Origin of the sequence: Variovorax sp. CF313, assembly GCF_000282635.1 — a bacterium.
In the GTDB taxonomy this organism is placed as follows: Bacteria; Pseudomonadota; Gammaproteobacteria; order Burkholderiales; family Burkholderiaceae_C; genus Variovorax.
Window position 1 is genome coordinate 1 of sequence record NZ_AKIW01000075.1, and the last position, 56,033, is coordinate 56,033.

Genomic DNA, 56,033 nt, shown 5'->3' on the forward strand with positions numbered 1-56,033 from the left:
GGCTTGCGGCTTGCGGCTTGCGGCTTGCGGCTTGCGGCTTGCGGCTTGCGGCTTGCGGCTTGCGGCTTGCGGCTTGCGGCTTGCGGCTTGCGGCTTGCGGCCGCCACCAAAGAAAAAGCCCTTGCAAGTCATTGACTCGCAAGGGCTTCTGAGCTTGGCGGAGTGGACGGGACTCGAACCCGCGACCCCCGGCGTGACAGGCCGGTATTCTAACCAACTGAACTACCACTCCTGGTAGACAACGTTCACTCCTTGCGGAGCCAAGTGCTGACGACTTGTGCCTGCTTCACTTGCGCGAAACTGGCGACCCTACGGGGATTCGAACCCCGGTAGCCACCGTGAAAGGGTGGTGTCCTAGGCCTCTAGACGATAGGGTCAAAACCTTGGACGTGCTGCGATCAGCATCTCTAACCTTCTCGACACTTTGATGGTGGAGGTAAACGGGATCGAACCGATGACCTCTTGCATGCCATGCAAGCGCTCTCCCAGCTGAGCTATACCCCCATGTGGGTGTCGAGCCTCGAATTATAGCCCGATTTTTCAGGCCTTTTTCAATCGCTCGATAACTTTTTCGCGGGAAAAAATTTCGAGCACTGAATCGAGGGACGGTGTCTGCGATGTTCCCATCACAAGCACTCGTACTGGCATCGCCAACACCGGCATTTTCAATGCATGTGCGGCGAGAACTTCCTTGATGGTAACTGCGATTGAGGCCTTATCCCAGGTCACGCCCATCAATTTTTCAACGAGTGTTGCAATCGCGGGCTTCACTGCATCGGTGATGTGCTGCGCGCGATCGGCTTCGGTCACGTCGATGTCCGCATAGAACGCGGCAGCCCACCCCGCCAGCGCCACCGTGGTGTCGCAACGGTCCTTGAACAGCGCGCAGATCGCAGGCAAACGTTCATCGGCGACGATGCCGCGCTTTTGCAACTGTGCTGCAACAAGCGGGGAGAGCTCGTCGCCGCTCTTCGCCTTGATGTACTGCGCATTCACCCAGGCAAGCTTTGCCGCGTCCCACTGCGCGGGGCTCTTCGACAAGTGCGAGCCGTCGAACCAGCTCACCATCTGCTCGCGCGTGAAGAGTTCATCGTCGCCGTGGCTCCAGCCGAGGCGCGCGAGGTAGTTGAGCATGGCCTCGGGCAGGTAGCCGTTCTCTTCGTAGGCCGTGACGCTCACCGCGCCGCGGCGCTTCGAGAGCTTCTGTCCGTCGTCGCCCAGGATCACGGGCACATGGCCGAACTGGGGCAGCGGCGCACCAAGCGCGCGGAAGATGTTGATCTGCCACGGCGTGTTGTTGATGTGCTCGTCACCGCGGAACACGTGCGTGATGTTCATGTCCCAGTCGTCGACAACGACCGCGAAGTTGTACGTCGGCACACCGTCGGGCCGCAGGATGATGAGGTCGTCGATCTCGCGGTTGTTGATCGTGATCTCGCCCTTCACGAGGTCGTTCCACGTGACGTCGCCTTCGGGCGGGTTGCAGAAGCGCACCACAGGCGGCACGCCTTCGGGCACGGGCGGCAGCACCTTGCCTGGCTCGGGGCGCCAGCGGCGGTCGTACAAGGTCTTCTCGCCGCGTGCACGTTGCGCCTCGCGCATCTCCTCGAGCTCCGCGGGCGTGCAATAGCAGTGGTAGGCGGTGCCGGCCGCGAGCATCTGCGCGACGACTTCGCGGTAGCGCTCGAGGCGCTGCATCTGGTAGATCGGGCCTTCGTCGTAGTCGAGGCCAAGCCAATGCATCGACGCGAGGATCTGGTCGGTCGAGTCCTGCGTGGAGCGAGCCACGTCGGTGTCCTCGATGCGCAGCACGAACTCGCCGCCATGGTGGCGCGCATAGGCCCACGAGTAGAGGGCCGTGCGTGCCGTGCCCAGATGAAGGAATCCCGTGGGGGATGGTGCGATGCGGGTGCGTACTTTGCCGGTCATTTCGTTATCGTGGATTCAGGGTGCTCAGACCGCGCGCAATGTCGGCCTTGATGTCATCGGCGTGCTCGAGGCCGACCGCGAGGCGGATCAACCCCTGGCCGATGCCAGCCGCCTGGCGCTGCGCCTCGGTGAGGCGGCCATGCGAAGTGGTGCCGGGGTGCGTGATGATGGTCTTCACGTCGCCGAGGTTGGTGGCAAGGCTCACCACGCGCGTGCTGTTCATGACATGGAAGGCATTGGCGCGCGCCGTCTCGGGCGAGTCGCCGACCACGTCGAACGACACCACCGCGCCGCCCTGCCCCGACTGCTGCTGCATCGCCAGTTCGTGCTGCGCATGCGAGGCGAGCCCAGGGTAGTAGACGCGTGCGATGCCCGGCTGCTTCTCGAGCCATTGAGCAATGTCCATCGCGTTCGCGCAATGCGCCTTCATGCGGATGCCCAGCGTCTCGATGCCCTTGAGCACGACCCACGCGTTGAACGGCGCCAGCGCCATGCCGGCGGTGCGCACGATGGGCCCGAACACGTCGACGATGAGCTTCGAGGGACCGCAGATCGCGCCCGCCATCACGCGGCCCTGGCCGTCGAGGTGCTTGGTGCCCGAGTGGATGACGAGGTCGGCGCCCAGCGCCGCCGGACGCTGCAGGATCGGCGTGCAGAAGCAGTTGTCGACCGCCAGCAGCGCGCCCGCCGCATGCGCCACATCGGCCAGCGCGCGGATGTCGCAGACCTCGGTCAGCGGGTTGGTCGGCGTCTCGGCAAACAGCAGCTTGGTATTGGGCTTCACGGCTGCGCGCCATTCGGCCACGTCGGTCTGCGACACGAAGGTGGTCTCGACGCCGAACTTGGCGAACTCCTTGCCGAACAGGTTCAGCGTGGAGCCGAACACCGAGCGCGAGCAGACCACATGGTCGCCTGCCTTCAGCAGGCCCATGCACATCATGAGGATCGCGCCCATGCCGGTCGAAGCGCCGATCGCCGCTTCCGTACCTTCGAGCGCCGCGATACGCTGCTCGAAACTGGTCACGGTCGGATTCGAGGTGCGCGAGTAGGTGAAGCCCGGCTCGGTGCCAGCGAAACGCCGCATCGAGGTTTCGGCATCGGGCTGCACGAAGCCGCTGGTCAGGAAAAGCGCGTCGGAATGCTCGCCGTACTGGCTCGGCGCGAGCCCGGTGCGCAGCGCGAGCGTCTCCGGATGCAACCCGGGCGGCAGTGTTCGTTCTTCGTCGGTCACTTCGTCTGCTCTCACTCGCTGTGATTGGGAAGCGCGAGGCGCGAAGAATCCTCTTCGGTCTCTTCAACGCGGGGACGGTTGCCGTTCATGCGCGAGATGGCCTCGGTATCGATGTCGCCGGTCACGTACACGCCGTCGAAGCACGAGGCGTCGAAGCCGTCGAGCTTGGGGTTGAGCGAGCCGATCGCGCGCTTCATGGCATCGACGTCCTGGTAGATCAGCGCGTCGCAGCCGATCAGTTCGCGGATCTGCTCGACCGTGCGGTCATGCGCCACCAGTTCGCCCTTGGTCGGCATGTCGATGCCGTAGACGTTGGGGTAGCGCACCGGCGGCGCGGCGCTGGCCAGGTAGACCTTGCGCGCGCCGGCGTCACGCGCCATCTGCACGATTTCCTGGCTGGTGGTGCCGCGCACGATCGAGTCGTCGACCAGCAGCACATTGCGGCCCTTGAATTCGCTGGCGATCACGTTGAGCTTCTGACGCACCGACTTCTTGCGCACGCCCTGCCCCGGCATGATGAAGGTGCGGCCCACGTAGCGGTTCTTCACGAAGCCTTCGCGGTACGGCACGCCCAGCAGGTGCGCGAGCTGCGTGGCGCTCGGGCGGCTCGACTCGGGGATCGGGATGATCACGTCGATCTGGTTCGGCGGCACGGTCGAGACCACGCGCTTGGCCAGCGTTTCGCCGAGGTTCAGGCGCGCCTGGTAGACCGAGATCCCGTCGAGCACCGAGTCCGGGCGCGCAAGGTACACGAATTCGAAGATGCAGGGGTTCAGCGTAGGCGACTCGGCGCACTGCATCGAGTGCACCTTGCCTTCGAGGTCGATGAACACGGCTTCGCCCGGGGCGATGTCACGCTCGAACACATGGCCCGAGCCTTCGAGCGCGACCGATTCACTGGCCACCATCACGGCGCCGTCGGCGCTGCGGCCCATGCACAGCGGGCGGATGCCGTAGGGATCGCGGAAGGCGAGCAGGCCGTGGCCGGCAATGAGCGACACCACGGCGTACGAGCCGCGCAGGCGCTTGTGCATGTTCTTGACCGCGGCGAACACTTCGGCCGGGTGCAGCGGCACGCCGCGCGACGAGCGTTCGAGTTCGTGTGCCAGCACGTTGAGCAGCACTTCGGAATCGCTCTCGGTGTTGGTGTGGCGATGGTCGGTGGAAAACAGCTCCGCGCGCAGCGCATGCGCGTTGGTCAGGTTGCCGTTGTGCACCAGCACGATGCCGAAGGGCGCGTTCACGTAGAAGGGCTGCGCCTCTTCCTCGCTGTAGGCATTGCCGGCGGTCGGGTAGCGGACCTGGCCCAGGCCCACGCTGCCCGGCAGCGCGCGCATGTTGCGCGTGCGGAACACGTCGCGGACCATGCCCTTGGCCTTGTGCATGAAGAACTTGCGTTCCAGCAAGGTCACGATGCCGGCCGCATCCTGGCCACGGTGCTGCAACAGCAGCATCGCGTCATAGAGCAGCTGATTGACGGGTGCGTTGCTGACAACGCCGACGATTCCACACATGAACGATTCCTCTCAGGGCAGGTAGCTTGCCAACTTTTCAGGCAGCGCGGGTTTCAGGCCCTGCAATGCCGCATCGAGAACAATGGCGCTGCGCGATTCGTGCCACCAGGCACTGTCGCTCAACACCAGCAAATGAACAACGACGGCCAGCACGAGCAGGGCCACCGCGCCCCGCGCCGCACCGAACGCTGCTCCCAGAATCCGGTCCACCGGCCGCAGGCCCACGACCGTGATCAACTTGCGCGTGAGCGCCGCCACCAGGCCGACGCCGAACACCACCGCCACGAAGACCAGCACGAAGGCCAGCGGATAGCGCCAAGCCCCCTGCGGATCGCCGAACGGCAGCCATGCCGCCACGCCGGAAGCCAGCCACTGGGCGGCGATGAAAGCCGCCACCCAGCCGATCAGCGAAATCACTTCGAACACCAGCCCGCGCATCAGGCCGAACAGCATCGACACCCCGATGAGCGCGACGGCGATCCAGTCGAGCAAGGCCACGGCAACAGCAGGCGACGGCTCTTACAACGTGAGGATCGCAGCCGCCAAAGACAAGCCCTTGACCTTTTCCGCCGCGCGGTCGGCCTCGGCACGCGAACCGAAGGGGCCCACACGCACACGCGTGCGCTGCTCGCCGTCGGCCGTCTTGGCCACGTGCACGTAAGTCTTGAGGCCGGCCTTCTCGAGCTTCTGGCGCACTTCGCGCGCCTTGTCGGCATCGGCGAAAGCGCCGACCTGCACCACGAAGCGGCCGCCTTCATCGGCGGCGGGCTTCGGCGCGGCAGCCGTCGCGACCGGCTTGCCTTCGAGCAGCGCGCGGGCACGGGCAGCATCGCCCGAGTCGGCCGGCTTGGGCTTCGCTTCTGGCTTGGGTTCGGGCTTCGGCTTGGGCTCGGGTTTGGGTTCCGGCTTGTGTTCGGGTTTGGCCTCCGGCTTGGGCTTGGGCTCCGGTTTGGGATCGGGCTTGGGCTCGGCGGCCGCGACGGGTGGCGTGCTGGGCACGGGCCTGCCGGATTCGATCACCGTGCCGTCGGCGGTCTCGGTGATCATGCCGCCGGACGATGCCGAGGCCACGCGCGAACTGCTGCCGCTGTCTGGCGCTGCCGGCGCGGTGCTCGTGGTGGGCGCCGGCGCGGCGGGCACGGGCAACGGCTTGACCTTGTTGCGGTCGGGAATCTCGATGGGAATGTCGACCGACACGGGGCGCGGCTGTGTATCGAACAGCAGCGGAAAGCCGATCACGCCGAGCAGCACCAGCACCGCTGCGCCGAGCAGCCGGTGGCGTGCACGCCGACGCATGGTTTCGACACTTTCCGCGGGGACGGCGGCAGGGGCGCTGCGTCCTTCGTTGCCTTGCGGGCCGCGCGTGCGGAACTTGAAAAACGCCATGAAGTTCGATCCCTGAAGGAGTGCAGCGAGGTGGTGCCAGATGGTGTGGACAGCCCGACGATCAGCCGCCTGGCAGCAGGTGTTTGGCTTGCAGCCGGGGGGTGCCGTTTTCGAGCACGCCACCCACGGTGAAGAACGATCCGAAGACCACGATTCTATCAGCGGGCCCCGCCTGCCCGATGGCTGCGCGCAATGCTTCCATCGGGGCCGCGTACACGCTGCCCGAGGCGTCGGTTCGCGTGTTCTGCGCCTGCCAGCTGGCCAGCAGGTCGGCGGCCTTGGCGGCGCGCGGCGTGGGCAGGTCGGTGAAGTACCAGCGGTCGATCAGCGGCCCGATGCGCGCGAGGATCGGTGCGAGGTCCTTGTCGGCCATCACGCCGAATACGCCGTGCGTGGTGGGGTAGAAGCCCATCGCATCGAGGTTCTCGGCCAGCGCGGCCACGGCATGGGCGTTGTGCGCCACGTCGAGCACCAGCGCCGGTTCGCCCGGCACGATCTGGAAACGGCCCGGCAACTCGACCATCGCGAGCCCGTTGCGCACGGCCTGCGCGGTGATCGGCAACTGCGGCCGCAAGGCGTCGAGCGCCGCGAGCACGCCGGCCGCGTTGATGAGCTGGTTGGCCCCGCGCAGCGCCGGGTAGGCCAGCCCGCTGTAGCGCCGGCCACGGCCCGACCAGCCCCACTGCTGCTTGTCGCCCGACACGTTGAAGTCGGTCCCAAAGCGCCAGAGGTCGGCGCCGATCGCGTTCGCATGGTCGATCACGCTCTGCGGCGGCATCGGGTCGCTCACGATGGCGGGCTTGCCCGGCCGCATGATGCCGGCCTTCTCGAAGCCGATGCTTTCGCGGTCGGGCCCGAGGTATTCCATGTGGTCGAGGTCGATGCTGGTAATGACCGCGCAGTCGGCGTCGATGATGTTGACCGCGTCGAGCCGCCCACCCAAGCCGACTTCGAGGATCGCCACATCTGGCTTTTCCTCGGTCATGCAATGCAGGATGCCGAGCGTGGTGAACTCGAAGTAGGTCAGGGGCATGTCGCCCCGCGCCTTCTCCACCACTTCGAAGCTCGCTATCAGTTTGGAAGCATCGACGGCTTCGCCCTTGAGCCGCAGGCGCTCTTCGAAGCGCACGAGGTGCGGCGAGGTGAACACCGCCGTGCGATAGCCCGCGTGCGTGAGGATCGATTCGAGCATGGCGCAGGTCGAGCCCTTGCCGTTCGTGCCCGCCACCGTGATGACGGGGCAGTTGAAGCGCAGGCCGAGGCGCTGCGCCATTTCCTTGGCGCGCTCGAGCCCGAGTTCGATGTTCTTGGGATGGAGTTGCTCGGCGCGCGCGAGCCAGTCGTTAAGGGTTTCCATGGAGGCCGGCATTGTCGCCGACTGGCCGCCCGGGGCATCATCGCGGGCATGACAACCCTATACGGCATTCCGAACTGCGACACCGTCAAGCGCGCCCGCGCCTGGCTCGATGAACATGGCGTGGCCTACACCTTCCACGATTTCAAGAAACAGGGCGTGCCCGAGGCCGAGCTCGACCAGTGGCTGAAAAAACCCGGATGGGAGGCCCTGATCAACCGCAAGGGCACCACCTGGCGCAAGCTGGACGACGCCACCCGCGAGGGCGTGGTCGATGCCGGCTCGGCCCGCGCCGTGCTGCTGGCCAACCCCAGCCTGATCAAGCGGCCGGTGGTCAACTGGGGGGCGAAAAAACCCGTTACGACAGGGTTCGACGCCGATGCCTGGGCTGTCAACGTCGTGTAAACGCCGGAACCCGGCCTGCTGCCCGGCCTCCAATCCCGATCTGCAGGAGAAACACACCATGAATACGCATGTTTTTCGCACCCTCGCCGGGATTTCCGCGGCCGCAGCGTTGGCCGCCGGCACCGGGCTCGTGCACGCCCAGCAGAACCAGGTGGTCCAGGCCCGCGTGATCTCCGCCACGCCGATCCGCGAAACGACCGGCAGCGACGTCAACTACAACGTCACCTATGAATACAACGGCCGCCAGTACACCACCCGCATGAACAGTCGGCCCGGCGCGACCATTTCGATCCAGGCCAACGCCTACGGCGTGACGACCTCACCGGTGGCGCCGCAGCCGCAGCTGCAGCCTTATCCGGTCGAAGCCGACAACGGCAACGGTTATCCGCAGTATGGCGGCTCGCCATGGGACAGCGTGGTGCCCGAGCCGGGCGTGGTGGTCTCCGACGCTCCCGCGCCGGTCTACCAACCGGCGCCGGTGTATGCCGCTCCCGTCTACGTGCAGCCAGCCTACCCGTACCCCTATGCCTATCCCTACGTCTATCCGCCGGTCGGCATCTCGCTGAACCTCGGCTATTCGCGCGGCTGGGGCGGTGGCTACTACCGCGGCTGGGGTGGCGGATACCGCGGCTGGCACCGTTGAGCCGCTGGCCGACGGCCCAAGCCGCCTGAGCCCCTAAAATCGAGGACTTTTCCAACCCTTGACGGGTGCGCCGCCGGTGCGGTGCGTCCTCGATTTGCCGTCCGCTCCCCAGCGCCGGCGCTACCCAATGACGACGACTACCGACACTCTCAACAGCGCCGCAGTGGCCACCAAGGCCAATGTGTACTTCGATGGCAAATGCGTGAGCCACAGCCTCACGCTGGTGGACGGCACGAAGAAATCGGTCGGCGTGATCCTGCCGTCCACCCTCACCTTCAACACCGGCGCGCCTGAAATCATGGAAGGCACCGGCGGCAGCTGCGAATACCAGCTCGCGGGCAGCACCGAATGGATCGCCTCGGGTCCGGGCCAGAAATTCAACGTGCCGGGCAATTCGAGCTTCCAGATTCGCGTGGCCGGCGAGCCCTACAGCTACATCTGCCACTTCGGCTGAAACCGGACCTCCTGACATGTCGACCATCCTCCAAAACGTACCCGCCGGCCAGAAGGTCGGCATCGCCTTCTCGGGCGGCCTGGACACCAGCGCGGCGCTCCACTGGATGCGCAACAAGGGCGCGATCCCCTACGCCTACACCGCCAACCTCGGCCAGCCCGACGAGCCCGACTACGACGAGATCCCGCGCAAGGCGATGCTCTACGGCGCCGAGAACGCCCGCCTGATCGACTGCCGCGTGCAACTGGCCAACGAAGGCATCGCCGCGCTGCAGGCCGGCGCCTTCCACGTGACCACCGCCGGCGTCACCTACTTCAACACCACGCCGCTGGGCCGTGCCGTCACCGGCACGATGCTGGTGTCGGCCATGAAGGAAGACGACGTCCACATCTGGGGCGACGGCAGCACCTACAAGGGCAACGACATCGAGCGCTTCTACCGCTACGGCCTGCTCACCAACCCCAACCTGAAGATCTACAAGCCCTGGCTCGACCAGGTCTTCATCGACGAGCTGGGCGGCCGCGCCGAGATGTCGGCGTTCATGCAGAAGGCCGGCTTCGCCTACAAGATGTCGGCCGAGAAGGCCTACTCGACCGATTCGAACATGCTCGGCGCCACGCACGAGGCCAAAGACCTCGAGCACTTGAACAGCGGCATCCAGATCGTGCAGCCCATCATGGGCGTGGCCTTCTGGAAGGACGAAGTCGAAGTCAAGCGCGAGACCGTCTCGGTGCGCTTCGAGGAAGGCGTGCCCGTCGCGCTGAACGGCGTGCGCTACTCGAACCTGGTCGACCTGATCCTCGAAGCCAACCGCATCGGCGGCCGCCACGGCCTGGGCATGAGCGACCAGATCGAGAACCGCATCATCGAGGCCAAGAGCCGCGGCATCTACGAGGCTCCCGGCCTCGCGCTGCTGTTCATCGCCTACGAGCGCCTCGTCACCGGCATCCACAACGAAGACACCATCGAGCAGTACCGCGACAACGGACGCAAGCTCGGCCGCCTGCTCTACCAGGGCCGCTGGTTCGACCCGCAAGCCATCATGCTGCGCGAGACGGCGCAGCGCTGGGTGGCACGCGCCATCACCGGCGAAGTGACGGTCGAGCTGCGCCGCGGCAACGACTACTCGATCATGAACACCGAGTCGGCCAACCTCACGTACAAGCCCGAGCGCCTGAGCATGGAAAAGGTCGAGGGCGCATTCACGCCGCTGGACCGCATCGGCCAGCTCACGATGCGCAACCTCGACATCGTCGATACGCGCGAGAAGCTCGCGATCTACACGCAGGTCGGCCTGCTGTCGTCGAGCGAAGGTGCTTCGCTGCCGAAGCTGGCCAACGACGGCGACGCGAGCTGATCGCAGCGCCCTGTCTCCTCGGAGGCAGAAACGACGACGGGCCCCTCGGGGCCCGTTTTCCTGGTGCGCGGGTGTCAGTCCCCGCCGCCTCCGCCGCAGCCGCCGCCACACCCGCCCCCGCCGTCGGACGAGCCCCCGCCATCGCCGGAGCCGCCATCCCCGCCACTGCTGCTCGATTCGCTGCCGCCGAACCCGCCCGCATCGCCCGCACTGCCGCCATCCGACGATGACGATTCGCCGAAGCTGGTACCGCACTGGGCATCGGAGCCGATATGCCGCTCGACCGCCCGGCAATCGGGCACGTAGTGGAAGCCGCCCGCAATGGCGAACTTGATGTCCAGCGCAAACAGCAGCGGCAGCCGCGCCGGCTTGCGCGGATCGATGCTCTCCTCCTTGCAGGCCCAGTACCAGGTGCGGCGCAGGCCGTCGTTGCGCCGCGCGTCCTTGCCCAGCACCTCGGCCGGGCTGTGGTGCAGCATGGCGCCGAAGGCCGCCTTGCACCAGCTCTGGTAGCCCTGCGTGTGCAGGATGAACTCGTGCCACGCCGTGTCGACCACCTTCGAAGGCATGGCGACGAACTTGCGGTCGCTGCGCAGGTGCGACATGAAGAATTGGCGCAGGCCGCGCAGCACCAGTTCGGCGTCGCGCCGGCTCAGTTGCGGATGCGCCTCGCGCAGCTTGCCGATGAGGAACGGCGGCAGCCGGGCCTCGCGGATGAACTGGCGGCGCAGGCTGGTTTCGAGGAACTTGAGCACCGCCGAGAACAGCAGCGCCACCACGATCACGGCCACCACCGAACCCCAGCGGCGCGAACCCAGGAACACGGCGGCCAGCGCGACGAGCGGCACCGCCCGCCGGGCCCACACGAGGGCGCCGATGCGGCGGCGGAAGTTCAGGTGCAGGAAGTCGAGATCCATGCCGTCAGACAACCACCGGTTCCGGCTCCAGCCGGATGCCGAAGCGCTCGTACACGCTGGTCTGAATGGCCTTGGCCAGGGTCATCACCTCGCCGCCCGTCACCGGGTTCTCGCGGCCGCCGCGGTTGACCAGCACCAGCGCCTGCCGCTCGTACACGCCGGCATTGCCCACCGACTTGCCTTTCCAGCCGCAGGCGTCGATGAGCCAGCCGGCCGCAAGCTTGATGCTGCCGTCGGCCATCGGGTAGTGCACGATCTTCGGGTCACGCGCAATGATGTCAGCGCACTGCTCGGGTGTGACCGTCGGGTTCTTGAAGAAGCTGCCGGCGTTGCCCAGCACGCGCCAGTCGGGCAGCTTGGCGCGGCGGATGGCGCAGATCCAGTCGAAGATGTCCTGGGCGTCCGGCGTGAAGTTGCCGGTTTCTTCCATCTTGCGCTCCAGGTCGAGGTAGCCGACTACGGCCTTCCACGGCTTGGGCAAACGGAATCGCACCCGGGTGATCACCGCCCGGCCCGCCAGCCCGAAGTCGTTCGGGCCGCTGCGCACGTGCTTGAACACCGAATCGCGGTAGCCGAAGGCGCACTGCGCGGCATCGAGCGTGAAGCTGCGGCCGGTTTCCAGGTCGTAGGCGTCGAGCGACTCGAAGCGGTCCTGCAGTTCGACCCCGTAGGCGCCGATGTTCTGCACCGGCGAGCCGCCCACCGTGCCCGGAATCAGCGCCAGGTTTTCGAGCCCCGGGTAGCCGCTGCGCACCATCCATTCGACGGCGTCGTGCCAGTTCTCGCCGGCACCGGCCTCGACGATCCAGGCGCGCGGGGTTTCTTCCACCAGCCGCAGGCCCTTGATCTCGATCTTCAGCACCAGCGGCTTGACGTCGCCCGTGAGCACGATGTTGCTGCCGCCGCCCAGCACGAAACGGGGCGCATCGCGCCATGCCGCGTCGGCGTGCAGCGCGACCAGGTCGGCTTCGCTGGCGATGCGCACAAGATGCAGCGCACGCGCGACGATGCCGAAGCTGTTGTAGGGCTGCAGCGGGACGTTGGACTCCACGATCATGGGAGAATTGTCGCATCCAGCCCAAGTGAATTCAGGAGAGAGTCCATGCCGTCCTTCGATACCGTCTGCGAGCCCAACCTGCCCGAAGTGAAGAACGCGGTCGAGAACACCGCCAAGGAGATCGCAACGCGCTTCGATTTCAAGGGCACGGCCGCTGCCGTCGAGCTCAAGGACAAGGAAATCACCATGATCGGCGACGCCGAGTTCCAGCTCGTGCAGGTGGAAGACATCCTGCGCAGCAAGCTCACCAAGCGCAGCGTCGACGTGCGCTTCCTCGACAAGGGCGACGTCCAGAAGATGGGCGGCGACAAGGTCAAGCAGGTCATCAAGATCAAGAGCGGCATCGAGAGCGAGCAGGCCAAGAAGATCACCCGCATCGTCAAGGACAGCAAGCTCAAGGTGCAGGCCGCGATCCAGGGCGACGCGGTGCGCATCACCGGCGCCAAGCGCGACGATCTCCAGGCCGCCATGGCGCTCATCAAGAAGGACGTGCCGGACATGCCGCTCACGTTCAACAATTTCCGCGACTGAGCCCGGCCGCATGAAAGCGCTCATCGTCGCAGCGCAGCTGCTGGCTGCCGCTGCCGTGGCGCACGCCGCCGGCTCGGTGACCCTGACCGGCAGCATCGGCAGCCGCGCCATCCTGATCGTGAACGGCAACCCGCCCAAGACCATCGCGGTTGGCGAGAGCTACCAGGGCGTGAAACTGGTGTCGCTGCAGGCCGAGCAGGCCGTGGTCGAACTCGATGGCAAGCGCGTCAACCTGCGCATGGACACGCCGGTCAGCATCGGTGGCGGGGGTGGAACGGGCGGTGGGGGCAGCCGCGTCGTGCTGTCGGCAGACAGCCGCGGGCATTTCATGACACAGGGCGCCATCAACGGCCGGCCCGTCACTTTCATGCTCGACACGGGCGCCACGTCGATCGCACTGTCGGCCGACGATGCCCTGCGCATCGGGCTCGACTACAGCAAGGGCCAGCGCGTCGTGATGAACACCGCCAACGGGCAGGCGCAAGGCTACCGGCTGCGCCTGCAATCGGTGCGCGTGGGCGACGTCGAGGTCTACGACATCGACGCCATCGTCTCACCGCAGGCCATGCCTTTCGTGCTGTTGGGCAACAGCTTCATCAATCGCTTCTCGATGCGGCGCGACGCGGACCAGATGGTCCTCGAAAAACGCTATTGAAGCCCCGGTGTCAGGCCTGCGCGGCCGTTACGACGATCTCGATCTTGTAGGCCGCATTGGCCATCTTGGCCTGCACGGTCGCGCGCGGCGGCGTATTGCCGGCCGGAATCCACGCGTCCCACACCTCGTTCATGGCGGTGATGTCGGTGATGTCCGCCAGGAAGATCTGCGTCATGAGGATGCGCGACTTGTCGCTGCCGGCCTCGGCCAGCAGGCGGTCGACCATGGCCAGCACCTGCGTGGTCTGGCCGCGGATGTCCTGGGTGGTGTCGTCGGGCACCTGGCCCGCGAGGTAGACGGTGCCGTTGTGCACGGCCGTCTCGGAAAGGCGGGGACCGACGTGGAAGCGGGTGATGGAAGCCATGGTGTTTTCAAGCCTTTTTCTTCGAGCCGAGTTTCGACTCCGTGCCGGCCGCGAGCCGGCGGATGTTTTCGCGGTGCCGCCAGATCAGCAGCAGACTCATGACGATGATCGCGACCAGCACCGTGCGGTCGAGTGGCCACGCAATGCCGCCGCCAATCAGATAGTAAGCCGGTGCAAAGAAGGCGGCCGCCAGCGACGACAGCGACGAGTAACGAAAGAAGACCGCGACGATCAGCCACGTGGCGCCGGTCGCCAGCCCCAGCCAGGGCGCGATGCCCACCAGCACGCCCGCCGCGGTGGCCACGCCCTTGCCGCCCTGGAAGCCGAAGAACACCGGGTAAAGGTGGCCGAGGAACGCAGCCAGGCCGGCCAGGGCGGCGACATCCTCCCCCAACCCCCATTGCGCGCCGAACCGGTGGATGAAGAACACCGGCACCCAACCCTTGAGCGCATCGAGCAGCAGAGTGGCCAACGCCGCGCCTTTGTTGCCCGAGCGCAGCACGTTGGTGGCGCCGGGGTTCTTGCTGCCATAGCTGCGCGGATCGGCCATGCCGAGCGCCTTGCTCACGATGACCGCGAAGGACAGCGAGCCGATCAGGTACGACGCCACGATGGCGATGAGGGAAGGCAAGTTGAAACTCAAGGCGGCGCTCCGCGGAGATGGTTGTTGTTCTATCCGGCGACGACCGCCGCCGGCTATTCTGCCAGCGCACACTGCACGGGCTTCGCGCCCAGCAGCGCCACGCACACCTGCGGATCGATGCCGATCAGGTAGCCCCGGCGCCCGCCGTTGAGCACGATCTTCGGCAGTTCGAGAACGGTGGCCTCCACGTACACCGGCATCTCGCGCCGCGTGCCGAACGGCGACGTGCCGCCCACCATGTAGCCGCTGTGCCGCTGCGCCACCTCGGGCTTGCAGGGCTCGACCGACTTGGCGCCGATCTGCCGCGCGAGGTTCTTGGTCGACACCGTGCGGTTGCCGTGCATCAGCACGATCAGCGGCCGGGCGTCCTGGTCCTGCATCACCAGCGTCTTGATGACGGTGAACGGGTCGAGCCCGAGCATCTCGGCGCCGCGCTGCGCACCGCCGTGCTCGACGTACTCGTAGGGATGCTCCGTGAACGCGACCTTGTGCGTCCGCAACAACTGCGTTGCGGGCGTTTCGGACACGTGGGTCTTCTTGCTCACGCCGCCGGGTCGCGGATTTCCCAGCGGATCTTGTCGATCTCCGCCAGGATCTCGGGCGACAGCGTGGTGCCGTACGCGTCCAGGTCTTCTTCTAGCTGCGCCAACGAGGTCACGCCAATGATCGTGCTCGCCACCTGCCACTTCGTGTAGCAGAAGGCCAGCGCCAGTCGGGTCGGCGTCAGGCCGTTGTCGCGTGCCAGCTGGTTGTAGCGCCTGGCCGCACGCAGCGAATCGGGACGGCCCCAGCGCTGCTTGCGCACCGATTCATAGCTCGAGATCCGCGCACCCTTGGGCGCATCGGGCCCCTCGATGCCGCTCTGGTCGTACTTGCCCGTCAACAGGCCGAAGGCGAGCGGCGAATACGCCAGCAGCGACACGCCCAGCCGGTGCATCGTCTCGTCCAGCGCGTTCTCGTGCCCTCGGCTGATGAGGCTGTACACGTTCTGCACCGTCGCCACGCGCGGCAGCCCGTGCTGCTCGGCAAGCCGCACGAACTCGTGCACGCCGTAGGGCGTTTCGTTCGACAGGCCGATGGCGCGCACCTTGCCCGCCTTCACCAGCCTGCCCATCGCTTCGAGCTGCTCCTGGATCGGAGTCTGCGATGTTTCCTTCGCCGGGTCGTAGTAGATGTTGCCGAACATCGGTACGTGGCGTTCCGGCCAATGGATCTGGTAGAGATCGATGACGTCGGTCTTCAGCCGCTTCAGGCTGGCGTTGCACGAGGCCTCGATGTCGGCCGCCGTCATGCCATTGCCTTCGCGCACCCAGGGCATGCCGCGCGACGGGCCGGCCACCTTGGTCGCGACCACCAGCTTCTGGCGCGCGCCGGGGTTGGCGGCGAACCAGTTGCCGATGATGGTTTCGGTGACGCTGTAGGTTTCCTTGCGCGCGGGCACCGAGTACATCTCGGCGGTGTCGATGAAGTCGACGCCGCGCTCGAGCGAGCGACTCAGGATGGCGTGGGAGGTGGGCTCGTCGACCTGTTCGCCGAAGGTCATCGTGCCGAGGCAGATCGGAGTGACGTGCAGGTCGCTTTGACCAAGTTGGATCTTTTTCATGCGCGGGATGCTACCGCCCCGACCCGCAACCCGCTGGCCGTTGCACCAAAACCCGGGCATTCCGTGGCGGCCGGCTGTCGTGCGCCGGACTGCGTCAGCACAAAGGCCTCTTTATCATCGGCGCCCATGTACCAAGTCCTCCGCCCCTCCCGCAGCGAATTCGTGCCCGTGCGCAACCTCAGCTACCACGTGCGCCTCTGGGGCCAGCCCTCCGATGCGCGACCGCCGCTGGTGCTGGTGCACGGCTGGATGGACGTGGCGGCGTCGTGGCAGTTCGTGGTCGATGCAATGGAGCAGGAGCGCTTCATCATCGCTCCCGACTGGCGCGGCTTCGGCCTCACGGACGGTGGCGGCGTCGACAACTACTGGCTCGCCGACTACCTGGCCGACCTCGAATGGCTGCTCGACCACTACGCTGGCGAGGGCGACAACGCACGGCAAGTCGATCTCGTCGGCCACAGCATGGGCGGCAACGTCGCCATGCACTACGCCGGCGTGCGGCCCCAGCGCATCCGCCGCCTCGTCAACCTCGAAGGCTTCGGCATGCCCGCGCGCAAGCCCGAGGAAGCGCCCGCGCGCTACGGCCAGTGGATCGACGAACTCAAGCGCCTGCACCGCGGCGAGATGGCGCTGGCCAGCTACTCGGCCGTGGACGGCGTCGCGCGCCGCCTCATGAAGACCAACCCGCGCCTCACGCCCGACAAGGCCCAGTGGCTCGCCAGCCACTGGGCGGCCCACCACGCGCAGCCCGATGGCGGTGAGCGCTGGCAGATCCTCGGCGAGGCGGCGCACAAGATCGTCAACGCCCACATCTTCCGGGTCGACGAAACGCTTGCGCTGTATGCGCGCATCACCGCACCGCTGCTGATGGTCGAGGCCGCGGACGACAGCCTGCAGGGCTGGTGGAAGAACCGCTTCACGCTCGACGAATTCCATGAACGGCTGAAGTCGGTCGGCAACAGCCGCATCGAGCGCCTCGAAGACGCGGGCCACATGCTGCACCACGACCAGCCGCAGCGCGTGGCGCGGATGATCGAAGCGTTCCTGGCGGCCTGAGCCCGCCTCTTGTTCAGCCGCGGCTCGGCTCGCTGTCGAGGCTGTCCATCTGCGCCGCGACAATCGACGTGATCGTTCAGAGCCTCCGTTGATCGGCAAGCACCGGCAGCGTGCCCAGGTGCACAGGGCGTCGGGCGCTCCCCGCAGCGAAATAAAGAAAGGAGGCGGCGGAAGGCCGGGGGGACATTCGCGGTGGGCAGTACCCGGCGGCCTGTGCACGCGCCCTGAACAAGAGCGCACCACACCCGCGCCGCCGCCTCTACTCTTCGTCAGCGTCGTTGCCCGTCAGCGAGAGAACTTCTTCGACGAAAGCCTCGAAGAGCGGCAACGAAGCAGGCAAGGCGTCGAAAGACTCAACCTCGCCCGCATCGAAGAAGTGCGGCTTGCCGTCCGGCACCGACACCCATTCGCCGGCCTCGACAAGCAGCCCCAGGTAACCGTCGGCGGTCGGCACATAAAACAGCCCGGCGCTATCCAGCACGCGCTGCCCCTTCTTCTTGCCACGCCCCCAACTCACGCCCTGCCCGGCCAGGTGCTCGGTGATCCAGCCGTCGCACACATGCGTGTCGCGCCAGCTTCCTTGGGCATCGAATACGGCGAGCACTGGCATGGGGCGTCCTTTGTTGTCTGCGAAGTTACTGCAGGAAGCTGGGCTTGGCGTAGCCCTGGAACTTGCTGTCGACCACCGCCTTGAACTCCTTCGACCGGTAGGCCTCGGCGATGTCCTTGGCCCACTGCGTGTTCTTGTCGGCGGTCTTCACGGCTACCACATTCAGATAGTAGTCCGGCGTTTTCTCCAGCACCACGGCTTCGGTGAGCTTCAGGCCCGACGAGATCGCGAAATTGCCGTTGACGATGGCGTACTCAGTGTCGCCCAGCGAACGCGGCAGTTGCGCGGCTTCGAGCGGAATGAACTTCAGCTTTTTCGGGTTCTCGGCCACGTCCTTTTCCGTCGAGCGCAACACGTCGATGCCGGGCTTGAGCGTGATCAGCTTGTTCTGCTCCAGCAGCACCAGCGCTCGGGCCAGGTTGCTCGGGTCGTTCGGCAGCGTCACGCGGTCGCCCTCCTTCACGTCGGCCAGCGTCTTGCGCTTGGTCGAATACACGCCCATCGGGGCGATCGGACCCTGCACCAGTTCGGCCAGGTCGAGCTTCTGGTCGGCCGCGAACTTCTTCAGGTAGACCTGATGCTGGAAGAAATTGGCGTCGAGCGAGCCCTGGGCCAGTGCGAGGTTGGGCTGCACGTAGTCGTTGAACTCGACCAGCTTCACCTTGTAGCCCTTCTTCTCGAGGATGGGCACGATGCCGGCCTTGAGCTGGTCGGCGTTGGAGCCGGCGGTGCCGCCGATCACGAGGTTCTTCTTGGCGGGGTCTTGCGCGTGGGCCTGCAGCGAGAGCCCGCCGAGCGAGACGGCAGCCAGGGACAGGGCGAGAACGGAACGGCGCAGGAATGCGGTTTTCATGGGATAGGGAAAGCTGAGAAAAAAAGAATCAACGCTTGTCCAGCCTGCTCGCCGTGGTGTTGCCCACGAATTGCAGGATCTGTACGAGCACCACGAGCAGCGCCACGGTGAGCACCATCACGTCGGTCTGGAAACGGTAGTAGCCATAGCGGATGGCCAGGTCGCCGATGCCGCCACCGCCCACCACACCGGCCACCGCCGAGTACGAGAGGAAGCTCACGGCCAGCACCGTCAGCGCCAGCACCAGGCCCGAACGTGCCTCGACCAGCAGCACGCGCCATACGATCTGCAGCTCGGTCGCGCCCATGGCATGCGCCGCCTCGATCACGCCGCGCGGCACTTCGCGCAGGCACTGGTCGACCAGCCGCGCCAGGTACGGAATGGCCGCGAACGACAGCGGCACCGCAGCCGCAAGCGGCCCGATCGACGTGCCCGCAATCACCCGCGTGAACGGCACCAAGGCCACCAGCAGGATGATGAAAGGGAACGAACGCACCGTGTTCACCAGCCAGTTGAGCACCAGGAACGCGGGCTTGTTCTCCAGCGACTGGCCGGGGCCCAGCAGGAACAGCAGGATGCCCAGCGGCCCGCCGATGAGCACCGCGGCCGAGAGGCCGATGGCCAGCATCATGAAAGTCTGGCCGGTGGCGACCCACAGCTCCGGGAGGATGGGGGCGATGTTCTCAAACATAGGCCGCCTCCAGCGCGTTGCGCTGCACCGAAGCCGGACGCGGCACGACCGGCAGGCGCGCCTCGCGTTCGCGGCGACGCACCAATTCGTCGATCTCGCGGCCCAGCGCGGTCTTGCGCTCCTCGCTCGGTGCATCGATCGCGAACTGCTCCACGAGCCGGCCCTTCTCGAGGATGGCCACGTTGCGGCACAGCACCTCGACCACCGACAGCTCGTGCGTGACGATCACGATGGTCACGCCGATCTTCTGGTTGATGTCGCGCAGCGTCTCCAGCAGCGAGCGCGTGGTTTCCGAGTCGAGCGCAGAGGTGGGCTCGTCGCACAGCAGCACCTGCGGGCGCGGCGCCAGCGCGCGGGCAATCGCCACGCGCTGCTTCTGCCCGCCCGAGAGCTGGGCCGGGTAGGTGTCGATCTTCTCGGCCAGGCCCACAAGCGCCAGGCACTCGCGCACACGGGCATCGATCTCGGCCTTCGAGTGGCGGCCGTGAATCTTCAGCGGGAAGGCCACGTTGTCGAACACCGTGGCGTTCTGCAGCAGGTTGAACTGCTGGAAGATCATGCCGATGTTCTGGCGCGTGTCGCGCAGCTCGCGGCGCGAGAGCGTGGTGAGGTCGCGCCCGCCGACGAGCACCTTGCCCGCATCGGGCCGCTCCAGCAGGTTGATGAGACGCAGCAGTGTCGATTTTCCGGCACCGCTCTTGCCGATCAGGCCGAACACGTCGCCCTGGTGGATGTCGAGCGAGAGCGAGTGCACGGCGTCGAACACCTCGCCGTTGGGCAAGGCGAAGGACTTCTGCACCGATTGAAGACGGATGACTGGCGCCGCGTGAATGTCGCGGCCCGCGTCAGGCGTAGGTTGGGTCATGGAAAAAAGGCGCGGCCCGCGCGGCGCGCTGGTCGCGTAGGTTCGCGAAAAAGTGTCGAGTATGAAAAGAAAGGCAACGAAAGGGAACGAACAAATCGGCGCTTGCTTATGCCTCTGAACACATAAGGGCACAAAGGTGTGACCCGATAGGCGCCATATGGATATGCGCATTGGTTCGTTTCCAAACGGCGTCCGCAATGCCACATTCGCGCCTTCTTTTTTTGATTTCGCACAACAACATGCACAGCACTTTTCGCCGCCGCTCCCTCGTCCTGGCCACGCTTGCCGCCGCCCTCCTTGCCGGCAACACCGCCTTCGCGCAGGACAAGAACACGCTCAAGGTCGGCGTCTCCGTCGGCAACGGCGAGCAGATCTTCGAGGTGGTCAAGAAGGTCGCCGCCAAGGACGGCCTGAACATCCAGGTCGTGGTTTTCAACGACTACCAGCTGCCCAACGCAGCGCTGGCCTCGGGCGACCTCGACGCCAACGCCTTCCAGCACCAGCCCTTCCTGGACAACCAGAACAAGGCGCGCGGCTTCGACATCGTGCCCGTGGGCCTGACCATCACCGCACCGCTGGGCTTCTACTCGCACAAGATCAAGGCCGTCGACCAGCTGCCCAACGGCGCGACAGTCGGCATCCAGAACGATCCGTCGAACGGCAATCGCGCGCTGTTGCTGTTGCAGCAGGCCGGCCTCATCACGCTGAAGCCCGAGGCGGTGAAGAACAACACCGCCACGCCGCTCGACGTGGTGACCAACCCGAAAAAGCTGAAGCTGGTGGCGCTCGACGCAGCCCAGCTGCCGCGCTCGCTCGACGACCTGACCATCGCCGCCATCAACAACGACTACGCCGAGAAGGCGGGTCTGTCGCTGAACAAGGACGCCGTCATCAAGGAAGCCGCCAAGAGCCCGTACGCCAACCTGATCGCGGTGCGCCGCGCCGACAAGGACAAGCCCTGGGCCAGGCGCCTCGTGGCGGCTTACCAGTCGCCGGAGGTGAAGAACTTCATCGAGACGCAGTTCAAGGGTTCGCTGATCCCCGCGTTCTGATTTTTCGGGGTATTTCCCCCTCCCCCGCTGGGGGAGGGCTGGGGTGGGGGCACGGCGGCGCATCCATGGAGCGCCCTGCCCGCCCCCATCCCAGCCTTCCCCCAGAGAAGGAAGGAGCAATACAGGGCCTCCGCAAGGCAGGTTTTCGGAGCGTGAGAAAATGTCGGGTTCCCCCCGAACACCAACCCTCACAGTCAGGACACCCCATGGACGCAGAACAGATCAACCAAATCGGCGCAATGCTCGCGGACCTGAGCGTTCGTACGGTCGATTTACGGAGGTATCTTTGACTACGATGCCAAAGCTGAACGACTGAGGACAGTCAACGCATCGCTCGAAGACCCGAACGTCTGGAACGACCCGAAGAAGGCCCAGGAACTGGGCAAGGAAAAGAAGTCGCTCGACGACGTGGTCATCACGCTCGACCGGCTCACCAACGGGCTCTCGGACAACACCGAGCTTTTCGAGATGTCGAAGGAAGACGGCGACATGGACGGCCTGCAGGCCATTGCCGATGACGCCGCCACGCTCGAAGCCGACATCAAGCAGCTCGAATTCCGCCGGATGTTCAACAACCCGGCCGATCCGCTCAACGCCTTCGTCGACATCCAGGCCGGCGCCGGCGGCACCGAGGCCTGCGACTGGGCCAGCATGCTGCTGCGCCAGTACCTGAAGTACGCCGAGCGCAAGGGCTTCAAGACGCAGATCGAAGACGAAACGCCCGGCGACACCGCCGGCATCAAGGGCGCGACCATCAAGGTCGAGGGCGACTACGCCTTCGGCCTGCTGCGCACCGAGACCGGCGTGCACCGCCTGGTGCGCAAGTCGCCGTTCGACTCGTCGGGCGGGCGCCACACGAGCTTTGCCAGCATCTTCGTGTACCCGGAAATCGACGACTCCATCGAGATCGAGATCAACCCTTCCGACGTGCGCACCGACACCTTCCGCGCCAGCGGCGCCGGCGGCCAGCACATCAACAAGACCGACTCGGCCGTGCGCCTGACGCACATCCCGACCGGCATCGTGGTGCAGTGCCAGGACGGCCGCAGCCAGCACAGCAACCGCGACGTGGCGTGGAAGCGCCTGCGCTCGCGCCTGTACGACCACGAGATGCGCAAGCGCCAGGAAGAGCAGCAGAAGCTCGAGGACAGCAAGACCGACGTGGGCTGGGGCCACCAGATCCGCAGCTACGTGCTGGACAACAGCCGCATCAAGGACCTGCGTACCAACGTCGAAGTCTCGGCCACACAGAAGGTGCTGGACGGTGATCTCGACGTGTTCATCGAAGCTTCGCTGAAGCAAGGCGTCTGATGAAGGTCGAAGCGCTGATCTTCGACATGGACGGCACCATGATCGACTCCATGCCCTGGCATGCGCGATCGTGGGTGGAGTTCGTGGCACGCCACGGGCTGAAGCTCGACGTGAGCGACATCCTCGCGCGCACCACGGGCCGCACCGGCACCGAGTGCATGCGCGAGCTGTTCGAGCGCGACCTCTCCGACGCCGAGTGCCAGGTGCTGGTGCACGAGAAGGAAGAAATCTACCGCGCCATGTTCAGCGACAACTTCACCGAAGTGGCGGGCTTCTCCGCCTTTGCCAAGGCGGCTGTCGCGCGCGGGCTGAAGGTGGCGGTCGGCACGGCCGGCGACAGGCACAACATCGAGTTCGCCATGTCGCGCCTGAAGATGGACCCGCTGCCGCTGGCCATAGTGGGCGGCGATGAAGGCTTCAGCGGCAAGCCCACGCCCGCCATCTTTCTCGAAGCTGCACGCCGCATCGGCGTTGCGCCCGAACGCTGCATCGTTTTTGAAGACGCGCCCTTCGGCATCGAAGCCGCCCGCCGCGGCGGCATGCGTGCCGTGGCCGTATGCAGCACCCATACCGCCGCCGAGCTTGCCGGCCCCCATGTGATTGCCGCGGTTCGCGACTACGACGAACTCGCCCATTCGAATTTTCTGGAGACACTCGATGATGTTGCGTGACGCTCAAGGGCAACCGATTGCCATTCGCCGTGAAGACTATGCCGCTCCGGCCTACTGGATCGACACCGTCGACCTCACCTTCGACCTCGACCCCGCCAAGACCCGCGTGCTCAACCGCATGCAGATGCGCCGCAACCCCGAAGTGCCGCTGGAGCCGCTGCGCCTGCAAGGCGACGAACTGAACCTGGCGCGCGTGCTCGTCAACGGCCAGGGTGCGTCGTTCCGCATGGAAGGCGACCAGCTCGTCATCGACGGCCTGCCCGACGCGTTCGAGCTCGAAATCTTCACCACCTGCTGCCCCATCAAGAACACCAAGCTGATGGGCCTGTTCGTGAGCGAAGACACCTTCTTCACGCAGTGCGAGGCCGAGGGCTTCCGCCGCATCACCTACTTCCTCGACCGTCCGGACGTGATGGCGATGTACACCGTGACGCTGCGCGCCGCCAAGGCCGCCTACCCGGTGCTGCTGTCGAACGGCAACCTCGTCGAGCAGGGCGACCTGCCCGAAGGCCGCCACTTCGCGAAGTGGGTCGACCCGTTCAAGAAGCCCAGCTACCTGTTCGCCCTGGTGGCCGGCAAGCTGGTGGCACGCGAGCAGCGCATCAAGGCGCGCAGCGGCAAGGAACACCTGCTGCAGGTGTACGTGCGCGCCGGCGACCTCGACAAGACCGAGCACGCGATGAACTCGCTCATCAACTCGGTGCTGTGGGACGAAGCCCGCTTCGGCCTGCCGCTGGACCTCGACCGCTTCATGATCGTGGCCACCAGCGACTTCAACATGGGCGCCATGGAGAACAAGGGCCTGAACATCTTCAACACGAAGTACGTTCTGGCCAACCAGGCCACCGCCACCGACGCCGACTACAGCAACATCGAGAGCGTGGTCGGCCACGAGTACTTCCACAACTGGACCGGCGACCGCGTCACCTGCCGCGACTGGTTCCAGCTCTCGCTGAAAGAAGGCCTCACCGTCTTCCGCGACCAGGAATTCAGCCAGGACCTGTGCGCCGACGCCTCGGCCCGCGCCGTCAAGCGCATCGAAGATGTGCGCGTGCTGCGCACCGCCCAGTTCCCGGAAGACGCGGGCCCGATGGCCCACCCGGTGCGGCCCGACAGCTACATCGAGATCAGCAACTTCTACACCGTCACCATCTACGAGAAGGGTGCCGAGGTGGTGCGCATGATGCAGACGCTGGTCGGCCGCAAGGGCTTCGAGCGCGGCATCACCCTCTACTTCGAGCGCCACGACGGCCAGGCAGTGACCTGCGACGACTTCGCGCAGGCCATTGCCGACGCCAACCCCGATTCGGAACTGGCCCGCCTGCTGCCCCAGTTCAAACGCTGGTACAGCCAGGCCGGCACGCCGCGCCTCGCGGCCCACGGCGTGTACGACGCGCAGAGCCGCAGCTACACCCTGAGCGTGGTGCAGAGCTGCCCGCCCACGCCGGGCCAGCCGACCAAGGAGCCCTTCGTCATTCCGCTGAACGTCGGCCTCCTCGACGCCAGCAGCGGCCGCGAACTGCCCCTGCAGCTCGAAGGCGAGAGCGAAGCCACACACGGCACGCGCACCGTGGTGCTGTCGCGCGCCGGCGAGCAGATCACCTTCACCGGCCTGGACGCCGAGCCGGTGCCTTCCATCCTGCGCGGTTTCAGCGCGCCGGTGATCCTCGACTTCGAGTACACCGACGCCCAACTGCTCACCCTGCTGGCCAACGACCCCGACCCGTTCAACCGCTGGGAAGCCGGCCAGCGGCTGGGCCTGCGCGCCGCGCTGCAGGGCATTGCCGCCCTGGCCACCGACGCCACGCCGGTGCTGAACGACGCCTACATCGACGCCATGCGCAGCGTGCTGCGCAACCCGCAGCTCGACGCCGCCTTCAAGGAACTGGTGCTCACGCTGCCGTCGGAAACCTACATTGCCGAACAGCTCGACGTGGTCGACCCGCAGCGCGTGCACCTCGTGCGCGAAGCCATGCGCGCCCAGCTGGCCACCGCCCTCTTTGCCGACTGGCAGTGGGCCTATGAAGAGCACCACGACACCGGCGCCTACAGCCCCGACCCGACCTCGTCGGGCCGACGCGCGCTGGCCGGCATGGCGCTCAACTTCCTGTGCCTGGCGGCGCGCGCCTCGGGCGACGCCGTGTGGCCGGGCAAGACGCTGCAGCGCTTCAAGGACGCAGGCAACATGACCGACCGCTTCAACGCGCTCAACGCGCTGGTATCGTCGGGCCACACCCTGGCGGCGCAGGCACTGGCGCGCTTCCACGCCATCTTCAAGGACGAGGCGCTGGTCATCGACAAGTGGTTCTCGCTGCAGGCCGGCGCCAGCGACCGCGGCGGCGACATCCTGCCGCTGGTGAAGCAGCTGATGAAGCACCCCGACTTCTCGCTGAAGAACCCGAACCGGGCGCGCAGCGTGATCTTCAGCTACTGCAGCGCCAACCCCGGCGCATTCCACCGCCCCGACGCGGCCGGCTATGTGTTCTGGAGCGAGCGCGTGATCGAGCTCGACGCCATCAACCCGCAAGTGGCTGCCCGCCTCGCCCGCGCACTCGACCGCTGGAGCAAGCTGGCCGAGCCGTACCGCAGCGCCGCGCGCGAAGCCATCGCCCGCGTGGCCGCCAAGCCCGACCTGAGCAAGGACACGCACGAAGTCGTGACCCGCGCCCTGGCGGGAAACTGAAGCAACCGAACCCCACAAGACACATGGCTCAACAAAAGATTTCCCTCACCCGCTACCTCGTCGAACAACAGCGTGCCGACGGCCTCATCCCCGGCCAGCTGCGCCTGCTGCTCGAAGTGGTCGCGCGCGCCTGCAAGAGCATCAGCCAAGCCGTCAACAAGGGCGCGCTGGGCGGCGTGCTCGGCACCGCCGAGAGCGAGAACGTGCAGGGCGAGATCCAGAAGAAGCTGGACATCATCGCCAACGAAGTGCTCATCGAGGCCAACGAATGGGGCGGTCACCTCGCGGCCATGGCCAGCGAGGAAATGGACAGCATCTACGTGGTGCCCAACCGCTACCCGCAGGGCGAATACCTGCTCATGTTCGACCCGCTCGACGGCAGCAGCAACATCGACGTGAACGTCAGCATCGGCACCATCTTCAGCGTGCTGAAGAAGCCCGACGACCACCCCGGCGTGCAGGAAAGCGACTTTCTGCAGGCCGGCACGCAACAGGTGGCCGCCGGCTACTGCATCTACGGCCCGCAGACCACCCTGGTGCTGACCGTGGGCAACGGCGTGGCCATGTTCACACTCGACCGCGAGCAGGGCAGCTTCGTGCTCACGCAGGAAGACATCCAGATTCCGGCCGACACCAAGGAATTCGCGATCAACATGAGCAACATGCGCCACTGGGACGAGCCCATGAAGCGCTACATCGAAGAGTGCCTGGCCGGCAAGGAAGGCCCGCGCGGCAAGGACTTCAACATGCGCTGGATTGCCAGCATGGTGGCCGACGTGCACCGCATCCTGATGCGCGGCGGCGTCTTCATGTACCCGTGGGACAAGCGCGAGCCCGAAAAGGCCGGCAAGCTGCGCCTGATGTACGAGGCCAACCCGATGAGCTGGCTGGTCGAACAGGCCGGCGGCGCGGCCACCAACGGCAAGCAGCGCATCCTGGATCTGCAGCCCACCAAACTGCACGAGCGGGTGAGCGTGATGTTGGGTTCGCGAAACGAAGTTGAGCGCTTGACCCAGTACCACGCCGAGAAGGCTTGATTTCTTGGCTATAATCTGAGGCTTCGCCGGTGTAGCTCAGTCGGTAGAGCAGCTCATTCGTAATGAGAAGGTCGGGTGTTCGATTCATCTCTCCGGCACCAATTGAAAAGCCCGCTATCCAAAAGGTAGCGGGCTTTTTCGTTATGCGGAATTCAAGCTGGCCACTTCGCGAGTAACTCGCCAACGCGCTCCAGCGAGTGCGAGTTGTAGCCGGCTTGGATCAGTATTTCAGCGACCTGACTCCTTGTCGGTCGAATGCAAAAACGGCCCGCCATCAAAACGATGGCGGGCCTTTTGGTTTGCCGCATCGAGTTCAGCTACGAAGGCGTCAGCGCAACTGCTCGACAAGTTCCTCCAACTCGACGAGCCCTGAAGCGCGGCATTCCGGCTCTTGCGCGATGGCGAGCATGTCGGTGAGCACGCAGGCCACGCGCCATGTCTGATTGAAGCTGTCGCTCATCTTCGCCTCGCTGCAGTACCCGGTGTGAACTGCAGCCCGATCGATGGGCCGAGGCCATCGGCGCAGATCGAGCGCCGGGTGGCTGAAATACGCGTCGCCGAAGTCGATGATGCCAGTCAACTGCCCGGTCTGCGGATCGACGAAGACGTGCTCGGGGCCGGGATTGCTGTGCAAGGCCACCCAGGCGTCTGCATCGGGCAATGCGCACACCGCGAAACGCGCCAACTGCAACGGGTCGAGTGCGAACGGCCAAGGCTGGGCCGCTCGCGCCACAGCTGCGACGGCGTCGTCGAAGAGGCGACCGAACCGTGTGCGAACGTCGGCCGCCGTGTGGTCGCCAGGAATCAGGCGCGCCTCGAACAGAGGACGCTGAGGGATTGCGTGAATGCGCCCCAGCATGCGCCCCAGGTCAACCAGCGCATGCCGGCGGAGGTCACCGTCGAGCCTTGCCGAGTGCATCGGCACGCCGGGCATGCGCGTCATCAGGGTGTACTCGATCCCGGGTTCGGCGACGCCCCCACCGAGGACCCGTGGAACGCGTACGCCCTCCAGGCCTGCCAACTGCTCCAACAGGAAACGCTCCTTGCCCAGGCTCGTTCGTGGGCGCAGCTGTTGTGGTCGCTGAACCTTCAGGATCAGGTCGTCGTCGACCGCATAGGTGCGCGCCTCGCCACCGCTCTCGTCGACGGCCCTGACGGCCTTCGCGCCCGCTGCATGCAGGCGCACGATCGCGAGCACCGCGTCGGGCTCAAGCACCGGGTCGGTCGCGTCGGGTTGTATGTAGAAGTCCTTGCCCATGTCTGTCCTCCAACGTCAACGTTGATGCCAATCCCAGCCTGCCATCTCCATGGCCAGCAGCGCGGCGAAGCGCCCCTGGCACCGGATCAGCTCGTCCGGCGCCCCTTGTTCGAGGATGCGGCCGTCCTCGATCACGATGACGCGATCGGCCTCCCGCGCCGTTGACAGCCGATGCGCCACGATCAGAACGGCACGGGACGAGTCGTGCGCGTCGCGGCGCAGCGCGGCGCGGAACGCGGCGTCGCTGGCGTGGTCGATCGCGGCTGTCGCTTCGTCGAGCAGCAGCACGCGAGGCTGGCGCACCAGCGCGCGCGTTAGCGCGAGCAATTGCCGTTGGCCCGCGGACAACGCGGCGCCGGCCTCACCCGCGTCCAGGGACGTGTCGTAGCCCTGCGACAGTGCCTGGATGAACCCATGCGCGCCCGTTGCCTTGGCTGCAGCTTCGCAAGCAGTCCGGGTCACGAGGACGTCGCCCATCCTGAGGTTGTCGAGCACGCTGCCGCTGAACAGCTGCAGCGTCTGCGGCACGACGCCCAGGCTCTGACGGCGTTCCTCGTCCGTCATGGCGCGAGGATCCGCGCCCGCCACTCGAATTTCACCGGACCAGGGCGCATACAAGCCGCCGGCGAGGTGCATCAGGCTGCTCTTGCCGGCGCCGGTGCGCCCGACCAGCGCGACGTGCTCGCCTGCGCGAACGCTCAAGGAGACGCCTTTCAGTACGGGGCGATCCGCGACGTAGCCAAAGATCACATCCTTCAATTGGATCAACGGTTCCGGTTCGCTCCTTGCTCGTTGCACGGAATGGACGGCCGGTGTTTCCTCGACCGGCAGCGCCAAGACCTGGAACACGCGCTCAGCCCCGGACAGCGCGCTCTGCACGGTCTGCCATTCCTCGCCCAGCGTCGTTATCGGCGCGAAGAAGCGGCGGAACAGCAGCACGAAGGCCGTGAGCGTACCGATGGAGACACCCCAGCCCGCCAGCGCGCCCTCGGCGCCTGCCCACAGCAGGCCGCAGACGATCAGCGACGCCAGGATGGCCATCAGCGGCGTGTAGATCGCCGAATAGCGTGTGGCCGCAAGATAGGCGTATTGCGTGGCCTGCAGGGCGCCACGAAAGCGGTGCTCGAAGAATCCTGTTCGTCCGAAAGCACGAATGACCTCCGCGCCACCGAGGGTCTCCACGAGTGCCGTGTTGACGCTTCCCACGGCCGCCCGGCTGGCCCGTTCAGCGGCCAAAACCCGCAGCTGGAACCAGCGCGTGAACCACAGCAGGGGCGGTACGGCCAGTGCGCAGAGCAGTGTCAGCGCGGGACTGAGCACGAGCATGGTCACCGTGATCGTGACCAGTCGCACGAGGTCGGCGACAAGGCTCGCGATGCCCGATGAGAACAGGCGGTCGATGGTGTCGATGTCGGCGGTGCAGCGACTGACGGTGTCGCCCAACGGGGTCGTGTCGAAGTAGCGCGCAGGCAGCCGTTGCAGATGGCCAAACAGGCGCGCACGCAGGTCGCGCAATGCCCGCTGGGCCGCGATCGCGGTGCCGTATGCGGACGCGAAGCCCAACGCCTGCTGCGCGGCCACGACCAGCAGGTAGAGCACGCCCAGCAGCACCAGGCCGTCGCCACGGCCCACGGCCAAGTGGGCGTCCACGGCCTGCCGCACCAGGAGCGGCGGCAGCACCTCCAGCGCCGCACCGGCGAGCACGCTGGCTGCGATGGCCACGAGCAGGCGTCTTTGCGGCGCCAGCAGCGAGCCCACCTGGGCGGTCGTGAGTCCTTGGCGTGCTGCTGGTGCCTGCGGTGACTGTGTTGCCGTCATGCCTCCTCCGGCTGCGTCATCGCGGCCTGCGCCGCGTAGATCCGCGCATACAGCCCGCCTGCCATCATCAGCTGTTCGTGCGAGCCTCGTTCGACGATGCGTCCTCCATCCAGCACGACGACGAGATCCGCCTGCGGGAAGGCCGCCAGCCGGTGCGAACACAGGACGATGGTGGCCTGTCGCGCGGCCGGCGCCCCGCGACCGAACGCCGAGCGCAGGCCGGCAATGATCTGCGCTTCCGTCGCGACGTCGACCGCCGAGAACGGATCGTCCAGCACCAGCAGCCGAGGGTCCGCCGCCGCCGCGCGCGCCAGCGCGACGCGCTGGCGCTGCCCGCCGGAAATGCGGATGCCGCGCTCGCCGATCTCGGCATCGACGCCGTGCTCGAAGCCCGCCACGTCCTTGGCAAGCGCGGCGATTTCCAGGGCGCTCATCGTGGCGAGGTCGGACTGCTCACGTCCCATGGTGATGTTCTCGCGCACCGTACCCGAGAACAGGAAGGGCTCCTGCGGCAGGTAACCGATGTCACCGCGATGTCGTGCAGGCGTGTCGCCGTCAAGGCAGACGGCACCGCCGGCGAGCGGGTACAGGCCCAGCAGAACCTTCGCCAGCGCACTCTTGCCCGAGCCGACCGGCCCGGTCACCGCCACGAACGCGCCTGCCGAAATCTCAAGTGAGACCTGGTTCAGCGCAGTGACGGCGGCGTCGGCGTTGCCGTGAGAGAAGCTCACGTTGCGCAGGGATACGGCAAGCCCTCGTTCGACCCGTGACGCCGGTTGGGTGAGGGTCGAGCGCGGCGTCGTTCCGGCCAGGTAGCCGGCGCGAAACGACGCGAACCGATGCTCGCCGCGAGCAGGCAGGGCCGCAGCGAGCAGGGGGGCGAGCCGCGCGTAGGCTGCGCCGCCTGCTTGCACCGAGTTCAACAGCTGCGGCACCCGAAATCCGCGCCCGGTGAAGCGCAGGAAAAGGTCCAGATAAGTCACGAACGCCCCCAGCGTCCACGCGCCTGCGATGACCTTTTCGCCGCCTTGCCACAGCACCAGCACGATGCCGGCCGCCATCAGCGTGGTGTAGACCGCGGGCAGGCCGGCGCGGGGCCGCGCCGCCGCGAGATTCGTGTGCGCCTGTGCATCTGCGAGCCGCTCGATGCGCGCCTGTGCAGCCCGCTTCATCCCCAGTAGCCTTGCGACGCGGATGCCGGACAGTTGCTCTTGCAGTCCCGCGGTCAACGCGCCGTTGGCTTGTCGAGCCGCCGTCGTGCGTCGGTGGATAAAGCGTCCGGCGGCCCAGGCCAGCACCATCGCGAAGGGCACGGGAATCAGCGCGCGCAGGGTCAACGACCCGTCCAGCACCAGCATGGCGACGAAGAACGACATCAAGAACAGGAGCGTGTCCCAGGTCTCGACGATCACCTCGCGGATGCCGACGCCCAGCACCTCGACGTCACCGATGACGCGCGCCATGGTGTCGCCCACGGGCGTGGCGGTCAGCTTTGCCATCGGCCAGGCGAGCACCCCGCGCAGGGCATCCGCGCGCAGATTGGCGCGGATGCGCGCGTTGGCCGTCATCAACCACCAACGTTTGCCCAGCCGCGGCAGTTCTGTGGCCAGGGTTGCGGCGGCGAACAGCGCGACGGCCTGCAGCAGTGTCGCGCGCGTCACCTGGCCCTGCGCGAAGTGCGTCGCGGCGTCGATCGCGCGCCCGAGGCACACAGCCGGCAGGACCACGGCCGTGTTCATGACGATGCCTGCCAGGGAGCCGAGGACAAGCTGCCCGGCGGTCTGCCGGTAGTAGGGACGCAGTTTCCAGAGGTAGTGCGCCATGTCAGTCGCCTGCGTGCATGTCATGCGGTCGCAGACGGACGATCACGGACCGGGCTTCCTCATACTTTCTTTGTAGAGATAAAGACATGAATGTATTATTCGCTACATGACTCCGTCTGATGCTACCGCCGACACCCGCGAATGGTTATTGCTGATCGTTTCGTTGCCCACCCAGGGCGCCACGGCGCGCATGCGCATCTGGCGAGCCCTCAAAGCCATGGGGTGCGCAGCCTTGCGCGACGGCGCTTATCTGCTGCCGGGCACCTCGATGCACCGGGACGCCCTGCAGGAACTGGCCGATGAATGCACGCGCGAAGGCGGCAGCGCCTGGCTCATGGCGATCGCACCGGCGAATCCGGCCGATGCTGGTGCCTACCCGCAGCTCTTCGACCGCAGCGCGGACTACGCGACATTGACCAAGCTCTGGAAAGAGACCGCGGCAACCCTGTCGTCGCTGGGCGTCGCAGAACTCACGCGCCTGCAGAAGAAGCTGCGCCGCGACTACGAAGCGCTCCTTGCAACCGACTTCTTCCCTGGTGAAGCGAGCCTCGAAGCCGAAGCGGCCTGGACAGATTTCAACCAGCGGGTCGATCGCGTGCTCTCGCCCGACGAGCCGCACGAATCAGAAGGACAGATCCCGCGCCTGGACATCGCGGACTACCAGGGCCGTGTGTGGGCGACGCGTCGGCGCCTGTGGGTCGATCGGGTGGCCAGCGCCTGGTTGATTCGCCGCTTCATCGATCCGGGCGCGCAGTTCGTCTGGCTCGCCAAGACGAGCGACTGCCCGCGCAAGGCGCTGGGCTTCGACTTCGACGGGGCCGCCTTCACCCACGTCGGGGAACGAGTCACCTTCGAAACCCTGATGGCGAGCTTTGGGCTTGAAGAAGACGCGGCCCTCATGCGCATGGGAGCGATGGTGCGTTCGCTGGACATGGGCGCCAACCCCGTAGCAGAAGGTGCCGGCTTCGAAGCAATTCTCGCCGGCGCACGCGAGCGTCTGCCGCATGACGATGCCTTGCTCACCGAGATCGGTAGCGTGCTGGATTCGCTGTATGCGCACTTCGGGCGCGAAGGCGTGAAGAGGACATCGACATGAACGACATCACCTCGAAAGACATGGCCAGCGCCCCCGCCTCGACGCGCTACACCCTCTGGCAGCTCGTGCGCTACATGCTCGCCCTGGGCACCTGGGGATTCGGCGGTCCGGTGGCGCTCGCGGGCTACATGTACCGGGACCTGGTCGAGCGGCGCGGGTGGATTTCGGAGAGCGACTACAAGGAAGGACTGGCACTGGCTCAGCTGATGCCGGGCCCGCTGGCGGCGCAGCTTGCCATCTACCTGGGCTACGTCCATCACCGAGTGATTGGCGCAACGGTTGCCGGCCTGGCCTTCGTGCTGCCTTCGTTCTTCATGGTCGTTGCCCTGGGTGCCGCATATGTCGCCTACGGCGGTATCGGCTGGATGCAGGCGGTTTTCTACGGTGTTGGCGCAGCGGTGATCGGCATCATTGCGATGAGCGCCTACAAGCTCACGACCAAGAACATCGGCAAGGACAAGCTGCTGTGGGCGATCTTCCTGCTCAGCGCGGCAGTCACGGTGATCACGAAGTCCGAGGTCGTCTGGGTGTTTCTCGGCGCTGGCGTGCTGGTGTGGCTGTGGCGCGCGCCGCCGAAGTTCGGCCGCAACCTCAACAGCTTCGCAGCGCCCATCGCGGCCTGGTTCGCACTCGACACGATCGACTGGCACAAGCTGGGGCAGATCGGCGCGTACTTCGCCTACGCCGGCACCTTCGTCTTCGGCAGCGGACTGGCAATCGTGCCGTTCCTCTATGGCGGGGTCGTGAAGGAGTACGCCTGGCTGACCGATCGCCAGTTCGTCGATGCGGTCGCGGTGGCGATGATCACGCCCGGCCCGGTGGTCATCACCACGGGCTTCATCGGGTACCTGGTCGGCGGCTTCTGGGGTGCGGTGGTGGCGGCCATCGCGACTTTCGTTCCCTGCTATCTGTTCACGGTCCTGCCGGCGCCGTATTTCAAGAAGTACGGCAAGCGGCCCGCCATCGTCGCGTTTGTCGATGGCGTGACGGCCGCGGCCATCGGCGCGATCACGGGGGCCGTGATCGTCATCGGGCAACGCTCGATCACCGACTGGGTCTCCGCGGCGCTGGCTCTCGTCACGATGGCGGTGCTGTGGCGCTTCAAGAAGTTTCCCGAGCCGGTCATCGTGCTGATCGCTGCGCTGGCCGGACTCGTTCTGTATCCCTTGCTCGGTCACCACTGATTCGTCCACGCCTGCAGGAGGTCTCGCATGAAATGGGTTACCCGTGAACATCCGAAGATCGATCGCATCGCCTGCCCGTGGCTGATCGCGCGCTTCATCGACGACGAGACCGAGTTCCTCTACGTGCCCAACGACCAGGTGCGCAAGGTCGCGGACGAGACCGGTGCCGTGCCCTACGACGTTCCCGGCGTCGAGATGACCCATGTGGGCGAGCTCTGCAGCTTCGACGCGTTCCTCAAGAAGCATCGGCTCGATGACCCGGCATTGCAGCACCTGGCCGTCATCGTGCGGGGTGCCGACACCTCACGCCTGGACCTGACGCCCGAGTCGGCCGGGCTCTACGCCATTTCGCAAGGACTGTCCCGGAACTTTGCGAACGATCACGAGATGCTGCGGCACGGTCTCGTGATGTACGACGCTCTGTATGCCTGGTGCCAGTCGCGCCAGGCCCAGGCGAAAACGTGACCGACGGCTAGCAACCACCCTTGAGCATGCGCTCCGAAGCGAGGACCAGATGAACCACGAATCGAACCCCACGCGCAGAGACTTCGTCGCAACTGCAGCAGCAGGCGCTGGATCTCTTGCGCTGTCCACCGCCGCCTCGGCTGCAACCGATCCTTCGAAGGAGACCCCCATGACCAGCGCACCAGCCTTCCAGAGCAGCGGCACCCTCAAGCCCTTGCCGTTCGACCCCACCAAGCTCAACAGCATGTCGGAGCGGCTGATCCGCTCGCACTGGGAGAACAACTATGGCGGCTCGGTGAAAGCACTGGCCGTGGTGAAGAAGCGCCTGGGCGAAGCGCTGGCCGACAAGGAACTGCCGCCTTATGTCTACAACGATCTCAAGCGCGAGCATCCGCTGCGCACCGGCTCGGTCGTGCTGCATGAGCAGTACTTCGACAACCTCGGCGGCAGCGGCCAGGCCGGCGCGAGCGAGCGTCAGGTGATTGCAAAATCATTCGGCAGCTTCGATGTCTGGGAGACGGAGTTCCGCCGCATCGCCGCAGGCCTGAGTGGTGGATCAGGCTGGGTGGTGCTGGGCTTCAACCAGCACACGCGGCAGCTCGAGAACTACTGGATGGCAGACCACGCGCACGGGCCAGCAGCCACCACGCCGATCCTGGCGATGGACATGTACGAGCACGCCTACCAGATGGACTTTGGTGCTGCGGCCGCAAAGTACATCGACGCCTTTTTCCAAAACGTCCAGTGGGAGAAGGTTGCAGAGCGACTCGCGGTCAGCGGCGCGACGAAGGCGTGAGGCGATCGTGAAGCGAAGCTTCTTGCTCGCTGCGACTCTCCTCGCAGCGGGAGCTCCTCTCGCGCAGACTCTGCGCTTCGATACAACGTGGCGCGGGCCAATGCGCTGGAGAACAATGTCTCGCTGTACTGGACCGAAGGCGGTGCGCGGAAAATGCTGAAGTATGGCGACGTGCCAGTGCCCGCAGGCGCGTGGCATACGTTGCGTGTGGAGTTCAAGGGGACCCGCATCTTGGTGTTGCTCGATGGCAAAACGGCCATTGACGTCGAGGACACCCACATCGCAGGTCCCGACGCGGTGGGTGTATGGACCAAGGCTGACAGCGTCACCGCTTTCGACGACTTCAGTTTTGGGACGGCCCCGAAGCCCTGATGGTCTGACAAAGGGTCGTATACGGACGGTACCTATCGGGTTGCAGTCGCGTCGGGTCCGCTTGGTTGCCTGCCACCCCCCAGTGCCTTGAAGGCTGTGACCGCGGCGCGCACCGATTCGGTTTGCGCCTGGGCTCTTGCATCGGAATCGCGCAGCAGGTTCTCGTCTGCCTGCAGCACTTCAATGAAGCTGACGACGATCGACGAAATCGCCGCGAAGGTCGGGCTGTCGCGCGCGCACTTTTTCGCGCTGTTCCGCGACCAGTTACACACGACACCGCAGGTGTTCTGGAGCGGCGTGCGCGTCGAAGAAGCGATGCGCAGGGACAGCGATGGCGGGAAGCTGACCGACCTCGCACTCGACCTGAGTTTTCGGCTCCGGGGAATTTCTCGCGTTTCTTCAAAGAGCGCACGGGAATTTCCCATTCAATCTTCAAGCGAGCCACCCGTGCACCGTCGCCCGTCACTGTCACGGGAATACCGCAAGAAGGTCAGCCCATTCGACAAGCTCATCAATGCGGCTTCTATCGCGCGCTAGCCACGATCGCAATCCCCCGAATCTGCCCTGCCCCCGGCGCACGCTCCGGCTTCGCATAGTGCGCCGGCGCAAACCGGTGCAGCAGTTCCGCCTCCTGCACTTTCGCGGCTTCGAGGTTCGCGAGCTTGACGTGGCCGAAGCCGCGAATCGACAGCGGCAGTGCCGCGATGCGCGCGGCCGTTGCCTGGTTGCCGGCCGAGAGTTCGCCGGCCATCGCATCGAACAGCCCGTCGAAATGCGCGATCAGCTCGCGCTCCGTCCGCCGTTCGCCGGTGCGGCCGAAGGGATCGAACGCCGTGCCCCGCAACCGCTTGCCATGCGCCAGCCAGCGCATGGCGGGCAGCATCCAGCCACCGATGCGGATCTTGGCGGGCGCATGCCCGTTCGCGGCACGCGAGACCAGCGGGGGCGCCATGTGGAATTCGAGCTTCAGGTCGCCTTCGAACTGCTCCGACAGCTTCTTCACGAACTCTCCGTCGGCGTAGAGCCGCGCCACCTCGTACTCGTCCTTGTAGCTCATGAGCTTGAGCAGGCTGCGCGCCGCGTTGCGCGTGAAGGGCAGGCTCGCATCGCCCCCCGCCAGCGCAGCTTCGCGTGCACGCAGGCTGCGGATGCGCGCTTCGAAACGGTCTGCCCATGCGGCGTTCTGGTAGCCCGTCAGGTGGCGGCGTGCATCGGCGATCAGCACGTCGAGCGGGCGCTCGTCGGCCTGCGAAGCGTGTGCGTCCGTAGGCGCTGCGCGCGACTGATCGAGCGCCGCAGGGTCGCCCGCCGCAAGCCGCCCCAGCGAGAACGCCGACTGATTGGCCGCCACGGCCACGCCGTTCAGCTCGATCGCATGCATCAGCGCCTCCAGGCTCAGCGGCACCAGGCCGCGCTGCCATGCATAGCCCGCCGCCACGATGTTCGCCGCCAGCGTATCGCCGAGGAATTCTTCCGCGAGGCTTTGCGCGTCGAAGGTCTCGACCTGCTCCTCTCCGGCGACGAAGCGCATCTTCTCCAGCAGCAGGTCCACGTGCAGATCGGCATCGGGGTTGCGCAGCGACTCGGCCACCGGAATCTCGTGGATGTTCGCAAGCACGCGCGTGCGTCCGTGCCGCACAGTCTGCAGCGCATCGGCCGACGCACCCACCACCGCGTCGCAGGCGAGGATCGCGTCGGCCTGCTGCGTGTCGATGCGCACCTGGTGCAGCCGCTCGCGCGAATCGGCCAGCCGCACGAAGCTCAGCACCGAGCCGCCCTTCTGCGCGAAGCCCATGAAGTCGAGCACGCTCGCGGCCTTGCCTTCGAGGTGCGCGGCCATCGCGATCACCGAGCCGACGGTCACCACGCCGGTGCCGCCCACGCCGGTCACGAGCAGGTCGTAGGGCGCGGTCCACACGTGCGCATCAGGGTGCGGTAGTGCGGCCACGCGATGCAGGAAGGCGTCGCGCCCGGCGGCCAGCGCGCCGCTCTTGCGGCGCAGCTTGCCGCCCGTCACGCCCACGAAGCTGGGGCAGAAGCCCTTGGCGCAGGAATAGTCCTTGTTGCAGCTGGTCTGGTCGATCTTGCGCTTGCGGCCCATCGGCGTTTCGTGCGGCAGCACGGCCACGCAGTTGCTCTGCACGGCGCAGTCGCCGCAGCCTTCGCAAACGGCTTCGTTGATGAACAGGCGCTTGGGTGGATCGGCGAGCTCGCCCTTCTTGCGGCGGCGGCGCTTCTCGGCCGCGCAGGTCTGTTCGTAGATGAGCACGGTCACGCCGGCCATTTCGCGCAGCCGGCGCTGCACGTCGTCGAGCGCGGCACGGTCGTGGAACTCGGTGCCTTTCGGAAAGCGGTCCTTGATGTCGTCGTACTTGCCGATGGCGTCGCTGACAACGACGACCTTGCTCACGCCTTCGGATTCGACCTGCCGCGCAATGGCGTCCACGCTGATCGCGCCGTCGACAGGCTGGCCACCGGTCATCGCCACCGCGTCGTTGAACAGGATCTTGTAGGTGAGCGTCGCCTTGGCCGCCACGGCCTGCCGGATCGCGAGATAGCCCGAGTGGTAGTAAGTGCCGTCGCCCAGGTTCTGGAACACGTGAGGCGTCTTCGTGAACATCGCGTGCGAGATCCAGTCGACGCCCTCCCCGCCCATCTGGATCAGCCCCGCCGTACTGCGGTCCATCCAGTTGGCCATGAAGTGGCAGCCGATGCCGGCGCGCGCGGTCGAGCCTTCGGGGACCTTGGTGCTGGTGTTGTGCGGGCAGCCGGCGCAGAAGTACGGCACACGTTTGACGGCGTCGCTCGCGTTGCCAAGCAGCTCGGGCGGCGTGAAGTCGCGCACGTGCTGCAGGTGGTCGCCCAGGTCGTGGTTGTCGGGGAAGTGCACGGCCAGCCAGTGCGCGACCAGTTCGATGAGCCGCGAGGGGCGCAGCTCGCCGAGCGCCGACACCAGCGGCTGGCCCTCGCGGTCGTGCTTGCCCACGAGCACGGGCCGGGCATCCGCAGGCGCGTTGTAGAAGATGTCGCGCAGCTGCGTCTCGACGACCGCGCCCTTCTCCTCGACGATGAGGATTTCGTCGAGCCCTTGCGCAAAGGCCTTGATGCGCGTCTGCTCGACGGGAAAGCTCAGGCCGATCTTGTAGAGCCGCACACCGGCGCGGGCCAGTTGCTCCGGCGAGAGTTCGAGCCGGCGCAGCACTTCCATCAGATCGTGGTGCGCCTTGCCGCATGTGACGATGCCCACCTTCGCGCGCTCGCTCACGATCACGTGGCGGTCGATGCTGTTGCGCCACGTGAAGGCGGCCACGGCCGCGAGCTTGTCTTCGAGCCGCGACTCGATGCGCAGCGAAGGCAGGTCGGGCCAGCGGTAGTGCAGGCCGTCCGCTGGCGCGCGATGGCCGGTGGCGGCGCGCACGGTGTCGGCGTCTTCCCAGGCCTCGACGCGCGCGTTGACCACGTCCAGGTCCACGGTGCCTGCGCTTTCGACCACCTCCGACAACGCCGCCATGCCGACCCAGGCGCCCGAGTAGCGCGACAGCTCGTAGCCGTACAGCCCGAACTCCAGGTACTCGGCGATGCACGAGGGCTGCATCACCGGCATCCGCCAGGCCATGAAGGCGTGGTCGCTCTGGTGCGGCATCGACGACGACACGCAGCCGTGGTCGTCGCCCGCCACCACCAGCACGCCGCCATGCGGCGACGAGCCGTACGCGTTGCCGTGCTTGAGCGCGTCGCCCGCGCGGTCAACGCCCGGCCCCTTGCCGTACCACATGGCGAACACGCCTTCGACGGTGCGCTCGGGGTCGGACTCGACGCGCTGCGTGCCCAGCACCTGCGTGGCCGCCAGCTCCTCATTGACGGCCGGCACGAAGCGGATGCCCGTTTCCTTGAACCGTTCGCCGGCCTTCCAGATCGCCAGGTCGACCATGCCCAGCGGCGAGCCGCGGTAGCCGCTGACGAAGCCCTGTGTGTGCAGGCCGCGCTGCGCATCGCGCCGGCCCTGCATCACCAGCACGCGGATCAGTGCCTGCGTGCCGGTGAGGAAGACCGAGCCCGAAGGGGCCCAGAGGTTGTCGGAAAGCTGGTAGCCGGGCCGCCTGAGTGCGGTCGCGTTGTGTGGGGCGTTCATGCCCGGAATTGTTCTGCGGCACCCCGCGGAAGTGCTTCTTCAATACACTGGCGCCAACCCTTGTTTGAAGAATAATCTTCTCGGAGTTCGCCATGAACGTCGATTCTCTTTCTCTTGACGAGCATTGCCTCAAGATTCTTTCTGCACTGCAGCATGACGGCCGCCAGACGGTGCAGCAGATTTCCGAGGCCGTGGGCCTGTCGCCCACGCCCTGCTGGAAGCGCATCAAGGACATGGAGGCGGCCGGCGTCATCCGCGGCTACACGGCGCTGGTCGATCCCGAACTGGTGGGCCTGCACGTGTCGGCCGTGGCCGAGGTGAACCTCGACCGCCACAGCGAGGCGATGGTGCAGCGCTTCGAGGAGGCGGTGGCCGCGAGCCCGCAGATCATCCGCTGCGTGTCGGCGACGGGGCCCGCGGACTACATCCTGAACGTGACCGTGCCGGACATGAAGCACTACGAGCGCTTCCTGCACGAGGTGCTGTTCAGCCTGCCCGGCGTGACGCACGTGCGCTCGAGCATCGTGCTGCGCGAGATCAAGTCGGAGACGGCGCTGCCGCTCGACCACCTGCTGCCTGGCAAGGCGCGCGCCGCTGGGTCGCGGCGAAGCTAGGACTGCATGAACGGCTTGACGCAGCCCGGCGGGGAAGGCTACGCCATCTTCCCCGCGTCATGAGCCTGGCAGTAGGCCCTCCAGTCGTTCTCGACTTGCGCTGCGCACTGGTGCGCAGCGTCCAGCAGGTCGCGGCGCCACGACCTGGCCGAGGTGCCGAAGTCGATCAGCTCGTCTGCGATGGCCGAGCCCTGGCGCCCCGAACTGCGCAGGTGCGCCCAGGCCATGAGTTGCCCCATCTCTTCGATCACGCCGCTGACCTGGCCCAGTCCGGTGCGGCGCACGTCGAGGCTCACCCGGTCCTCGCTGGGCTGCAGGTCGCGCAGCACGTAGGAAGACTTGCCATCGACGATCGGATGCAGGAAGGCCATCGACACAGCCTGCATGCGGCGTTGGATTGCCACCACGCGATGCGCCTGCGACGGCCATGCGGGCTGCCTGATCTTCAGGTGCGGCACGAGCGACGACGACGTTGCCTGCTTCAGGTCGAGCAGGTAGTTGCCGTCGGGCGAGCCCTTGCCTTCGACCAGGACGACGTAGCGCTCCATTCCCAGGCTGCCGGTGCCGGCGATGCGCCGCGCCACGTCGAGCACCCTGAAGAAGCCCGGGTTGTCCTGCGATGCCGCAAATGCGTCGATCAGCCTGGCCGCTCGCTCGCGCCCGGCCCTGTCGGCCCGCAGCGCGTGCTCGCCGTCGCGGCGAATGCGCCGGCCGCCGTTCTTGCGTTCGGTGCGCTTGTCGAGAAAGGCGGCGCGCGTGCGGGCCTTGAGCGTCGCGAGCAGTTCATGAACGAGGCCGCTGGCGGTGTCGCGCTCCACCCAGCGGGCTTTGCCGAGCGCCAATGCACCGGCGTAGCCTTCGAGAAACACCTTGCACAGCGCGTTCGAATCGTCGGGCGTTGCGCGCAGGCTGCCGCCGGCCACCAGGATGCTCGACAGGAAGCGCACCAGCTCCCACGTCACGGGCGCCAAGGCGGCCTCGTCGAAGTCGTTGAGATCGAAATAGGCGAGCCGGTTGTCGCCCTTGTAGCTGCCGAAGTTCTCCAGATGGGCATCGCCGCACAGCCAGGCCGCCGGCGCCTTGGTGAACAGCGCATCGGCCGGCAGGCGGTCGTAGAACAGGTGGCAGGTGCCGCGCAGGAAGACGAAGGGGTTGGCGCGCAGGTTGGCGTACTTCATCACCAGGCGCTCGGGATCGCGCCCGGCGTTGAAGCTGCGGATGGTCTTGGCGACGTTCAGCATGGCGTTGTTCGTTTCCCGCTTGAATGAGCGGCAGATTCTCGGCCAACGCGTGCCGATACCCGGCTTTGCTTGCCGGGCGCGCTTTTTTTCAGGGCATGTCGGGCCCGCCCATGCCGAGCGAGCGCAGCACGGCCGCCGTGCGCGTCTCGACGCCCAGCTTCACGTAGACGTGCTCCAGGTGCTTGTGCACGGTGCGCGGGCTGATCGCGAGCAGGGCGGCGATCTCGGCGTCGGTCTTGCCGCGCGAGAGCCAGTGCATGACCTCGCCCTCGCGGGGCGTGAGGCCGGGGGGCGGTGCGTTCATGGCCGGCGCATCGGGCAACGGCGCCTCGGTGCGGCGGGCCAGCCGGTAAAGCAAGGCCACCGCCACCGCATGCTCCAGCCCCACGCGCCGGCAGTAGTCGGCCTGCAGTTCGGCTTGGCGAAATTCGCGCCGGCCCGGTGCCTTGGCGACGTGCAGGGTCGTGCGCAAGCCATTGCTGGCGGCCTCGCGATGCCGCACGGGCGAATGCCCGGACTCGAGCTGCTCCAGCAGGCGAAGTGCGCTTGCGCAATCGTTGCGCGTCAGGTGCGTCATGGCATGCCCCTTTCACGGCACATACGCATTGCTGCGTATGGCGCCTGCATGCATCGAGACGCAGGATGCTCGCAGGCCCTTGCCGCCGATTCAGTATAGGCAGGCAAGCGCCGCGTATGCCGCCGGCCGGCGAAGGGGATACACATGGCTATCGACGAAACACGGCTTAACGCGTTCATGGGTAACTTCGTCCACGACATCGGTGCCGTGATGCACGCGGCCACCATCGTCGTCGGCGACCAGTTGGGCCTGTACAAGGCGCTGGCCGAAGGCCCCGCCACCGCCGAGGCGCTGGCCCGCCGCACCGAGACCGACCCGCGCTACCTGCGCGAATGGCTCTCGGCCCAGGCCGCCAGCGGCTATGTGCAGTACGAACCGAAGGGCGAGTTGTTCTCGCTGTCCGAGGAGCAGGCCTTCGCGCTCGCGGAGGAAGGCAGCCCCGCCTTCGTGCCCGGCGCCTTCCAGATCGCAGTGGCGCAGTTCAAGGCCATTCCCAAGATGGTCCAGGCCATGCGCACGGGCCTGGGCATCGGCTGGCACGAGCATGACCCCGCCCTCTTCAACGGCACCGAGCGTTTCTTCCGGCCCGGCTATGCGGCCAACCTCGTGAGCCAGTGGATTCCGGCGCTCGAAGGTGTCGGTCCGCTGCTGGAGCGCGGCGCGCGCGTGGCCGATGTGGGCTGTGGGCACGGCGCCTCGACGCTGCTGATGGCACAGGCCTATCCGGAGTCCAGCTTCGTCGGCTTCGACTACCACGCGCCTTCGATCGAACGCGCGCGCGAAACGGCGCGCAAGGCCGGCATCGACGATGCGAAGCGCCTGCGCTTCGAGGTCGCGAGCGCGAAGGACTTTCCCGGCGAAGACTACGACCTGGTGGCGTTCTTCGACTGCCTGCACGACATGGGCGATCCCGTCGGCGCAGCGGCTCACGTGCGGCGAAGCCTCAAGCCGCAGGGTACGTGGATGCTCGTGGAGCCGTTCGCCAACGACCGGCTGGAGGACAACATCAACCCCGTGGGGCGCGTGTTCTATTCGGCGTCGAACTTCATCTGCACGCCGGCCTCGCGCTCGCAGGAGGTGGGCCTTTGCCTCGGTGCGCAGGCGGGCGAGGCGCGCCTTCGCGACGTCGTCACGCAGGGCGGATTCACGCATTTCCGCCGCGCCAGCGAGACGCCCTTCAACCTGATTTTCGAAGCACGTCCGTGAGGACATTCCAGGAGCTGCCATGTCACGCCAATACATCGACTGCCGCGAGTATCCGAGCACGATGAACTGCAGTGTCGCGCTGTCCGCAGACAGCGAGAGCGAACTGCTCGATGCCGCCGTCCAACACGCCGTGGCCGTCCACGGCCACACCGACACACCCGAATTGCGCAAGCAACTGGCGAGCATGTTCAAGACCGGCACGCCGCCGGTGCAGGCGCCCGCACAGAAGGCTCCCGCCTGAGACGATCCTGCGCGGATCCGAGCGCCGTTTCGCACGGCGATGAATACCTTCGGGTGCTTGCAATGAGCACCCGTCGATGAAAACCGAGCAGCCCGCTTGAGTGCTGCGCTGCCCGCCGAGCGCGCTTTCCGAAGTCGCGCTATGGTTTGCTGCCACCACGGCGAACCAGACAAGAAGGCGGGTCCATGATCGATCTCAACATCAACGGCCAGTCCGTTGCCCTCAACGCTCCCGACGACATGCCGCTGCTCTGGGCACTGCGCGACGTCGTCGGCCTCACCGGCACCAAGTTCGGTTGCGGCATCGCGCAGTGCGGCGCCTGCACCGTGCAGCTCGACGGCCAGCCCGTGCGTTCATGCGTGCTGCCGATCGGCACCATCGGCAAGAAGGCCGTCACCACCATCGAAGCCGTTTCGCAGACACCGGCCGGCAAGAGCATCCAGAAGGCCTGGCTCGACGTCGACGTGGTGCAGTGCGGCTATTGCCAGTCGGGGCAGATCATGTCCGCGGCCGCGCTGCTGCAGCGCACACCCAACCCGAGCGACGCCGACATCGACATGGCCATGTCGGGCAACATCTGCCGATGCTGCACCTACTCGCGCATCCGCGCGGCCATCAAGCAGGCAGCCACCGGCAAGGCCGAGGTGCTGCAGTCGGTCGTCGCGATGCCTGTCAGGAGCGCATCGTGAAGCCGGCCGCCGTGGGTGCCGTGGGTATCAGCCGGCGCGGCGCACTGCAGGCCGGCGGCCTGGCGCTGGCCTTCACCTGGGTCGGCGGCAGCAAGGCCTTTGCCGCCATCAGCCCGCGGCAGCAGCCCGCCGACGCGGCCGCTGCGCTGGTGGATGGCAACCCCGCCTTCGCGCCGAACGCTTTCATTCGCATCGACGCCGATGGTGGCGTGCGCCTCGTGATGCCGATGGCCGAGATGGGCCAGGCCATCTACACCGGCTCGGCGATGCTGCTGGCCGAGGAACTCGGCGTCGAGCTCGACCAGGTGCGCGTGGAGCATTCGCCGCCGAACGAGGCGCTGTACGGCATGCCGCTGCTCGGCGGCCAGATCACCGGCGGCTCGACCAGCACGCGCGGCACCTACGGCGTGCTTCGCGAGGCCGGCGCGGTGGCGCGCACGCTGCTGGTGAGCGCTGCCGCCGCGCAGTGGAAGGTCGATGCTGCGAGCTGCACGGTCGCGCGCGGCGTGGTAAGCCACGCGCCGTCGAACCGGCAACTCGGCTTCGGCGCGCTCGCCGGTGCGGCCGCCAAGCTGCCGATGCCTGCCAAGGTGACGCTGAAGGAGCCGAAGGATTTCAAGCTGATCGGCCAGCCGCTGCGGCGAGTCGACTCGGCCGGCAAGGTCAACGGCACCACCCAATTCGGCATCGACGTGCGCCTGCCGGGCATGAAGGTGGCGACGGTCAAGGCCTCTCCCACGCTCGGCGGCGTGCTGGCCTCTGTGGACGACAAGGCAGCGCGGGCGATTCCCGGCGTGATCGACGTGCTGCGCATCAAGGACGCGGTCGCCGTGGTGGGCGAGCATTTCTGGGCCGCGAAGCGGGGCCTCGATGCATTGAAGATCCAGTGGACGCCGGGGCAGAACGCCACGCTCACCACGCAGCAGTTGCGTGCGGCGCTGGCCAACGCGCTGGCAAAAGACAAGGCCATCATCGGCAAGGAAGCCGGCAAGCGGCCCGAGGGCACGCTGGTGCAGGCCACCTACGACCTTCCGATGCTGGCCCACGCGACCATGGAGCCGCTCAACACCACGGTGCACGTGCGGCCCGACCAGTGCGAAATCTGGGTCGGCACGCAGGTGCCCACGCGCTGCGTGAGCGCCGCGGCCAAGATCACCGGCCTGGCCGAAGACAAGGTCGTGGTGCACAACCAGTACCTGGGCGGCGGCTTCGGCCGACGGCTGGAGACCGATTCGGTCGAGCAGGCCGTGGCCTTCGCCAAGCAGGTGCCCTACCCGCTCAAGGTGGTGTGGACGCGCGAGGAGGACATCCGCCACGACATCGTGCGGCCGATGTACCACGACGACATCTCGGCCGTGGTCGACGGCGAGGGCCGGATCCTCTGGTTCGGCGACCGCATTGCGGGCGGCACGGTGCTGGGCCGGTGGGCTCCGGCCTTCATGGGCAAGGACGGCATGGACAGCGACCTGGTCGAATGCGTGGCCGAGCCCTGCTACGACCTGCCGAACCTCAAGGTCGAGTGGGTGCGGCACGACATGCCGCCCGGCTTGAACGTCGGCTGGTGGCGCGGCGTGGGGCCGACGCACAACCTCTTCGTGATGGAGAGCTTCATCGACGAGCTGGCGCAGCGCGCGAAGAAGGACCCGGTGGCCTACCGGCGCGCGATGCTGAAGAAGAACCCGCGCACGCTGGCGGTGCTCGACCTGGCCGCCGACAAGATCGGCTGGGGCAAGGGCACGCTGCCGGCCCGCGTCGGGCGTGGCGTGGCCGTGGGCGATGCCTTCGGCAGCCGCGTGTGTGCCATCGTCGAGGTCGAGGTCACGCCGCAGGGCGAGGTGCGCATGCGGCGCGCGGTGGTCGGGCTCGACTGCGGCATTGCCGTGAACGCGAGCTCCATCGAGGCGCAGATCCAGGGCGGCCTGCTGTTCGGCCTGAGCGCCGCGCTCTTCAGCGAGATCACGCTGCGCGAAGGCACCATCGAGCAGAGCAACTTCCACGACTACCGGATGCTGCGCATCAACGAGGCGCCGCCGGTCGAGGTCCATACCGTCAAGAGCGGCGAGGCGCCCGGCGGGCTCGGCGAGGTCGGCACCGCCATTGCGGCGCCCGCACTCGCCAACGCGATCTTCGCGGCCACGGGCGTGCGGCTGCGCGCGCTGCCGGTGAACCGTGCACTGCTGGCGCAGGACAAGGAGGCGCTGAAGAAAAAGATCGCCGATGCCGGGCACGGCGCAAGGAGCGCAGCATGAAGCGGCTCCTCAAGGTGCTGGTGGTGCTGTTCGTCGTTGGCGCGGCGCTGTATTTCTTCCTGAACCGTACCGACGGCTCCGAGGGCGAGGCGCCGGTGCTGGCCGGTGCGCCGGCCGATGCGGCGCTGCTGGTGCGCGGCGAATACCTCACCAAGGCCGCCGACTGCATCGCCTGCCACACGGTGCCCGGCAAGGGGCAGCCCTTTGCGGGCGGCCTGCCCTTCGTGCTGCCCTTCGGCACGATCTACTCGTCGAACATCACCGCGGACCCGGCCACGGGCATCGGCAACTGGAGCGACGACCAATTCGTGCGCGCGCTGCACGACGGCGTGGGCGCGGACGGCAAGCGCCTGTACCCGGCGTTCCCGTACACCTCGTACACCGCGCTGAGCCGCAAGGACATCCTCGCGATCAAGGCGTACATCTTCAGCCTGCCCAAGGTGAACCAGCCGAACAGGGAGGCCGACCTGGGATTTCCGTTCAACCAGCGCTGGGCCATGGGCTTCTGGAATGCGGCCTTCTTCAAGAGCACCCGTTTCGAGGCCGATGCGTCCAAGCCGCCAGCGTGGAACCAGGGCAAGTACCTCGCGACAGCGCTCGGCCACTGCGCGGAATGCCATACGCCGCGCAACTTCGCCTTCGCGATGGAAAGGGGCAACGACCTCGCGGGCGAGTCGGTCCAGGGCTGGCGCGCCTACAACATCACGTCAGATGCGAAGAACGGCCTCGGCGCATGGAGCGATGCCGAGCTTGCCTCGTACCTCACGACCGGGCATGCCGAGGGCCGAGGCTCCGCTTCGGGGCCCATGGGCGAGGCGGTGGAACACAGCCTGCAATACCTGAAGCCGGAGGACGCCTCGGCGCTCGTGAGCTATCTGCGCACGGTACCGGCGAAGTCGGGCAAGGCGCCGATCGAGGTCGATGCGAAGGCACCGTGGGCCGTTGCTGCGAGCGCAGCGGCACCGGCAGCCAACACGGCCGAAGGCCACGAGCAAGGGCTCAGGCTCTTCGCTGCGGCATGCGCGAGCTGCCATCAGTGGAACGGGCAAGGCCAGCAGACGGCCAACGCATCACTGCTGGGAACGCGCGGCGTGAACGACCCTGACGGCTCCAACGTCACGCAGATGATCCTGCAGGGCGTGAGGATGCGGGTGCTCGACAAGGAGGTCTACATGCCGGCCTTCGGCAAGGCCTACACGGACACCGAAGTCGCGGCGCTCGCCAACTACGTGATCGCGCAATTCGGCAACAAGCAGGGCACGGTGACGCCGGAGTTCGTCGCGAAGCAGCGCACGCAATGACGCCCCCTCCCCCGGGGGCAGCACCGGTGGGGCCGCACCTACACTGCGGCCATGAAAAAAAGAGTCAGGGAAGTTCAGTTCTGCCTGCAGCATGTGGTGGAGCTTAGGCAAGAAGCCGCGTCTTACGCCTACACGGTTCGCGCGCCGCGTTCGAAAGGCGTGATACCGCCCAGCTCGTACCGTGACGGCGATTTCGCCACGCTCGCCGAGTGCCTGGGCGACGTGGCCCGGGCACTCGGTGGCGATTTCAAACGCATCTATGTGCGGCTCGAAGGCCGCTGCGTCGGGGAGCGCGATCTTGCGGAATTGCGCCAGGAGCCGGAGCAGGTCGCGGCCGAGTTGAAGGCAAGCTGCGATGCGGCGAGCGGCGCCGCGCAATTCGAGTCCACCCTGCCGGCGCCGGAAGCTCCGACAAGCACTCGCGATTGAGGACCGGATCGGCCGCAACGGCCGAGCAGTGCTGTATCCGGCTCGAAACACCGGTTACTTTTAGACACTTATCATGGGGAGTTCCGCGGCAGGCGGCGCTCCACCCTGACGCTTGCGGCCCTCGAGATCGGCCCCAAGAGGCCCGCGCCGCCGCGCCGCGAGCCATGCCGAGCGGTCACGGCACAGGCTGCACGCTCCCACGCACTCCTCATCGGCCTCCTCAGGGGTACCCGGTTCCGGGCATATCGCCGCCCCATACGCGTACTTACATTTTGTCTTGCAAACAAAAACAAGACATCTGCATGCGCAAGAGGAGAGTGCTCCGGCGCACGGGAGCCTGCCCGCCAGGTAACGAACGGACGATTGAAGCCATGAACAAGACTTTTCGAACCCTGTGGAATCCAACGCTCGGCACTTGGGTGGCCGCCCCCGAAACCTCGCGCGGCCACGCGCGGTCGGCGCGGCTGGGCGAACTGGGGGCCGTGGCCATGGCAGTGCTGCTTCTGGGCGCCGGGCCGGCGTTGGCGGCTGGCGGCGCCGGCGGCCAGCCCGTCGGCGACCCGACGCTGCACGCCGGCAGCGGCGGCAGCAACGGCAGCGGTGGCAGCGGCGGGCTCAACGACACCACGGTGGGCGCCAGCGGAGGAACTGGCGGGTCGTCGACCGATGCCGGCGTCACGGCGGGCTCCAACGCGAATATCGGCTCCTTCGGCGGCGCCACCGCCGGCACGGGTGGCGCGGCGGGCACTACCAGCAACGTCGTCAGCCCGGGCGTGATGCAGGGCGACAACGGCGGCGCGGGCCAGTCCCAGACCGGCGATTTCAGCAACGGCAACGGATACGGCGGCGGCGGCGGGGGTGGCTTCCAGGGCGCGTCGATCGGCAGCGGCGTCTCTTCCTCCTCGGACAGCTACACCGGCGGCACCGGGGGCGCGGGCGGCAACGGCTATTGGGCGGCCGGCGGCGGCGGCGCGGGAGGCTACGGGTCCATCCTCAACGGCCCGCTCGGCAACTACACGGCCTCCGGCAGTTCGACGGGCGGCGCGGGGGGCCAGGGCGGCGGCGCCTTCTCGCAAGGCGGTGGCGGCGGCAGCGGCGGCGGCGGATTCTTCCTGAACGCCACGGCACCGGGCCTCACGTTCACCAACGGCGGCACCATCGCGGGCGGAGCCGGCGGCGCAGGCGGGTCCGAACTGCTGCCGGCGCGCAGCAATGCCTCGGGCGGCGGCGGCGGCGCCGGCGGCAATGGCATCACATTGACCGGCAGCACCGTGACCGTGGTCAACACCGGCGCAGTCACGGCTGGCGCCGGAGGCGCTGGCGGAGCCGGCGGCGGCGGCGCGGGAGGCACCGGCGCGCCGGGCGCTGGCGGCGACGGCGGCATCGGCCTGGGAGTCACGGGCGCCGGGGCAACGATCACCAACAGCGGCTCCATCGCCGGCGGCGCCGGGGGCGTCGGCGGCGCCAACAGCAACGGGGGCGCGAGCGGCGCGAACGGTGCAGGCGGCGTGGGCGTGATGGGCGCCAACCTCGCCATCAGCAGCAGCGGCACCATCTCCGGCGGACTGGGCGGCGATGGCATCACCCGGGCCTCGGCCGTGCAGTTCACGGGCGGCAGCAACAGCCTCACCTTGAACACCGGCGCGGCGCTGTCGGGCGCCGTTGCCATCGACAGCGGTGCCACGGCCAGCATCATCGCCGGCGCGGGTGGCCTGAGCCTGGGCAATGCCCTGCTGCTGAGCGGCACGGGCACCTTCAACACCAACGGCCACGACATGGGCTGGACGGGCCCGATCTCGGGCGCCGGCAGCCTCGTGAAGGACGGTGCGGGCACGCTCACCCTGGGCGGCGCCAACATCTACACGGGCGCCACCAGCGTCGCCGCCGGCACCTTGCGCGCCGGCGCGGCCAACACCTTCAGCAGCACGAGCGCCTTCACGGTCGCCTCGGGCGCGACGCTGGACCTGGCCGGCCAGAGCCAGACCATCGCGTCCATGGCCAACGGCGGCACCGTCTCGCTGCTGGGCGGCGCGCCCGGCACCGTCCTCACGGTCACAGGCCCGTGGGTGGGCAACGGCGGCACGCTGCGCCTGGGCACGGCGCTGGGCGACAGCACCAGCGCGAGCGACCGGTTGGTCCTCAGCGGCAGCACCGCCATTGCCAGCGGCACGACCAACGTGCAGATCACCAACCTGGGAGGCCTGGGCGCGCTGACCGCCGGCAACGGCATCGAAGTCGTCAGCGCGCTGAACGGCGCCACGACCACCGCGCAGACCACAAGGAGCGCCTTCGTCCTGGCGGGCGGCCACGTCGATGCCGGCGCCTTCGAGTACCGGCTGTACGCCGCCGACGCGGCCGGCGCGGGCGAGAACTGGTACCTGCGCTCCAGCGCCGTCATCGTCCCGCCGTCCGGTGGCGGGAACGGCGGCGGTACTGGTGGCGGCACCGGCGGCGGTACTGGCGGCAATGGCGGTGGCGGCGGTGGCGGCGGCGTGATCGTGCCAACTTACCGCGCCGAAGTGCCGCTGTACGCGGCGCTGCCCGAGCAGCTGCGCCAATCCAATCTGGCGATGCTGGGCAACATGCACCAGCGCGTGGGCGACGACGGCCCGGCCGGCGCCAGCACCGCTACACCGGACCAGGGCTACCGCCAGACCTGGGCCCGCCTCATCAGCACGAACCGCACCATCGACCAGAGCGGCACCGTCAGCCCCGCGAGCAAGGGGCGCCTCACGGGCTTCCAGGCCGGCACCGACCTGTGGGCTGACGCCAACTGGCGTGCCGGCATCTACATCGGCGAACTCGACGGCGACATGCGCGTGACCGGCTTCGCTCGCGGCCTTGCGAACTACGCGGCCGGCTCCAACGACCTGCAGAGCCAGTACCTGGGCGCTTACGCCACCTGGAAGAACGGCAGCGGCCTGTACGTGGACGGCGTGCTGCAGGCCGGCCGCCACCGCTACACGGCGGCACCCACGCTGGGCTTCGGCAGTTCCGGCAGCGGCAACAGCCTGCTGGCCTCCATCGAGGTGGGCCAGGCCTTCTCCATCGCGCCGAACTGGACCCTCGAGCCCCAGCTGCAGTTGGTGCACCAGCGCGTGAGCCTGCACGACACGGGCATCCCGGGCGCCCTGGTGCAGCAGGACAGCCACAGCGGCTGGCTGGCGCGCGCGGGCGTGCGGGTCAAGGGCGAGATCGCCACCTCCGCCGGCCTGCTGCAGCCCTACGTGCGGGTCAACGTCTACCGCAGCGGCGGCGGCACCGACGTCAGCCGCTTCATCGGCCCCGCGGCGTACACCGACATCGCCACGCGCACCGGCGGCACCAGCACCGAGCTGGCGGCAGGCGCCACGCTGCAGCTGACGCCGAGCATGAGCCTGTACGCGGAACTGGGCAAGCTGTGGGCCTCGGGCGGAGCCACCCGCACAAAAAGCGGAATCGACGGCAGCGTGGGCGTGAAGGTCCGCTGGTAACGCGCTGCCACTGTTTCCGCCGTTGCGTCAGTGCGGCGCGGCGCCGAGATCCGCGCGAACCACCGCGACGACGGACAGCACCGCGTCGATCACCGCATCCGGGTCGTCGAACTGGATGTCGTGACCGGCGTTCGGCAACAGCACCTGCCTGCCTCGCGAGGACCACGTCGCCTCGTCCTCGTGCAGCTGCTTCCAGATGGCCTGCACCTGCGTGCCCTGCCCAGGCGTGATCTTCATCCCCCGGAGTTCCGCCTCGGTGTACGGCGCCATCGCGGTGAGAACCACCAGCGGTCGATTGCCCAGGTCGCGGAAGGCGCCGGCCTCGGCGAGCGTGGCGTCGGTCGCATCGCTTTCCACCAACTGCGTGCTCAACGACTTCGGCGCAAAGGCGCGGATCGCCTGCGCATCGCGCGCCGTCTGGTTCCGCGCCTGCGGCAGCAGCGAGGGAGCCGCCGCGCGCAGCAGGCCGGACCACGCGAGCGACACGGCGATGCGCGAGCGCAACGACCGCGTCTCCGTCATGAAGTCCGCGACGCGCGCGACCTGGTCCGGATGCGAAGGGTCGACGAGAACCAGCCCCACCACCTCGGCGCCGAAGTGCCTCGTGAAACTCGTGGCGAAGAGCCCGCCCAGCGACTGGCCGACCAGCACGTAGGGGCCCCGCTCGCCTGCGCGGGCGAGTGCCGTGTGAAGATCGTGCGCCACCTGCCTGGCACTGGGAGGCGCATCCGAAGGATCGCTCCACATCAGCCCCGCGCGGCTGTACGAGCAGGCGCGCGTGCGCGCTGCGATCTTCGGCTGGACTGCCGACCAGCTCAACGAACCGCCGGCGCTCAGGCCCGCCTCGAACACGACGGTCGGCGAGCCGGAGCCCCGGCAATCCAGCTGGATTCTTCGCCCGCCGATGTCGACCATCTTCCCGGACGCGGGGAAGTCGCGCGCCGCGCGGTAGCGGCCGGCTTGCTCGTACACGACGCCCATGAGGATGGCCAGGGCGACGATTGCAGCGCTCCAGAGGACGATACGCATCACCAGAAGTTTCGACGAGTGCTTCACTGATGCCGATGGTGCCACCAACGGCGCTGCTGCACCGCGTACTTTCCGCTTCAGCTTATCGACCGCATCCTTTGCGCAATCGATCTTTCGCTGTCGGCGCGCAGCCTTTCGGCTATCTTGAAAAAACCTGTGTGGAATGCGCTACTCCATGCACGCCAAAAGGGAATGAAATCTTCGCTGGCGCAATGCGAGCCCCGGAGCAGATGTGATGGGAAACACAGTTGGGACGCGAAAGCGCTGTCAACGACCATTGCAATCCGTAGCATCCGGAAGGTTCATAAAACGAATTGTCCGAAGGAGGATCAGATGGTCGCCCTCTCACCACAGACTCCGTGGTCCGTCGCATGGACTCCACGCACAGCGGCGGGGAGCCGCGCGCATGGGGAACATGCCGAGCGAAACGCGCGGGCCGCGCCATTTGTTGCAACCGACGCCGCACCCACCCTGCAAGCAGCGCCGCGCAGGCCTTGCGCCTATGTGTTCATCGCGAACCTGCCGCACCTCATCGAAGCCTATGGGCAGGATTTCGGAGCCGCCGCCAGCCTTGAAATACAGCGCCGCCTGTGCGCCCACTTCCTCACCTCGGCTGCCACCGACATGGCCCGGCTGCGCGACGACTGCTTCCTGCTGTGGGCCAACGACGCGTTCGTCTGCGGCGCGCGCGACATCCGTGAGCTGCCGCACGACGTGCGCCACCGGAGCCGCCCAATCGAGACGCTGCTTGCCGTGCTTGGCGCCGAGCCGGTGCGTGCGAAGGGCATCGCCGCGATGGTGCAGTTGCATGCCGACTGGATCGAGGTGCGTCCGCCCGAGCAGCTCGGCACGTCGGAGATCGAGTTCGCCCTGTGGACTGCGCAACCGTTTCCGGATTTGCGCGAGAACAGGGCCGACGAATGGTGCCAGCGCTACCGCTCCGACATGGACGTCGCCGTGCGCGTCAGCGAAGCGCTGCGCACCGAGGCGCTCTCCTTCGAATGGCAGCCGGTGGTGCACGCTGGCGGCAATGCCAGTACTTTCTACCTCGCAGGGCGCGTGCGTCTGCCGCCGAGCCGCAGCGAGCCGGCGCTTCTTGCGCAGGAGGTGTTCTTGCCGTGCCTGCAGCGGCTGGGGCTGGCTCGCGCGTTCGATCGCATCGCGGTGCGCCAGGCCTTGGCGGAACTGAGGTCGCAGACCTGCGCGCACATCGGCGTGGGCATCTGCGCGCAGAGCACCAAGCTCGACCACTGGTGGGCCTCGCTGTGCGCGGCACTCGACGAAGAGCCCGCGCTGGCCTCGCGCCTCGTGATCGAGATCGTGGGCAGCGCCACGCTGGCCGATCTCGAGGCCGCCCACGACTTCTGCGTGCAGATGCAATTGCGCGGTTGCCGCATCGCCGTGCGGGACATCGGCGGCGGCAACGACAACCTCGCCGCGCTGCAGTCCTGCGGGCCCGACATCGTGAAGCTCGATGCGTCGCTGCTGCGCCGCGCGCGCGACGACACCTTCGGCATCGAGTGCCTGCAGGGCATGATTTCCCTTTGCACGCACTTCGCGGCCCAGGTCGTGGTCGATGGCATCGAGCGCGAAGACGACATGCACATCGCTTCGCGCGTGGGCGCGCGGTGGCTGCAGGGCTACGGCGTGCGTGGCACCGAGCCGGCCGCCAAGCCTGCTGCTGTCGCTCCCGGGCATCCTTTCGGGTGACTCGAACCACGGCACGGATTTTCTTCGACCATGTACCTGAATCCTCTCTTCGCCAACGTGTCGCAGGCCGAACGCGTTGCGCTGGTCCAGAGCAGCCAGTTGCGCTCCTACCGGCGCAATGAAGTGGTGCTCGCGGCCGGCAGCTCGAGCGATTGCGTCTATTGCGTGGCCAGCGGACTGCTGCGCGTGGTGGAGCATGGCAAGGGCCGCGCCCACGCCACCAATGTCACGACCGACTTCATCCGCCAGAACGAATTCTTCATCGGTCCGTCTCTTTCCGAGGACACCTACCAGGCCAAGCACACGCTGGTTGCCGCGTTGCCCGCGGCAGTGCACCTCATCCCCGTCGTGGCGTTGCGCAAGATCTGCAGTTCGTACCCGGAGGTGGCCATCAGACTGCTGGAACTCGCGATCGAGCGCATGGCCGTCATGCGCAACCAGCTGCGGCGCATGTCCGCGCTGTCCACCGAAGACGTCGTCGGCCGCGTGCTGCACCAGCTGACCGTGCTGGCCCCCTCGAGCATGGGCGCGTTCGACAAGCGCATCTCCCAATCGGTGATCGCCTCCTACTCGGGTCTGTCGCGCGAAGTGGTCAACAAGACCATGCGCGACATGGAGCAACGCGGCCTCGTGCGGCGCGACGATCAAGGCGTGCACGTGCCCGCCAATTTCGCGTCCACCGACTTCGGCAACCTCTTGCCCGCCGAGGAAAACCTGGCGCGTGCCGAGCCGAGCCAGGTCGAACCGATCTTCTTCGAGAGCTTCCCGGCCCCGGCGAGCGACCCATCCGGGCGCAAACCCGAGGACGATTGATCGCGCTTGCGCTACTTGAAGGCATCGATGTCCAAAGAAAAGAGCAGGCGGATTGCCACGCGGCCCGAACAAGGCTCGAGGGAATCATCGTCCGTGCGCACGGCCGGTTCCAGCGGCGGCGAGCCGCGCGTGGAGGGGACCAGCGATGGAGTGCCGCGAATCGATTCGTCGACTTCCTCGACCGCCGCCGCCCTCCTGTTCGCCAAAGCGGCTCAGCAGGAACTCGTCCTTCTGATGCGCCTGATTGCCGAGGGCGATTCGGCCACGGCGATGCGGATCGCGTGGTGCATCGTGGAACGGGGGCGTGCGGTGCTGGGGCCTGAACTGCCGCCTTCGGCCTCGTTGCCGACACCAGTGGAAGTCTCTTCGCAAACTGAAGAAACGCGCCTCCCGCCATCGGCGAGTCCAGGCGCTGCAGGCCGCGCACTCTCGCGTCGCGAACTCGACGTGCTTCGGATGATTTCGCAAGGCCTGAGCAACCGCCAGATTGCCGAGCTGAGCCATCGCTCGCTGCACACGGTGGATGCGCATGCGAAGAGCATCTATCGCAAGCTGGCCGTGAAGTCGCGTGCCCAGGCGGTGCGCGATGCCATGCAGAAGGGCCTGATCGATCTGGAGGCCTGTGAATAGAAATAGCTGCCGCGG

Annotated in this window: 52 protein-coding genes, 4 tRNA genes and 1 pseudogene; 30 read left to right on the forward strand and 27 right to left on the reverse strand. The window is 66.9% G+C overall.

From position 1 onward, the window contains the following. Window positions 1-155 precede the first annotated feature (155 nt). From PMI12_RS18415 to folC, 9 genes are all read right to left on the reverse strand, one after another. Window positions 156-232 (reverse strand) — tRNA-Asp (locus PMI12_RS18415). Between the two features lie 69 nt (window positions 233-301). Further along, window positions 302-377, reverse strand: a tRNA-Glu gene (locus PMI12_RS18420). Between the two features lie 51 nt (window positions 378-428). Beyond that, window positions 429-504 (reverse strand) — tRNA-Ala (locus tag PMI12_RS18425). Between the two features lie 36 nt (window positions 505-540). Continuing rightward, window positions 541-1,929 carry a glutamate--tRNA ligase gene (gene gltX / locus PMI12_RS18430; protein ID WP_007835507.1) on the reverse strand — a complete coding sequence of 463 codons (1,389 nt, stop codon included), beginning with the start codon at window positions 1,927-1,929 and terminating at the stop codon, window positions 541-543. A 4-nt stretch (window positions 1,930-1,933) separates the two neighbouring features. Further along, window positions 1,934-3,160, reverse strand: coding sequence for an O-succinylhomoserine sulfhydrylase (locus tag PMI12_RS18435; protein ID WP_007835509.1), 1,227 nt, complete (start codon window positions 3,158-3,160; stop codon window positions 1,934-1,936). A gap of 11 nt (window positions 3,161-3,171) precedes the next feature. Beyond that, window positions 3,172-4,674, reverse strand: coding sequence for an amidophosphoribosyltransferase (gene purF / locus PMI12_RS18440; protein WP_007835511.1), 1,503 nt, complete (start codon window positions 4,672-4,674; stop codon window positions 3,172-3,174). A 12-nt stretch (window positions 4,675-4,686) separates the two neighbouring features. Continuing rightward, window positions 4,687-5,172, reverse strand: a complete 486-nt coding sequence (locus PMI12_RS18445) for a CvpA family protein (RefSeq protein WP_007835514.1) — start codon at window positions 5,170-5,172, stop codon at window positions 4,687-4,689. A 21-nt stretch (window positions 5,173-5,193) separates the two neighbouring features. Further along, entirely contained in the window at window positions 5,194-6,060 is an 867-nt protein-coding gene (locus tag PMI12_RS18450) for an SPOR domain-containing protein (RefSeq protein ID WP_007835515.1), read from the reverse strand. A gap of 61 nt (window positions 6,061-6,121) precedes the next feature. After that, window positions 6,122-7,429, reverse strand: coding sequence for a bifunctional tetrahydrofolate synthase/dihydrofolate synthase (gene folC, locus PMI12_RS18455; protein ID WP_007835517.1), 1,308 nt, complete (start codon window positions 7,427-7,429; stop codon window positions 6,122-6,124). 36 nt (window positions 7,430-7,465) lie between these two features. Here folC and PMI12_RS18460 point away from each other — a divergent pair, with 36 nt between their 5' ends. From PMI12_RS18460 to argG, 4 genes are all read left to right on the forward strand, one after another. Next, window positions 7,466-7,819 carry an ArsC family reductase gene (locus PMI12_RS18460; protein WP_007835518.1) on the forward strand — a complete coding sequence of 118 codons (354 nt, stop codon included), beginning with the start codon at window positions 7,466-7,468 and terminating at the stop codon, window positions 7,817-7,819. A gap of 58 nt (window positions 7,820-7,877) precedes the next feature. Next, complete coding sequence (locus tag PMI12_RS18465) at window positions 7,878-8,462, forward strand: hypothetical protein (RefSeq protein ID WP_007835521.1); 585 nt, start codon at window positions 7,878-7,880, stop codon at window positions 8,460-8,462. Between the two features lie 127 nt (window positions 8,463-8,589). Beyond that, entirely contained in the window at window positions 8,590-8,916 is a 327-nt protein-coding gene (gene ppnP / locus PMI12_RS18470) for a pyrimidine/purine nucleoside phosphorylase (protein WP_007835522.1), read from the forward strand. A gap of 16 nt (window positions 8,917-8,932) precedes the next feature. Beyond that, entirely contained in the window at window positions 8,933-10,273 is a 1,341-nt protein-coding gene (argG, locus tag PMI12_RS18475) for an argininosuccinate synthase (RefSeq protein ID WP_007835524.1), read from the forward strand. A 74-nt stretch (window positions 10,274-10,347) separates the two neighbouring features. On the opposite strand, the gene PMI12_RS29105 is transcribed toward argG, so the two are convergent. Together PMI12_RS29105 and murB are read right to left on the reverse strand one after the other, a co-directional pair. After that, window positions 10,348-11,190 (reverse strand): glycine-rich domain-containing protein, encoded by an 843-nt coding sequence (locus PMI12_RS29105; RefSeq protein ID WP_007835525.1) that lies wholly within the window; start codon window positions 11,188-11,190, stop codon window positions 10,348-10,350. A gap of 4 nt (window positions 11,191-11,194) precedes the next feature. Beyond that, window positions 11,195-12,247: a UDP-N-acetylmuramate dehydrogenase gene (murB, locus tag PMI12_RS18485; protein ID WP_007835527.1), complete on the reverse strand. Its 1,053-nt coding sequence runs from the start codon at window positions 12,245-12,247 to the stop codon at window positions 11,195-11,197. 45 nt (window positions 12,248-12,292) lie between these two features. On the opposite strand from murB, the gene PMI12_RS18490 reads away from it, so the two are divergent. After that, window positions 12,293-12,778, forward strand: coding sequence for a YajQ family cyclic di-GMP-binding protein (locus PMI12_RS18490; protein WP_007835529.1), 486 nt, complete (start codon window positions 12,293-12,295; stop codon window positions 12,776-12,778). Window positions 12,779-12,788: 10 nt separating this feature from the next. Beyond that, window positions 12,789-13,433: a retropepsin-like aspartic protease family protein gene (locus PMI12_RS18495; protein WP_007835531.1), complete on the forward strand. Its 645-nt coding sequence runs from the start codon at window positions 12,789-12,791 to the stop codon at window positions 13,431-13,433. Window positions 13,434-13,443: 10 nt separating this feature from the next. Here PMI12_RS18495 and PMI12_RS18500 read toward each other — a convergent pair whose 3' ends face one another. From PMI12_RS18500 to PMI12_RS18515, 4 genes are read right to left on the reverse strand one after another with little or no spacing between them, the layout of a single operon-like run. Beyond that, window positions 13,444-13,797: a RidA family protein gene (locus PMI12_RS18500; RefSeq protein ID WP_007835532.1), complete on the reverse strand. Its 354-nt coding sequence runs from the start codon at window positions 13,795-13,797 to the stop codon at window positions 13,444-13,446. A gap of 7 nt (window positions 13,798-13,804) precedes the next feature. Continuing rightward, window positions 13,805-14,440 (reverse strand): glycerol-3-phosphate 1-O-acyltransferase PlsY, encoded by a 636-nt coding sequence (gene plsY / locus PMI12_RS18505; protein ID WP_007835533.1) that lies wholly within the window; start codon window positions 14,438-14,440, stop codon window positions 13,805-13,807. A 53-nt stretch (window positions 14,441-14,493) separates the two neighbouring features. Then, a complete protein-coding gene (locus PMI12_RS18510; RefSeq protein WP_007835536.1) occupies window positions 14,494-14,985 on the reverse strand; it encodes an aminoacyl-tRNA deacylase in 492 nt (163 codons plus the stop codon). Beyond that, a complete protein-coding gene (locus PMI12_RS18515) occupies window positions 14,982-16,043 on the reverse strand; it encodes an aldo/keto reductase (protein ID WP_007835538.1) in 1,062 nt (353 codons plus the stop codon). Before PMI12_RS18515 ends, PMI12_RS18510 begins: the two co-directional genes overlap by 4 nt. Window positions 16,044-16,169: 126 nt before the next feature. Here PMI12_RS18515 and PMI12_RS18520 point away from each other — a divergent pair, with 126 nt between their 5' ends. Further along, window positions 16,170-17,099 (forward strand): alpha/beta fold hydrolase, encoded by a 930-nt coding sequence (locus PMI12_RS18520; RefSeq protein ID WP_007835540.1) that lies wholly within the window; start codon window positions 16,170-16,172, stop codon window positions 17,097-17,099. A 259-nt stretch (window positions 17,100-17,358) separates the two neighbouring features. Here the strand turns inward: PMI12_RS18520 and PMI12_RS18525 are convergent, their stop codons facing one another. From PMI12_RS18525 to PMI12_RS18540, 4 genes are read right to left on the reverse strand one after another with little or no spacing between them, the layout of a single operon-like run. Next, window positions 17,359-17,709 carry a hypothetical protein gene (locus PMI12_RS18525; protein ID WP_007835545.1) on the reverse strand — a complete coding sequence of 117 codons (351 nt, stop codon included), beginning with the start codon at window positions 17,707-17,709 and terminating at the stop codon, window positions 17,359-17,361. Window positions 17,710-17,734: 25 nt separating this feature from the next. Continuing rightward, window positions 17,735-18,562 carry a MetQ/NlpA family ABC transporter substrate-binding protein gene (locus tag PMI12_RS18530; protein WP_007835546.1) on the reverse strand — a complete coding sequence of 276 codons (828 nt, stop codon included), beginning with the start codon at window positions 18,560-18,562 and terminating at the stop codon, window positions 17,735-17,737. 28 nt (window positions 18,563-18,590) lie between these two features. Then, a complete protein-coding gene (locus PMI12_RS18535; RefSeq protein WP_007835547.1) occupies window positions 18,591-19,253 on the reverse strand; it encodes a methionine ABC transporter permease in 663 nt (220 codons plus the stop codon). Then, entirely contained in the window at window positions 19,246-20,118 is an 873-nt protein-coding gene (locus tag PMI12_RS18540; RefSeq protein WP_007835548.1) for a methionine ABC transporter ATP-binding protein, read from the reverse strand. The genes PMI12_RS18535 and PMI12_RS18540 overlap by 8 nt, the downstream gene beginning before the upstream one ends. Before the next feature lie 239 nt (window positions 20,119-20,357). Between PMI12_RS18540 and PMI12_RS18545 the strand changes: the two genes are divergently transcribed. The 6 genes from PMI12_RS18545 (at window position 20,358) to PMI12_RS18570 (ending at window position 26,973) form a co-directional block, all read left to right on the forward strand. Continuing rightward, window positions 20,358-21,170, forward strand: coding sequence for a MetQ/NlpA family ABC transporter substrate-binding protein (locus tag PMI12_RS18545; protein ID WP_042673712.1), 813 nt, complete (start codon window positions 20,358-20,360; stop codon window positions 21,168-21,170). A gap of 206 nt (window positions 21,171-21,376) precedes the next feature. Next, window positions 21,377-22,481 (forward strand): peptide chain release factor 2 gene (prfB, locus tag PMI12_RS18550; protein WP_157632219.1). Its coding sequence is split into 2 segments (ribosomal slippage): window positions 21,377-21,457 and window positions 21,459-22,481, totalling 1,104 coding nucleotides; the frame shifts between segments, so codons are not numbered across the junction. After that, a complete protein-coding gene (locus PMI12_RS18555; protein WP_007835554.1) occupies window positions 22,481-23,152 on the forward strand; it encodes an HAD family hydrolase in 672 nt (223 codons plus the stop codon). The genes prfB and PMI12_RS18555 overlap by 1 nt, the downstream gene beginning before the upstream one ends. Continuing rightward, window positions 23,139-25,835: an aminopeptidase N gene (pepN, locus tag PMI12_RS18560; protein ID WP_007835556.1), complete on the forward strand. Its 2,697-nt coding sequence runs from the start codon at window positions 23,139-23,141 to the stop codon at window positions 25,833-25,835. Before PMI12_RS18555 ends, pepN begins: the two co-directional genes overlap by 14 nt. Window positions 25,836-25,858: 23 nt before the next feature. After that, window positions 25,859-26,872, forward strand: a complete 1,014-nt coding sequence (locus PMI12_RS18565; protein WP_007835557.1) for a class 1 fructose-bisphosphatase — start codon at window positions 25,859-25,861, stop codon at window positions 26,870-26,872. Window positions 26,873-26,897: 25 nt separating this feature from the next. Continuing rightward, window positions 26,898-26,973: transfer RNA gene (locus tag PMI12_RS18570), tRNA-Thr, on the forward strand. Between the two features lie 227 nt (window positions 26,974-27,200). Here the strand turns inward: PMI12_RS18570 and PMI12_RS18575 are convergent. The 3 genes from PMI12_RS18575 to PMI12_RS18585 are packed head-to-tail and all read right to left on the reverse strand — an operon-like array spanning window position 27,201 to window position 31,771. Continuing rightward, window positions 27,201-28,130 carry a phosphotransferase family protein gene (locus PMI12_RS18575; protein ID WP_007835558.1) on the reverse strand — a complete coding sequence of 310 codons (930 nt, stop codon included), beginning with the start codon at window positions 28,128-28,130 and terminating at the stop codon, window positions 27,201-27,203. A 15-nt stretch (window positions 28,131-28,145) separates the two neighbouring features. Next, on the reverse strand, window positions 28,146-29,948 hold the full coding sequence (locus PMI12_RS18580) for an ABC transporter ATP-binding protein (RefSeq protein ID WP_007835559.1): 1,803 nt from the start codon (window positions 29,946-29,948) through the stop codon (window positions 28,146-28,148). Beyond that, window positions 29,945-31,771 carry an ABC transporter ATP-binding protein gene (locus PMI12_RS18585; RefSeq protein ID WP_007835560.1) on the reverse strand — a complete coding sequence of 609 codons (1,827 nt, stop codon included), beginning with the start codon at window positions 31,769-31,771 and terminating at the stop codon, window positions 29,945-29,947. Before PMI12_RS18585 ends, PMI12_RS18580 begins: the two co-directional genes overlap by 4 nt. 106 nt (window positions 31,772-31,877) lie before the next feature. Here PMI12_RS18585 and PMI12_RS18590 point away from each other — a divergent pair, with 106 nt between their 5' ends. The 5 genes from PMI12_RS18590 (at window position 31,878) to PMI12_RS18610 (ending at window position 35,684) form a co-directional block, all read left to right on the forward strand. After that, entirely contained in the window at window positions 31,878-32,867 is a 990-nt protein-coding gene (locus PMI12_RS18590; protein ID WP_007835561.1) for a chromate resistance protein ChrB domain-containing protein, read from the forward strand. Then, window positions 32,864-34,051, forward strand: a complete 1,188-nt coding sequence (locus PMI12_RS18595; RefSeq protein ID WP_007835562.1) for a chromate transporter — start codon at window positions 32,864-32,866, stop codon at window positions 34,049-34,051. Before PMI12_RS18590 ends, PMI12_RS18595 begins: the two co-directional genes overlap by 4 nt. A gap of 27 nt (window positions 34,052-34,078) precedes the next feature. Further along, entirely contained in the window at window positions 34,079-34,516 is a 438-nt protein-coding gene (locus PMI12_RS18600) for a chromate resistance protein ChrB domain-containing protein (protein ID WP_007835563.1), read from the forward strand. A gap of 169 nt (window positions 34,517-34,685) precedes the next feature. Next, complete coding sequence (locus tag PMI12_RS18605) at window positions 34,686-35,312, forward strand: superoxide dismutase (protein ID WP_007835564.1); 627 nt, start codon at window positions 34,686-34,688, stop codon at window positions 35,310-35,312. A gap of 87 nt (window positions 35,313-35,399) precedes the next feature. After that, window positions 35,400-35,684, forward strand: coding sequence for a hypothetical protein (locus PMI12_RS18610; RefSeq protein WP_007835565.1), 285 nt, complete (start codon window positions 35,400-35,402; stop codon window positions 35,682-35,684). Between the two features lie 32 nt (window positions 35,685-35,716). Here the strand turns inward: PMI12_RS18610 and PMI12_RS29445 are convergent. After that, window positions 35,717-35,905: pseudogene (locus PMI12_RS29445) on the reverse strand (TolC family protein); the annotation flags it as partial. Between PMI12_RS29445 and PMI12_RS18615 the strand changes: the two are divergent. Next, on the forward strand, window positions 35,868-36,221 hold the full coding sequence (locus tag PMI12_RS18615; protein ID WP_007835566.1) for an AraC family transcriptional regulator: 354 nt from the start codon (window positions 35,868-35,870) through the stop codon (window positions 36,219-36,221). The pseudogene PMI12_RS29445 and the gene PMI12_RS18615 overlap by 38 nt on opposite strands. Here PMI12_RS18615 and PMI12_RS18620 read toward each other — a convergent pair. Next, window positions 36,208-39,816 carry an indolepyruvate ferredoxin oxidoreductase family protein gene (locus PMI12_RS18620; RefSeq protein WP_007835567.1) on the reverse strand — a complete coding sequence of 1,203 codons (3,609 nt, stop codon included), beginning with the start codon at window positions 39,814-39,816 and terminating at the stop codon, window positions 36,208-36,210. The two genes, PMI12_RS18615 and PMI12_RS18620, sit on opposite strands and share 14 nt — an antisense overlap. A 92-nt stretch (window positions 39,817-39,908) precedes the next feature. Here PMI12_RS18620 and PMI12_RS18625 point away from each other — a divergent pair, with 92 nt between their 5' ends. Continuing rightward, window positions 39,909-40,430 (forward strand): Lrp/AsnC family transcriptional regulator, encoded by a 522-nt coding sequence (locus tag PMI12_RS18625; protein ID WP_007835568.1) that lies wholly within the window; start codon window positions 39,909-39,911, stop codon window positions 40,428-40,430. A gap of 38 nt (window positions 40,431-40,468) precedes the next feature. Here PMI12_RS18625 and PMI12_RS18630 read toward each other — a convergent pair whose 3' ends face one another. Together PMI12_RS18630 and PMI12_RS29625 are read right to left on the reverse strand one after the other, a co-directional pair. Then, complete coding sequence (locus PMI12_RS18630; RefSeq protein WP_007835569.1) at window positions 40,469-41,671, reverse strand: DUF2252 domain-containing protein; 1,203 nt, start codon at window positions 41,669-41,671, stop codon at window positions 40,469-40,471. 88 nt (window positions 41,672-41,759) lie between these two features. After that, window positions 41,760-42,248, reverse strand: coding sequence for a helix-turn-helix transcriptional regulator (locus tag PMI12_RS29625; protein ID WP_007835570.1), 489 nt, complete (start codon window positions 42,246-42,248; stop codon window positions 41,760-41,762). Between the two features lie 144 nt (window positions 42,249-42,392). Between PMI12_RS29625 and PMI12_RS18640 the strand changes: the two genes are divergently transcribed. From PMI12_RS18640 to PMI12_RS18670, 7 genes are all read left to right on the forward strand, one after another. After that, complete coding sequence (locus PMI12_RS18640; protein ID WP_007835571.1) at window positions 42,393-43,454, forward strand: class I SAM-dependent methyltransferase; 1,062 nt, start codon at window positions 42,393-42,395, stop codon at window positions 43,452-43,454. A gap of 19 nt (window positions 43,455-43,473) precedes the next feature. Then, window positions 43,474-43,695: a DUF1059 domain-containing protein gene (locus PMI12_RS18645; protein WP_007835573.1), complete on the forward strand. Its 222-nt coding sequence runs from the start codon at window positions 43,474-43,476 to the stop codon at window positions 43,693-43,695. 185 nt (window positions 43,696-43,880) lie between these two features. Continuing rightward, window positions 43,881-44,384, forward strand: a complete 504-nt coding sequence (locus PMI12_RS18650; protein WP_007835577.1) for a (2Fe-2S)-binding protein — start codon at window positions 43,881-43,883, stop codon at window positions 44,382-44,384. After that, window positions 44,381-46,633, forward strand: a complete 2,253-nt coding sequence (locus PMI12_RS18655) for a xanthine dehydrogenase family protein molybdopterin-binding subunit (RefSeq protein ID WP_007835584.1) — start codon at window positions 44,381-44,383, stop codon at window positions 46,631-46,633. The genes PMI12_RS18650 and PMI12_RS18655 overlap by 4 nt, the downstream gene beginning before the upstream one ends. Further along, on the forward strand, window positions 46,630-47,934 hold the full coding sequence (locus PMI12_RS18660; RefSeq protein WP_007835586.1) for a c-type cytochrome: 1,305 nt from the start codon (window positions 46,630-46,632) through the stop codon (window positions 47,932-47,934). The genes PMI12_RS18655 and PMI12_RS18660 overlap by 4 nt, the downstream gene beginning before the upstream one ends. A gap of 51 nt (window positions 47,935-47,985) precedes the next feature. Beyond that, window positions 47,986-48,363: a hypothetical protein gene (locus PMI12_RS18665; protein WP_007835588.1), complete on the forward strand. Its 378-nt coding sequence runs from the start codon at window positions 47,986-47,988 to the stop codon at window positions 48,361-48,363. 371 nt (window positions 48,364-48,734) lie between these two features. Then, window positions 48,735-51,836: an autotransporter outer membrane beta-barrel domain-containing protein gene (locus PMI12_RS18670; RefSeq protein ID WP_007835590.1), complete on the forward strand. Its 3,102-nt coding sequence runs from the start codon at window positions 48,735-48,737 to the stop codon at window positions 51,834-51,836. A 27-nt stretch (window positions 51,837-51,863) separates the two neighbouring features. Here the strand turns inward: PMI12_RS18670 and PMI12_RS18675 are convergent, their stop codons facing one another. Further along, window positions 51,864-52,865, reverse strand: a complete 1,002-nt coding sequence (locus PMI12_RS18675) for an alpha/beta hydrolase (protein ID WP_007835592.1) — start codon at window positions 52,863-52,865, stop codon at window positions 51,864-51,866. Window positions 52,866-53,369: 504 nt separating this feature from the next. Between PMI12_RS18675 and PMI12_RS18680 the strand changes: the two genes are divergently transcribed. From PMI12_RS18680 to PMI12_RS18690, 3 genes are read left to right on the forward strand one after another with little or no spacing between them, the layout of a single operon-like run. Next, window positions 53,370-54,575, forward strand: a complete 1,206-nt coding sequence (locus PMI12_RS18680; RefSeq protein WP_237726114.1) for an EAL domain-containing protein — start codon at window positions 53,370-53,372, stop codon at window positions 54,573-54,575. A 30-nt stretch (window positions 54,576-54,605) separates the two neighbouring features. Continuing rightward, window positions 54,606-55,388 (forward strand): Crp/Fnr family transcriptional regulator, encoded by a 783-nt coding sequence (locus PMI12_RS18685; protein ID WP_007835595.1) that lies wholly within the window; start codon window positions 54,606-54,608, stop codon window positions 55,386-55,388. A gap of 27 nt (window positions 55,389-55,415) precedes the next feature. Next, window positions 55,416-56,018 (forward strand): response regulator transcription factor, encoded by a 603-nt coding sequence (locus tag PMI12_RS18690; protein WP_081502672.1) that lies wholly within the window; start codon window positions 55,416-55,418, stop codon window positions 56,016-56,018. Window positions 56,019-56,033 lie beyond the last annotated feature (15 nt).

Coding starts and splice junctions, on each gene's coding strand:
- gltX (WP_007835507.1), bottom strand. CDS start 1,929: ATGACCGGCAAAGTACGCACCCGCATCGCACCATCCCCCACGGGATTC.
- purF (WP_007835511.1), bottom strand. CDS start 4,674: ATGTGTGGAATCGTCGGCGTTGTCAGCAACGCACCCGTCAATCAGCTG.
- PMI12_RS18450 (WP_007835515.1), bottom strand. CDS start 6,060: ATGGCGTTTTTCAAGTTCCGCACGCGCGGCCCGCAAGGCAACGAAGGA.
- folC (WP_007835517.1), bottom strand. CDS start 7,429: ATGCCGGCCTCCATGGAAACCCTTAACGACTGGCTCGCGCGCGCCGAG.
- PMI12_RS18460 (WP_007835518.1), top strand. CDS start 7,466: ATGACAACCCTATACGGCATTCCGAACTGCGACACCGTCAAGCGCGCC.
- PMI12_RS18465 (WP_007835521.1), top strand. CDS start 7,878: ATGAATACGCATGTTTTTCGCACCCTCGCCGGGATTTCCGCGGCCGCA.
- ppnP (WP_007835522.1), top strand. CDS start 8,590: ATGACGACGACTACCGACACTCTCAACAGCGCCGCAGTGGCCACCAAG.
- argG (WP_007835524.1), top strand. CDS start 8,933: ATGTCGACCATCCTCCAAAACGTACCCGCCGGCCAGAAGGTCGGCATC.
- PMI12_RS29105 (WP_007835525.1), bottom strand. CDS start 11,190: ATGGATCTCGACTTCCTGCACCTGAACTTCCGCCGCCGCATCGGCGCC.
- murB (WP_007835527.1), bottom strand. CDS start 12,247: ATGATCGTGGAGTCCAACGTCCCGCTGCAGCCCTACAACAGCTTCGGC.
- PMI12_RS18490 (WP_007835529.1), top strand. CDS start 12,293: ATGCCGTCCTTCGATACCGTCTGCGAGCCCAACCTGCCCGAAGTGAAG.
- PMI12_RS18495 (WP_007835531.1), top strand. CDS start 12,789: ATGAAAGCGCTCATCGTCGCAGCGCAGCTGCTGGCTGCCGCTGCCGTG.
- PMI12_RS18500 (WP_007835532.1), bottom strand. CDS start 13,797: ATGGCTTCCATCACCCGCTTCCACGTCGGTCCCCGCCTTTCCGAGACG.
- PMI12_RS18515 (WP_007835538.1), bottom strand. CDS start 16,043: ATGAAAAAGATCCAACTTGGTCAAAGCGACCTGCACGTCACTCCGATC.
- PMI12_RS18520 (WP_007835540.1), top strand. CDS start 16,170: ATGTACCAAGTCCTCCGCCCCTCCCGCAGCGAATTCGTGCCCGTGCGC.
- PMI12_RS18525 (WP_007835545.1), bottom strand. CDS start 17,709: ATGCCAGTGCTCGCCGTATTCGATGCCCAAGGAAGCTGGCGCGACACG.
- PMI12_RS18530 (WP_007835546.1), bottom strand. CDS start 18,562: ATGAAAACCGCATTCCTGCGCCGTTCCGTTCTCGCCCTGTCCCTGGCT.
- PMI12_RS18535 (WP_007835547.1), bottom strand. CDS start 19,253: ATGTTTGAGAACATCGCCCCCATCCTCCCGGAGCTGTGGGTCGCCACC.
- PMI12_RS18540 (WP_007835548.1), bottom strand. CDS start 20,118: ATGACCCAACCTACGCCTGACGCGGGCCGCGACATTCACGCGGCGCCA.
- PMI12_RS18545 (WP_042673712.1), top strand. CDS start 20,358: ATGCACAGCACTTTTCGCCGCCGCTCCCTCGTCCTGGCCACGCTTGCC.
- PMI12_RS18555 (WP_007835554.1), top strand. CDS start 22,481: ATGAAGGTCGAAGCGCTGATCTTCGACATGGACGGCACCATGATCGAC.
- pepN (WP_007835556.1), top strand. CDS start 23,139: ATGATGTTGCGTGACGCTCAAGGGCAACCGATTGCCATTCGCCGTGAA.
- PMI12_RS18565 (WP_007835557.1), top strand. CDS start 25,859: ATGGCTCAACAAAAGATTTCCCTCACCCGCTACCTCGTCGAACAACAG.
- PMI12_RS18575 (WP_007835558.1), bottom strand. CDS start 28,130: ATGGGCAAGGACTTCTACATACAACCCGACGCGACCGACCCGGTGCTT.
- PMI12_RS18580 (WP_007835559.1), bottom strand. CDS start 29,948: ATGACGGCAACACAGTCACCGCAGGCACCAGCAGCACGCCAAGGACTC.
- PMI12_RS18585 (WP_007835560.1), bottom strand. CDS start 31,771: ATGGCGCACTACCTCTGGAAACTGCGTCCCTACTACCGGCAGACCGCC.
- PMI12_RS18590 (WP_007835561.1), top strand. CDS start 31,878: ATGACTCCGTCTGATGCTACCGCCGACACCCGCGAATGGTTATTGCTG.
- PMI12_RS18595 (WP_007835562.1), top strand. CDS start 32,864: ATGAACGACATCACCTCGAAAGACATGGCCAGCGCCCCCGCCTCGACG.
- PMI12_RS18600 (WP_007835563.1), top strand. CDS start 34,079: ATGAAATGGGTTACCCGTGAACATCCGAAGATCGATCGCATCGCCTGC.
- PMI12_RS18605 (WP_007835564.1), top strand. CDS start 34,686: ATGACCAGCGCACCAGCCTTCCAGAGCAGCGGCACCCTCAAGCCCTTG.
- PMI12_RS18615 (WP_007835566.1), top strand. CDS start 35,868: ATGAAGCTGACGACGATCGACGAAATCGCCGCGAAGGTCGGGCTGTCG.
- PMI12_RS18620 (WP_007835567.1), bottom strand. CDS start 39,816: ATGAACGCCCCACACAACGCGACCGCACTCAGGCGGCCCGGCTACCAG.
- PMI12_RS18625 (WP_007835568.1), top strand. CDS start 39,909: ATGAACGTCGATTCTCTTTCTCTTGACGAGCATTGCCTCAAGATTCTT.
- PMI12_RS18630 (WP_007835569.1), bottom strand. CDS start 41,671: ATGCTGAACGTCGCCAAGACCATCCGCAGCTTCAACGCCGGGCGCGAT.
- PMI12_RS29625 (WP_007835570.1), bottom strand. CDS start 42,248: ATGACGCACCTGACGCGCAACGATTGCGCAAGCGCACTTCGCCTGCTG.
- PMI12_RS18640 (WP_007835571.1), top strand. CDS start 42,393: ATGGCTATCGACGAAACACGGCTTAACGCGTTCATGGGTAACTTCGTC.
- PMI12_RS18645 (WP_007835573.1), top strand. CDS start 43,474: ATGTCACGCCAATACATCGACTGCCGCGAGTATCCGAGCACGATGAAC.
- PMI12_RS18650 (WP_007835577.1), top strand. CDS start 43,881: ATGATCGATCTCAACATCAACGGCCAGTCCGTTGCCCTCAACGCTCCC.
- PMI12_RS18660 (WP_007835586.1), top strand. CDS start 46,630: ATGAAGCGGCTCCTCAAGGTGCTGGTGGTGCTGTTCGTCGTTGGCGCG.
- PMI12_RS18665 (WP_007835588.1), top strand. CDS start 47,986: ATGAAAAAAAGAGTCAGGGAAGTTCAGTTCTGCCTGCAGCATGTGGTG.
- PMI12_RS18670 (WP_007835590.1), top strand. CDS start 48,735: ATGAACAAGACTTTTCGAACCCTGTGGAATCCAACGCTCGGCACTTGG.
- PMI12_RS18675 (WP_007835592.1), bottom strand. CDS start 52,865: ATGCGTATCGTCCTCTGGAGCGCTGCAATCGTCGCCCTGGCCATCCTC.
- PMI12_RS18685 (WP_007835595.1), top strand. CDS start 54,606: ATGTACCTGAATCCTCTCTTCGCCAACGTGTCGCAGGCCGAACGCGTT.
- PMI12_RS18690 (WP_081502672.1), top strand. CDS start 55,416: ATGTCCAAAGAAAAGAGCAGGCGGATTGCCACGCGGCCCGAACAAGGC.